This window comes from Oryzihumus sp., from assembly GCF_054325275.1.
The window spans coordinates 1-55,970 of sequence record NZ_JBTCWL010000014.1 but is presented as its reverse complement, the minus strand read 5'-3'; the positions used below and the strand labels follow the sequence as shown (position 1 = coordinate 55,970).

Here is a 55,970-nt window from a genome sequence, read left to right as displayed (position 1 = left end):
CGGCGCTCGCACGTGGTGCTCATGGGCCGGCCGTTCGGCGAGCTCCAGGCCGGGGAGTGGGCCACGGGGCGGAAGGTGTTGGCGCAAAGGGCGTTCGAGGCGTTCGAGGACCTCGCCGGACGCTACGACGTGGTCGTGGCCGAGGGCGCCGGCAGCCCGGCGGAGATCAACCTGCGCGAGGGCGACTACGTCAACATGGGCCTGGCCCGGGCGGTCCACCTGCCGGTCGTGGTGGTGGGCGACATCGACCGCGGCGGGGTGTTCGCCGCGATGTACGGCACCCTCGCGCTGCTCGACGAGGCCGACCAGGCGCACGTGCGCGGTTGGGTGGTCAACAAGTTCCGCGGCGACCTCGGCCTGCTGCAGCCGGGGCTGCGCATGCTGGAAGAGCGCACCGGGCGGCCGGTGCTCGGCGTCCTGCCCTTCCTGTACGACGTGTGGCTGGACTCCGAGGACGCCCTCGCCATCGCGGGATGGTCGGGCGGGGACCGTGGGGCCGGCGGGGCCGGTGGGGACGCCGCCCAGGCGGCGGTGGCGACCCTCTCGGTGGCGGTGGTCCGCTTCCCGCGGGTCTCCAACGCCACCGACGTGGACGCGCTGGCCGCCGAGCCCGGCGTGGACGTGCGCGTCACCGCCGACCCCGACGTCGTCGCGGGCGCGGACCTGGTGGTGCTGCCCGGCACCCGCGCGACGCTGTCGGACCTGGCGTGGCTGCGTGAGCGCGGGCTGGCCGACGCCGTCCTGGCCCGGGCCGCTGCCGGCCGGCCGGTGCTCGGGATCTGCGGTGGCTACCAGATGCTGGCCGAGGTGGTCGACGACTGTGCCGCCGTAGAGTCGCGTTCTGCCACAACGGTTCCCGGACTCGGACTGCTGCCGACACAAGTGACCTTCGCGCCGGAGAAGCTGCTGGGGACCCCGCGGGGTGAGTGGCGCGGGCAGGAGGTCACGGCATACGAGATCCACCACGGGAGCGCCACGTTGCGGCCGGACGCCGCCGGCGTGAGCCCGTTCCTCGACGGGTGGAGCCGGGGCGCGGTGCACGGCACGACGTGGCACGGCGCGTTCGAGGCCGACGGCTTCCGGCGCGCGTTCCTCAGCGAGGTCGCGCAGCAGGCCGGGGTCGCGTGGGTGCCGCAGACCGCCGCGCCCGGGTTCGCCGCGCGGCGGGAGGCCATGCTCGACCGGCTCGCCGACGCGGTCGAGGAGCACCTGGACACCGCGGCGCTCGGCGCGCTGATGGGCCTCGAAGGCTGAGCCCGGGGGCGTAGGTTGCTCAGGCCGACGGCTTGACCGCCAGCACGGGGCACTCGGCCTCGAGCAGGATCTGCTGCGCCGTGCTGCCGGTGATGAGCTTGCCGACGGGGGAGCGGCGGCGCAGGCCGATGACGATCAGGTCGGCGCCGACCTCACGGGCCGCGGCGAGGATCGAGTCGCCCGCGGCGGTGTCCTCGGTGGGCTGGCGCACCTCGTGGGGCACGCCGGAGGCGGCGAGCTGCTTCTCGAGGGCGTCGAGGTCGCGGCCCTCGGCGAAGTTGGGGTCGGCGTAGTCGCCGTGGTGCACGGCGTTGACGACGACGAGGCGGGCGTTGTCGCGCTGCGCCTGAGCGACGGCGGCGTCGACCGCGGCCAGGCCCTCAGGGGTGGGGATGTAGCCGGCGAGAATGATCACGGGACGGGCTCCTTGGTCGGGGTCAGTCGGGCCAGGTGGACAGCCTCACCGTGAATCCTGCCGGATCGGACCACATCTCGACGCGGTCGCACAGCATGCGGGCGAGCCAGAGCCCGCGGCCGGAGGCAGCCAGGCCGTAGGGGTCCTCCGGCAGGTAGCCGGCGAAGTCGTCCGCGAACCCGGAGCCGTGGTCGCTGACCGTGCACGCCAGCCGCTGCGGGGCGGCCCACAGCCGCACCCACACCGGCGGCAGGCCGTGCACCAGGGCGTTGGCGGCCACCTCGCTGAACGCGGCGATGAACTCCTCCGAGGCGTCGGGGTCGGTGCCGACGGAGTGCATCGCCCGACGGAAGTCCTCCCGCAGCTGGGACAGAGCCATCCTGTCGTGAAGCACCGCGCGCATCGACGGGGTCGCCTCGATCTGCTCGTCGGCCGGCGGCATGGCCCGGGCGAACGCCTCAGGGTCCAGATAGTCCGGGTTGGTCTCCCATGTGGCGCCGGAGCGAAGCCGTGGGTGGGTCATCCGCCCGTAGCGGATGGCCTCCGGCGGGAGCCGCCGCGCGTCATACAGGCACAAGGTGGTGAGCGGGAACGCTGCGAGCGCCCGGTTGACGTAGGCCTCGTAGCGCGCCCACTCCTGCCACAGCAGCGGGTTCTGGCCGAAGTCGGTGTCGCTGACCAGCCAGACGCGGCTGACGCCCTCCTCGAGGGCGTCCTCCATCATCCGGCGGTAGCCGTCGAGGGCCATCGTGCTGCGGCGGTACTGCCCGCCGCCGGGAAGCAGCTGCAGGCGGTCGTCGCCCAGAGCGTCGGAGAGCAGGCCGCACTGCTGCTCGTTGCACACGGCGACGGCCGCGCCACCGCTGGTCAGCCCCTCACGCAGGAATGGCGCGGCGGCCGCGAGCAGCTCCTCGTCAGAGGTGTGGATGAGGGCGTTGTGCACCAGCCCCTCGAGGGCCGGTGTCATGGCCGGCCCGTGACCACCGCGACGCCCGGCATCTCGTCGACCCCCATGAGGTGCAGGGTGCGGTCGACGACCGGTTTGGGTGCCACCAGGACCACGCCGCCGCCGCCCCGACGGAAGCGCTCGGTGGAGCGGGCCAGGGCCCGGCAGCCCGCGACGTCGATGAAGTCGAGGGAGCGCACGTCGAGCCAGAGCAGGTCGTCGTCGGGGCCGGCGGCACCGGGCTCGTCGTGCAGCCCGGTCGCCTGCTGCAGCACGGCCTCGAGCACGCGGTCGTTGCTGACGTCGACGCTGCCGACCAGGCACAGGCCACCCTCCGCGGGCGAGCTGCGCAGCTGGGTCTCGCGCAGGCCACCGAGGTGGGACCCGGTGGCGCGGCGCAGCCACCAGCCGGTGGTGCTGCCCTGGTCGTACTGGCACAGCGCGGACACCGGCCGGGTCGCGCAGAGCACGTCCATGGCGTCCTCGTAGTGCTCGTAGTCGTCCTGCGCCACCTTGGAGAGCGCGACGCGGGCCTCGGCGGACAGGCGGACCCGGTGGAACCCCTCGTCGAGGGCCCGGTCCACGAGCGCCGCCTGGCCCTCGCGGGGGTAGAAGTCGCCGACCGGCAGGACGACGAGGCGTCCCTCCTCCACCGCCGCGGAGGTGTCGAGGCCGCGCTCGTGCAGCACCCCGAGCAGGCTGCGGTCGGGGGACTCCTCGGAACGCTCGGCGTAGATGACTCGCTCGTCGGACTCGAGGCCGTGGCGGACCCACTCGGCCACCGCGTCGCCGCGCTCGGCCTCGCTGCGGTGCAGCAGGAGCAGGTGACCGTCCCAGCCGACGGCGGGCGTGCCCTGAGTGGCGGTCGCCATTGCACGAGGGTACGCCTGCCGGGGGAGCCCGGGACAGGGTGCGGATAGGCTCGCGCGACACCTTCGACGGTGCGGCAGGAACTCCGGTGACGGCCACGCGGTATGCCGTGTGGCCCAGTCCGGGGCGGTCCCGCCACTGTGGGCGCGTACGCGCGCGAGCCAGGAACTGCGGCCGTCGACCGCGATTGACCTTTGACCCGAGGCGTGGACACCTCGAGGAAGGCCGGTGCCGTCGTGCGCTCGACAGACCCCACCCAGCAGTCTCGACCTCAGGTGGAGGGTCAGGGTGATCCTCCGGTGGACGGTGCGGGTGGGGGGACCGTCGCCGTGGTCGGGATCGGCGCCGACGGCTGGGCCGGGCTGACCTCGCCAGCGCGGGAGGCGCTGCGGTCGGCCGGGGTGGTGCTCGGCGGTCACCGCCAGCTGGACCTGCTCCCGGCGGAGGTGCCTGCGCGGCGCGTCGCCTGGCCCACGCCCCTGCGTCCGGCGCTGGCCGAGATCGTGGCCGAGCACCGCGCGGCGGGGCTGGTGGTGATCGCCAGCGGCGACCCGATGTGGTTCGGCATCGGGCGGGCGCTCGTCGAGGAGCTCGGGAGCGAGACGGTGCACGTGCTGCCTCATCCGTCCTCGATCTCGTTGGCCTGCGCCCGGCTCGGCTGGCCGGTCGAGGACGCGACCGTGGTGAGCGCGGTCGGCCGCCCGGTGGCGGGCGTGGCCCGTGAGCTGTACGACGGGGTGCGCTTGCTGGTGCTCAGCGCCGACGCCTCGACGCCAGAGGCGGTCGCGGACCTGTTGCGGGACAGGGGGTTTGGTGCGAGCGAGCTCGTCGTGCTCGAGCAGCTGGGCTCGGCCTCCGAGCGCCGGGTCGAGGGTGTCGCCGCCACCTGGGTGGCCGCCGCGGGAGCGGCGCTGAACGTCGTGGCGGTGCGCTGCCGGCGCTCGCCTGAAGGGGCTTCAGGTCCGCGCCTGTCGCTGGTGCCGGGCCTGCCGGACGAAGCGTACGAGCACGACGGTCAGCTCACCAAGCGGGAGGTGCGGGCGGTGACCCTGGCGGCGCTCGCCCCGGCACCGGGGGAGCTGCTCTGGGACGTCGGTGGCGGGTCCGGGAGCATCGCGATCGAGTGGATGCGGTCCCACCGCACCTGCCGTGCCGTGTCGGTGGAGGGCAGGCCCGACCGGGCGGCGCGGATCACCGGCAACGCCGCGCGGTTGGGGGTTCCTGGCTTGCGGGTGGTGACGGGTGTGGCACCCGCGGCCCTGGACGGCCTGCCGGCACCGGACGCGGTGTTCGTCGGCGGCGGCCTCACCACGCCTGGCCTGCTGGAGGCCTGCTGGTCCGCCCTGCGCCCCGGCGGGCGGTTGGTCGCCAACACCGTCACGCTGGAGTCCGAGGCGCTGCTCGCCCGATGGCACGCCACCCACGGCGGGGATCTGACCCGGGTGGGGGTCGCGCACGCGGTGCCGGTCGGCGGGTTCACCGGGTGGCGCGCGGCGATGCCGGTCACCCAGTGGTCCGTGGTGAAGCCGGAGGCCTTCTCGGCGCACGGAGCGCAGGACGCGGCGGAGGTGGCGCGGTGACCGTCCACTTCATCGGAGCCGGCCCCGGCGCAGCCGACCTCATCACGGTGCGCGGGCAGCGGATCGTCGCAGCCTCCCCGGTCTGCCTGTATGCCGGGAGCCTGGTCCCGCCCGAGCTGCTGGCCCAGTGCCCGCCCGGCGCCCGCCTCGTCGACACCTCCGGGCTTGACCTGGACCAGATCACCGCCGAGCTCGTGGCCGCCCACGCCGCGGGGCTGGACGTGGCCCGGCTGCACTCGGGCGACCTGTCGATCTACAGCGCCGTCGCGGAGCAGGTGCGCCGGCTCGACGCGGCAGGCGTGCCGTGGGAGATGGTGCCGGGCGTGCCCGCCTTCGCCGCTGCGGCGGCGGCCCTGGGTCGCGAGCTGACGGTGCCCACGGTCGGGCAGAGCGTGGTCCTGACCCGGCTTGCCCAGCGCGCGACGGCGATGCCGCCGGGGGAGGACCTGGCGACCTTCGGCCGCAGCCGGGCCCTGCTCGTCCTGCACCTGGCGACGCACCTGGTCGACCAGGTGGTGGCGGAGCTGGTGCCGCACTACGGCGCGCAGTGCCCTGCCGCCGTGGTGGCGATGGCCAGCCGGCCGGACGAGGTGGTGCTGCGCGGCACGCTCGCGGACATCGCCGGTCAGGTCCACCAGGCCGGTATCCGGCGCACCGCGGTGATCCTCGTGGGCCAGGTGCTCGGGGCCGAGCAGTTCGACGACAGCTACCTGTACTCACCCGGTCGCGACCGCAGCGGAGACCAGTCGCCCGCCTGCGCCCCGGATCGCGAGGGGGCATGAGCTCCGGCGTTCAGCGTGGTCTGTGCGTTCAGCGTGGTCCCCGCGGGGCGGCGCGGCCGAGGATCGCTCCGGCGCGGTCGATGCAGATCGCGTCCACGGTCACCGACGCGCCGCGCAACACCCCGAGCGCGACGTCGCGTGCCTGCTCCGCGACGAGGTCACCCAGCGGCACCCCTGCCTCGAGGCAGCGCTGGGCCGCCTCCAGCCCGGTGTTCGCCGCTGCCACTGCCGCCACAAGCGGCTCGTCGGCGCCGGCCTCCCGGGCCAGGCCTGCGAGGAAGCCGATGTCGACCTGCGAGCGGCCCGAGTGCAGGTCGAGGTGACCGGCCGCGAGCTTGGACATCTTGGCGAACCCGCCGGCGATGGTCAGCCGGTCAATCGGGTGGCGCCGCAGGTACTTCAGGACCGCGCCGGCGAAGTCGCCCATGTCCAGCAGGGCGTCGTCGGCCAGGGCGTACTCCGCGATCGCGACACGCTCGGAGGTCGAGCCGGTGCACCCCGCGACGTGGGTGTGCCCGATGGCGCGGGCGACGTCGATCCCCCTGCGGATGCTGTCGATCCACGCCGAGCAGGAGTACGGCACCACGATGCCGGTGGTGCCCAGGATGGACAGGCCGCCGACGATGCCGAGGCGAGGGTTCCACGTGCGACGCGCGATCTCCTCGCCGCCATCCACGGACAGCTCGACCACCACGTCACCGCGGTCGCCGTGCCGCTCGGCGATGGTCGTGATGTGGTCACGCATCATCTGGCGCGGCACCGGGTTCACCGCCGGCTCGCCCACGGGGAGCGGCAGGCCGGGGAGGGTCACGGTGCCGACGCCGGGTCCGGCGACGAAGGTGACGCCGGCACCGGGCTCACCGCGCCGCACGGTCGCCCGCACGAGCGCCCCGTGGGTCACGTCCGGGTCGTCCCCGGCGTCCTTGACCACTCCCGCCATCGCCCATCCGTCGCCGGCGTCCTCCACCGCGAGGGCGAACGCCGGCTGCTGGCCCTTGGGCAGGGTGATGGTCACCGGGTCGGGGAACTCGCCGGTGAGCAGTGCGGTGTATGCCGCGGCCGTCGCCGCTGTCGCGCACGCCCCGGTGGTCCAGCCGCTGCGCAGCCCGGTGCGCTCGAGCTGGGCCGGGCGGCCGCCCTGCTGCGGCGTCGGTGTCGTCTGCTCAGCCACGGCGGGTCGGGTTCGTGAGCTGGCGGCAGCGAGTCCTTGTCCTGGGTGGTACGACCGAGGCCAGGGAGCTGGCTCGGCGGCTGGCGACGGAGGGGCAGGTGGAGGTGACGAGCTCGCTGGCGGGTCGGGTGCGCGACCCTGTCCTCCCCGAGGGTGAGGTCCGGGTGGGCGGCTTCGGGGGAGAGGCAGGGCTGGCCCGATGGCTCGTCGAGCGGTCCATCCACCGGGTCATCGACGCCACGCATCCCTTCGCCGCCACGATCACGTCTCACGCCGCCCGGGCTGCGACGCAGGTCCATGTTCCCCTGCTGGTCCTGCGTCGTCCCGCGTGGGTGGCCGGGCCGGGGGACCGGTGGCACGAGGTGGGCTCCCTCCAGCAGGCTGCGCGCATCCTGCCGGGCCTCGGCCGCAGGCCACTGCTGACGACCGGCCGTCAGGGGGTGGACGCCTTCGCAGATCTGGACGAACTGGCGTTCGTCGTGCGCACAGTCGACCCACCGGACGTGCCTCTGCCGCGGCGGCACACGCTGCTGCTCGACCGAGGGCCATACACCCTCGCCGGTGAGCTCGACCTGATGGTGCGCCACGCCATCGACGTCCTCGTCACGAAGAACAGCGGCGGGCACGCGACCGCGGCCAAGCTGGAGGCGGCGCGGCGGCGCGGCATACCGGTGGTGATGGTGAGCCGGCCACCGCTGCCCGGGGGCGTCCCGGTCGTACACGGTGTCGAGGACGCGCTGGCGTGGCTCGGTGACTCTCACCAGTGACGGGCAGGCGGACCGACGCGCGTGTGCGGCGGACGTCCCCTCAGGCGGCGAGGTCGCGGTAGTCCCGAGGCCTGCTGACATGCTCCATCCCGGACGGCGTGGTCCAGGTGCACACCGCGTCGGCTGACATCTGCACCCGCCAGCCCGCCTGGTGCTTGAGTCGGTGGTGGTGTCGGCACAAGGCCATGAGGTTGGCCTCGTCGGTCGGCCCGTCCGGGAACCGGAGCACATGGTCGAGGTCGCAACCGGTCGCGGCCACCGCACACCCGGGGAACCGGCAGGTGCCGTCGCGGGTGCGCACGGCGCGGGCCAGGGCGGCGTTGGGTCGGTAGGTCGTCGGGTCGGACCGGAGCACCTGACCGGTGACTGGGTCCAGCAGGAGCCGGCGCAGCGGGGTGTCGCAGCCGTTGACCAGGCGGCTGACGACGTCCATCGGGAGGATGCCGTGCCGCGGGAGCTCGACACCGACGACGCCGGGCTCGGACGGCACCGGCACGGTGAGCTCCAGCACGGTGGTCACGCTCGCGTTGCCGAGGATGAGGTCGATCATCGCGTCGGCGCGCGCCTGGTCCAGTGTCCGGCGGTGCGGCGTGGCCGCGTCACGCGCCAGGTAGTCGCGGGCCAGCGCGTCGATGGCTGCCCAGGCCTGGGCGCTGACATGGGTGGGCTGGTCGGCGCACCACTGCGTCATCCCGGGCTCGGTGCCCGGCCGCGTGAAGACGAACCGTCCCTCCGGGGCGCGCTCGGCCCGGCGGCGCAGGGCGTCGGGGTCGATGCGGGCGACCGCCCGACGGGCCCGTGCCCGCAGCTTCGTCGAGGTCAACCCGGTCGCGTCCGGCACTTCCCGGCCGAACCGGTCGAGCACTGGCTCGTCGGGCAGCAACGTCTCCTCGAGCACCGCGGCCTGCGCGTCGGACAGGTGCTGGGCCTCGGTGCCGACCAGCCCGGCGCGGTAGGCGTCGAGGCGGCCCTCGCGCATCGCGGCGAGGGTGCGCGGGAGCCGGCCCAGATCCCTGGCCAGAGCGACCCGCAGGTCCGCGGCCCGCCCGGTGAGGCACAGCAGCGGCGCGATCCGGTCGGCCACGAACTCCCACTCGTCGTCCGTCCCACCTGTCGGGACGGTCGTCCCGACAGGTGCGCCGACAGGGATGGCCTCGAGCCACTCCCGCTCACGCGCGGCGATCGCGGCGATGGTCTGCAACGCCAGGGCATCGACCGCGTTCTTGACCCGCTGGGCCGCCAGCACCACGGCCTCGCCGGTCCCGGCGGTCACTGCCGCCAGCTCGTCCGCGCTCAGCGCATCGAGGAGCGCGGCGAGCTCGCCCATGGGCGTCTGCCGCACCTGCTCCACGCTGAGTTCGAACATGTGTCCAAGACTAGAGCGGGGTGCCGACACACCTCGTCGCCCGTCCACAGGCACGCCCCTCACCGGGCACGCCCCTCACGGGGAACCTCCCTCGCCGGGCGCGCTCATGAGCCAGAGCGCCCACGGCGACTGGTCAGCCTGGCTCAGGTCTCCCCGCCGATGTCGACGACGTATGCCTCGTAGACCAGGTCCGCCCCGGCCTGCCGGTGCCGCGCCAGCGAGCGCAGCAGGTCCGCGCACCCCTCACGCAGCGACTCGACGCCGGCCGTGTCCACCACGCCCTCCGCGTCCTGAACCAGCGTCTCGACCACCGGCAGCAGGTGGGTGTGCTCGCGGTTGAGCCGGGCCACCGCTCCCGCGAGGCGCGGTGAGCTGGCGACCACCTGGGCGAACAGCCCGTCGGGCGCCTGCGTCACCTCGACGTGCACCCGCAGGTCCGCGGACAGCTCGACCAGGGCGGCGTGCACCCGCTCGGCCCACGCGGCGACGCGGCCGGGGGCGGGTGCCGTCAGCGCCTGCTCGACCGCGGCGATCGACTCGCCCATCTCCGCGCGCCGGCGGCGCAGGACCTCCAGCTCCGGTGGCAGTGTCCGGGTCGGTGTCGTGGTCTCAGACATCGGTGCCTCCCAGCGGGACGAGGGGCCGAACCCATGGTCCGCCCGCCGGTGGTCGCCGTCCAGACCCGCCGGAGCGTCGCCCAAGCTCCCGTATGCCGTGCCCTCGCCACCCGGCGTCCCCGTCAGACCGCCGGCTCCTCCGGGTAGCGCCGCGGCGTCCACACGACCCGCTGGCCGTCGGCACGGCGCACCGCCTGCGTCTGCGAGGAGCCGACGATGAGCAGGGTGCGCATGTCCACCTCAGACGGCTCGAGGTCGGCCAGGCCCACGACCCGCACCGACTCCTCCGGGCCGCCCACGTCACGCGCCACGACCACCGGCGTGTCCGGTGCGCGGTGTTCCAGCAACAGCTCACGCACTGCGGCGACCTGCCACGTGCGGCTGCGCGAGCCCGGGTTGTAGAGGGCCAGGACGAGGTCGGCCGCCGCAGCCGCCGCCACGCGCCGGCTCACCACCTCGAACGGCTTGAGCCGGTCGGACAGCGAGATCGTCGCGAAGTCGTGCCCCAGGGGAGCGCCGACCCGGGCCGCAGCCGCGTGGGCCGCGGTCACGCCGGGCAGCACCCGGACCGGGACGTCGGCGTAGGTGTCCTCGCAGGCCACCTCCAGCACGGCGCTCGCCATGGCGAACACCCCCGGGTCGCCGGAGGAGACGACGGCCACCCGACGGCCGGACCGGGCCAGGTCGAGGGCGAAGGTGGCCCGCTCGGACTCGACCTTGTTGTCCGAGGCGTGCCGCTGCTGGCCGGGCCGGGAGGGCACGCGGTCGATGTAGGTGCCGTAGCCCACCAGGTCGTCAGCGGCGGCGAGGGCGCCGCGGGCCTCGGGGGTGAGCCAGGTCGGTCCCGCAGGCCCGAGGCCCACGACCACGACCTCACCAGTGCGGCCCTGCGCCGGCGCCGGGTCCTCCGCAACCGCAACGGTTCCCGCGGGCGCGCCTACCTCGCTGGGCACCAGGGCGACGGAGAAGTAGGGCACCGACTCCTCGTCGACGTCGGCCAGCCGGCCGGTGCGCTCCCCGGCCATCGTGGCGCGCTCGACGTACCACGCGTCGTCCAGCCGCCCGGCCCGCTGCAGGGCCCGCCGCACGGCCGGGAAGGTGCGGCCCAGCTTGAGCACGACCGCAGAGTCGGTCGAGGACAGCCGCGCCGCGAGCTCCTCCTCCGGCAGCGTCCCCGGCAGCACCGTGAGCACCTCACGGTCCTCGACCAGGGGCCGGCCCACGCGGCTCGCGGCGGCGTTGACCGAGCTGATCCCCGGGACCACCTCGGTGGGGTAACGGTGCGCCAGGCGCTTGTGCATGTGCTGATAGGAGCCAAACAGGAACGGGTCGCCCTCACACAGCACCGCCACGTCGTGACCGGCGTCGAGGTGGGCCGCCAGCCGCTGCGCCGCCTCCTCGTAGAACTCGTCCAGGACCGCGCGGTAGCCGCCGGGGTGGTCGGGGGTCTCGGTGGTGACCGGGTAGACCAGCGCCTCCTCGACCTGGTCACCGCGCAGGTGGCCGGCGGCGATGCTGCGGGCGATGCTGCGCCCGTGGCGGGCCGAGTGGTAGGCCACGACGTCCGCCGCGCCAATGAGCTCGACTGCCCGCAGGGTCATCAGGTTCGGGTCCCCCGGACCCAGCCCCACGCCATACAGACGCCCGGTTCGCTTGTCCGACAAGCTCATTCGACCTCACTCGCGATCGCGTTGACAGCGGCGGCGACGATGGCGCTGCCGCCTCGGCGTCCCCGGACCACCACGTGCTCCAGGCCGAGGTCGCTGTCGACCAGGGCCTGCTTGGACTCGGCCGCCCCGATGAACCCCACCGGTATGCCGAGCACTGCCGCCGGGCGCCACGGCACGGTGCGCAGGTGGTCCAGCAGGTGGAAGAGGGCGGTGGGGGCGTTGCCGATGGCCACGACCGCGCCGTCGAGGCGCTCGCCCCACAGCTCCACGGCCGCTGCGGTGCGTGTGGTGCCGAGCTGGCGGGCCAGGGCGGGGACGCGCGGGTCGGAGAGCGTGCACACCACGTCGTTGTCGCGGGGGAGCCGGGCGCGGGTGATCCCGCTGGCGACCATCTGGGCGTCACACAGCACCGGCGCGCCGGCCCGGAGCGCGGCGCGGGCCTGCGGGACGGCCCCCGGGGTCGCCACCACGTCACCGGCCAGGTCGACCATGCCGCAGGCGTGGATCATCCGCACGACCACCTGGGCGGTGGCCGGGTCGAACGCCGCGAGGTCGGCCTCGGCGCGGATCGTGGCGAACGACTGCCGGTAGATCTCTGCGCCGTCCTTCTCGTAGTCCATGCGTGTCTCCATCAGGGGGTGCGCCGGGCGGCCGAGACCGCCCCGGCGAGGGCTTGCGTCGAGGCGTCGGCGGCGAGGGTGGTCGTGGTGGGGAGATCGGCGATGTCGTGCCGCTCCAGCGCGTAGTGGCCCCCGGGCTGGGCGACGACCTCCACCCGGGCGCCGGTGGGGTGGCCGCAGCGCCGCTCGCAGCCTGACCAGTGAAGGGGCAGAAGCGTTGTGCCGGAGGCTCTCTGGGCCCCGAACGACGCCACGGCATCGGCATGGACGTCGGCGAGCGACTTGGCGCAGCCCGGCCGTCCCGTGCAGGCCGTGACCCCCGCCCTGGGCGACCGGGCGTTGGTGACGAACCCGGCCGAAGCCAGGGAGGCCAGGCCCGTGGTGCATCCCGCGACCTCGACGCCCGGGATGACGATGCCCCGCCAGGGAGTGAGTCGCAGGTCTCCGACCGCGGTCCGGGCCAGCGCGACGAGAGCCTGCCAGGAGGCGGCTGGTGCACGTCCGAGCGGTGCGGCGACGGACAGCACCGCCGGGCCCTCCGGGGACCGGACCACCCCGAGGGCAGGCCCCTGGCGGCGGCCGGCGGAGGGCCGCAGTCCCGGATCGGACTGCTCGTGGGGGACGGCCCGGTCGTCCAGGAGATGGCGGACAGCGGCCAGCAGGTCCAGCGGGCTGCTGACCAGGTCGCGGACCCGCCAGGAGTCGGCTCCGGCAGCGGCTCGCGCCGCGAGGAAGGACTCGACCGCGCTGGCCGCGCAGCGGGCCGCGTCGCCCGCCGCCACGGTCAGGCCGGTCGGCAGACCGGCCAGCAGCAGCTCGGTGACGCGCTCGGCCCGCGCGACCAACGTCACATCGGCGTCGAGCGCGGCGACGTCGTGACGACCGTCGTCGAACGCGACGAGGAACCGGCCGGAGAGCTCGGCCAAAGCCGTTGTGCCACGCAGGATCTCGTCGTAGTCGCCGACGGCGGGCGTCAGGTCCGACAGGCCGCGTCCGTCCAGGCCGGACAGCGGCGACAGCAGGACGTTGCGGGCGCGGTCGTGGGCCACGGACGGCAGGAGGCCCACGGCATACAGCCGGTCTGCGAGGTCGCCGCCGCAGGACGGCGCCAGCCCTCTGACCTGGAGGTTCCCCCGGGAGGTCACCTCGAGCGAGCCGTCACCGAGCTCCGTTGCCGCACAAACGATCTCATCCATCTGGTCGGCGCTGAGGAGGCCGCCGGGGATCCGGATCCGGGCTACTGACCCGTCGTCGGCATGGTGCAGCCGGACAGCCCCGGGGCACCGGTCTGGGCGACCGCGCGACAGGGTCGGTGGGGTCGCCGGTGGACGGTCCGGGGCGGGCATGGCGGTGGAGCATACCCACGCCGGATGGCCGTTCCGGGCTGTCGTCCGGACCGCTCGTCTGGCTATGCTCCGGGCCAGCGCTCACTTGAGCGCCCTTTCGCCAGAAGACGGCGCAAGGGGAGGAAGCCGGTGTGAATCCGGCGCGGTCCCGCCACTGTGACCACGGCCCAGCCGTGGGAGTCAGGAACTCCCGTCGTCTTCTCTCACCCGGGGCGTGGACACCCCAGGAAGAGGTTCAGCGTGCTGCTGTTGTTGTCGACCTCCGACACCGACCTGATGAGCGCCCGCGTGGCCGACGGCCCCGTCGCCTGGCGCTACGCCAACCCCTCCCGGTTGCTGCCGGAGGACCTGCCCGCCCTACTCGAGGGCACCGACCTCGTCGTCGTGCGCCTCCTCGGTGGCCGCCGCGCCTGGGCCGACGGCCTCGACGCGCTGCTCGCCGGCACCCGTCCGGTCGTGGTCCTGTCCGGGGAGCAGGCGCCGGACGCCGAGCTGATGAGCCTGTCCACGGTCTCCGCCGGGATCGCCGCGCAGGCCCACGCCTACCTCGCCCACGGCGGACCGGCCAACCTCGAGGCACTGGCCCGGTTCCTGTCCGACACCGTGCTGCTGACCGGGCACGGCTTCGAGGCCCCGCTCGTGGCACCGGCCTGGGGTCGCCTGCAGCGGGCGGGGGTCGCCGCCGCAGCGCCGGCCACAGAGCCCCGGCCGACCGTGGCGGTGCTCTACTACCGGGCCCACCACATGAGCGGCAACACCGGCTTCGTCCACGCCCTGTGCGGTGCGGTCGAGGCCGCCGGGGGCCGGCCACTGCCGCTGTGGTGCGCCTCCCTGCGCGACGCCGACCCCGGCCTGCTGGACACCCTCGCCGAGGCCGATGCCGTCGTCACCACGGTGCTTGCTGCGGGTGGCACCCGGCCCGCCGACGCGCAGGCCGGCGGCGACGAGGACGCTTGGGACGCCGGCGCACTGGCCCGCCTGGACGTGCCGTTGCTGCAGGCACTGTGCCTGACCAGCTCCCGCGAGCAGTGGCAGGCCAACGACGAGGGGCTCTCCCCGCTGGACGCCGCCACCCAGGTGGCCGTGCCCGAGTTCGACGGGCGGGTCATCACGGTCCCGTTCTCGTTCAAGGAGATCGACGCCGACGGGCTCCCGGCCTACGTTGCCGACCCCGAGCGCGCCGCCCGCGTGGCCGGCCTCGCCGTTGCCCACGGCCGGCTGCGCCACCTCGACCCGGCGCACCACCGGGTCGCCCTGGTCCTGTCCGCCTACCCCACCAAGCACGCCCGCATCGGCAACGCGGTCGGGCTCGACACCGGCGCCAGCGCGATGGCCCTGCTGAGCCGGCTGCGCGACGCGGGTTGGGACCTCGGCCCGGACGACGGTCCCGGCGCATTGCCCGGGTTGGCCACCGTCGACGGCGACGCCCTCATCCACGCGCTCATCGAGGCCGGGGGCTACGACCCCGACTGGCTGACCGCCGAGCAGCTGGCCGGCAACCCGGTGCGTATCCCGGCCGCCGACTACCGCCGCTGGTACGCCACGCTGCCGGCCGGCCTGCGCGTCCAGGTCGAGGAGCACTGGGGCCCGCCACCGGGCGAGCTGTACGTCGACCGGTCCCGCAACCCCGAAGGCGACCTCGTCCTCGCGGCGCTGCGGGCGGGCAACCTGCTGGTGCTCGTCCAGCCGCCGCGAGGCTTCGGGGAGAACCCCATCGCGATCTACCACGACCCCGACCTGCCGCCCTCGCACCACTACCTCGCGGCCTACCGGTGGATCGCCGCACGCCAGGAGGACGGCGGCTTCGGCGCCGACGCGGTGGTCCACCTCGGCAAGCACGGCAACCTGGAGTGGCTGCCGGGCAAGAACGCCGGCCTGTCCGCCGAGTGCGCCCCGGACGCCGTGCTCGGCAACCTGCCCCTGGTCTACCCCTTCCTGGTCAACGACCCCGGCGAGGGCACCCAGGCCAAGCGCCGCGCCCACGCCGTGCTGGTCGACCACCTCGTCCCGCCGATGACCCGCGCCGAGAGCTACGGCGACATCGCCCGGCTGGAGCAGCTGCTCGACGAGCACGCCAACGTGGCCACCCTCGACCCCGCCAAGCTGCCCGCGGTCCGCAGCCAGATCTGGACCATGCTCCAGGCGGCGAAGATGGACCACGACCTCGGCCTGACCGGCCGGCCCGACGACGAGCGCTTCGACGAGATGGTCATGCAGATCGACGGGTGGCTCTGCGAGGTCAAGGACGCCCAGATCCGGGACGGGCTGCATGTTCTCGGCCAGGCGCCGCAGGACGCGGCTCGCGTCGACCTCGTCCTGGCCATCCTGCGCGCCCGGCAGCTCTGGGGCGGCAGCCATGCCGTCCCAGGACTGCGCGAGGCGCTCGGTCTGGACGAGTCCGCCACCGACCGCGGCGGTGCCGACCGGGCCGAGGCGCTGGCCCGCGAGGTGGTCCTCGCCATGGAGCGCCACGGGTGGGACGCCGACGCGGTCGACGCGGCGCTGGCGCTCGTGCCGCAGGAACGGGTCGAGGCCGTCGGGCAGGTGCTGGACTTCGCCGTGGCCCAGGTGGTCCCGCGGCTGGCCGCGACCACCGACGAGCTCGACGCGGTGGTGCACGCCCTGCGCGGCGGGTTCGTCCCCGCCGGCCCGTCGGGCTCACCGCTGCGCGGCCTGGTCAACGTCCTGCCCACGGGCCGCAACTTCTACTCCGTCGACCCCAAGGCGGTGCCGAGCCGCCTCGCGTGGGAGACCGGCCAGCGCCTGGCCGAGTCGCTGCTGGGCCGCCACCGCGACGACACGGGGGAGTGGCCGACCTCGGTCGGGCTGTCCCTGTGGGGCACCAGCGCCATGCGCACCGCCGGGGACGACATCGCCGAGGCCCTGGCGCTGCTGGGCGTCCGCCCCGTCTGGGACGACGCCTCCCGTCGGGTGACCGGCCTCGAGGTCGTCCCGCTCGAGGAGCTCGGCCGCCCGCGTGTCGACGTCACGCTGCGCATCTCCGGCTTCTTCCGTGATGCCTTCCCGCACGTCGTCGGCCTGCTCGACGACGCCGTGCAGCTCGTCGCCGGCCTGGAGGAGGCCGCCGCGGACAACCGGGTGCGCGCCCACGTCCAGGCCGACCTGGCCGAGCACGGCGACCGGCGTCGGGCCACCACCCGCATCTTCGGCTCCCGCCCCGGCACCTACGGCGCCGGGCTGCGGCAGCTCATCGACAGCAAGGACTGGCGCACCGACGCCGACCTCGCCGAGGTCTACTCCGTCTGGGGCGGCTACGCCTACGGCCGGGGCCTCGACGGCAGGCCGGCGCGCGAGGAGATGGAGACGGCCTACCGCCGGATCGCGGTCGCGGCCAAGAACACCGACACCCGCGAGCACGACATCGCCGACTCCGACGACTACTTCCAGTTCCACGGCGGCATGGTCGCCACGGTGCGGGCGCTCACGGGCGCCGCGCCCGCGGCATACATCGGGGACAGCACCCGGCCCGAGACGGTGCGCACGCGCAGCCTGGCCGAGGAGACCGCGCGGGTCTTCCGGTCCCGCGTGGTGAACCCGCGCTGGATGGAGGCGATGCGCCGCCACGGCTACAAGGGAGCCTTCGAGATGGCCGCCACCGTCGACTACCTGTTCGGCTACGACGCCACCACCGGCGTGGTCCACGACTGGATGTACGACCGGGTCACCCGCGAGTACGTCCTGGACGAGGTCAACCGGAAGTTCCTGGAGGCCGCCAACCCGTGGGCGCTGCACGGCATGGCCGAGCGCCTGCTCGAGTCGGTCTCGCGCGGGCTGTGGGCCGAGCCGGACCCCGAGGTGCTGGCCGCCCTGCGCCAGGCCTACCTCGAGGCCGAGGGCGACCTAGAAGCCGGTCGCTGACCCCGGGCGCTCGCCCGTGACCCGCTGCCGCCACCGGTAGCACCAGACCCGCACCACCACCCCCGACGAAGGGCCACCCGTTGCGTCCCGACGCTCCCGCCTACCCGTTCACCGCCGTCGTCGGCATGGACGACCTGTCCCTCGCGCTCTGCCTGTCGGCGGTCTCACCCGCCATCGGCGGCGTCCTCGTCCGCGGCGAGAAGGGCACCGCCAAGTCGACGATGGTCCGCGCCCTGGCCGCCGTGCTGCCTCCGGTCGAGGTCGTGCAGTCGTGCCGGTTCTCCTGTGCCCCAACGGTTCCGGACGCCTCGTGCCCGGACGGTCCACACTTCAACGCCCCGGTCGAGACGCGCCCGGTCCGGCTGGTCGAGCTGCCCGTCGGCGCGAGCGAGGACCGGGTCGTCGGCTCCCTGCACCTCGACCGGCTGCTGTCGGCAGGGGAGACCGCGTACGAGCCGGGACTGCTCGCCCAGGCCCACCGCGGCATCCTCTACGTCGACGAGGTCAACCTGCTGCCCGACCACCTCGTCGACACGCTGCTGGACTCTGCCGCGATGGGTCGCGCCCGGGTGGAGCGCGAGGGGGTCTCGGTCACGCACGGCGCCCGGTTCGTCCTCGTCGGCACCATGAACCCCGAGGAGGGCGAGCTGCGGCCGCAGCTGCTCGACCGGTTCGGCCTGGCCATCGAGGTCGCCGCGAGCCGCGAGGCGGCCGTGCGGGTCGAGGTGGTCCGCCGGCACCTGGCCTTCGAGCGGGACCCCGACGCGTTCGCCGCCCTGCACGCCCAGGACGAGCTGGCCCTGTCGCTGCGGATCGCCGGAGCCCAGGAACGGGTCGCCGGGGTCGCCCTGCCCGACGCGGCGGTCGAGACCATCGCGCGCATCTGTGCGGCCTACGACGTCGACGGCATGCGCGGTGACCTGGTCACCGCGCGCACCGCCATTGCCCACGCCGCCTGGTGCGGCCGGGACGAGGTGACCGACGAGGACGTGCGCGTCGCGGCCCGCCTGGCCCTGCCGCACCGGCGACGCCACAACCCCTTCGACGACACCGACGGCGCGGCCGAGGACCTGGAGCAGGTGCTCGCCGAGCAGACCCCCGAGACGCGGCAGGACGACCCCGACCCCGACGGCCCGGACGGTGACGGCCCCGATGACGGTGGACCCGAGGGTGACGGTCCTCACGACGACGGCCCTGACGACGGCGCCCCCGACGGCGGCGGTGGTCCCGGTGGCGGCCTGCCGCAGCTGCCCTCCGGCGGCGGAAACGACGCAGCCACCGGCGAAGCCGACGCCCCCGGGACGCCGGCGGACCAGGCCGGCCGGCCGTATGCCGCGCGCCTGCTCACGCACCAGCGGCCGGGTCCGGGGGTGGCCGGCAGGCGCTCCCGCGCCACGACCACGCGCGGCCGGCACCTGCGCGGCGTCCCGCTGGGCGACCCGCGCGGCCAGGGGCTGTCGGTGACCTCCACCGTGCACGCCGCGGCCCGCCGCACCCGAGGTGCCGCGACGCCCTTGCGGCTGGTGCGCGCCGACCTGCGGCGCAGCCAGCGCGAGGGCCGTGAGGGCAACCTCGTGGTCTTTGCCGTCGACACCTCCGGGTCGATGGGCGCGGCCGCCCGGGTCCAGGAGGTGCGTACCGCGGTGGTGTCGCTGCTGCTGGACGCCTACCAGCGTCGCGACCGCGTCGCGGTGGTCACCTTCGCCGATGACCGGGCCAGACTGGTGCTGCCGCCCACGTCGAGCGTGGAGCTGGCTCAGCGCCGGCTCGCCGAGGTCCCTACCGGTGGGCGCACCCCGCTGGCCGAGGGGCTGGCCGAGGTGGCCGGGCTCGTGCGCCGGCAGCGGGCCCGTGACCCGCAGCGACGTCCGCTGCTCGTGCTGCTCACCGACGGCCGCGCCACCCACGGCGAGCAGCCGCTCCAGCGTGCCTCCGCTGCGGCGGCCCACTGCGCGGCCGAGGGCATCTCCTCGGTCGTCGTCGACTGCGAGAAGCGGTCCGTGGTGCGCCTCGGCCTTGCCCGCGAGCTGGCCGTCACCTTGCGCGCCGAGTACCTCGACCTCGGCGACGTCGCCGCCGATGCCCTCTCGGGTGTGGTGCGCCGCAGCGTCGCCCCTGCGACAGGAGCAGCCTGATGCCCCAGGGACAGCCGGCCCGCGTGCCGGAGGACGGCCTGACCACCCGCCAGCGCCGCAACCGGCCGCTGACGATCGTGCACACCGGCGCGATGAAGGGGAAGTCCACCGCCGCGTTCGGGCTCGCCCTGCGCGGCTGGAACCAGGGCTGGGACATCGGGGTGTTCCAGTTCGTGAAGTCGGCCAAGTGGAAGGTCGGGGAGGAGAGCGCCTTCCGTGCCCTCGGCGACCTGCACGAGAGGACCGGCGTCGGTGGGCCGGTGCAGTGGCACAAGATGGGCGAGGGCTGGAGCTGGTCGCGCAAGGCCGGCACCGAGGAGGACCACGCGGCCGCCGCGCTGGAGGGCTGGCGCGAGATCCAGCGACGCCTGGATGCGGGCACCCACGACCTCTACGTCCTGGACGAGTTCACCTACCCCCTGAAGTGGGGCTGGGTGGACGTCGCCGACGTCGTCGCCACCCTCAGCGCACGGCCCGGGCACCAGCACGTCGTCATCACCGGCCGGGACGCGCCGGCCGAGCTGGTGGCCGCCGCGGACCTGGTCACCGAGATGACCAAGGTCAAGCACCCGATGGACGCCGGCCAGAAGGGCCAGCGGGGGATCGAGTGGTGAGCGCCCGGGCGACGCGCCTGCCGCGGCTCGTCGTCGCGGCGCCGGCGTCCGGCCACGGCAAGACCATGGTCGCGACCGGCCTCATGGCCGCCCTGCGGGCCGCCGGTCACGAGGTGTCCCCGCACAAGGTCGGCCCCGACTTCATCGACCCCGGCTACCACGAGCTGGCCGCCGGGCGCCCGGGCCGCAACCTCGACCCGCACCTGCAGGGGGAGGACCTCATCGTGCCGCTCCTGCTGCATGGGGCGAGCCGCCCCCGCCCGGCCGACGTCGCGGTGGTCGAGGGCGTCATGGGCCTGTTCGACGGGGCCACCGGCACCGGCGGGTTCAGCTCGACCGCGCACGTCGCCCGGCTGGTCCAGGCACCGGTCCTGCTGGTGGTCGACTGCCGCGCGGCCGGGCGCAGCCTGGGCGCTGTCGTCCACGGCTTCTCCCGCTTCGAGGACGACGTGCGCGTCGCCGGAGTGGTGCTCAACAACGTCGCGTCGGCGCGGCACGCGGCCGAGGCCCGCGACGGCATCGCCGCCACCGGGGTCCCGGTGCTCGGGGCCCTCCCTCGCCTCCCCGACCTCCTGGTGCCCAGCCGTCACCTCGGCCTGGTCCCGGCGGCGGAGCGCTCGCCGCAGGCCACCGCGGCGGTGGCGGCCCTGTCCGACCTGGTCCGCGAGCACGTCGACCTCGACGCGGTGCTCCGGCTCGCCCGGCAGGCACCGGACCTGGTCGCCGCGCCCTGGGACCCCGCCCGCGCGGTCGGCGCCCCAGTGGTCCCCTCCTCCCGGCCGCCACGGGTCGCCGTGGCAGGCGGGCGCGCCTTCACCTTCGGGTATGCCGAGACCGCCGAGCTGCTCGCGGCCGCCGGTGCCGAGGTGGTCGGCTTCGACCCCTTGCGCGACGAGCACCTGCCCGAGGACGTCTCCGCCCTCGTCATCGGGGGCGGGTTCCCCGAGGTGCACGCCGCCGACCTCTCGCTCAACGCCTCGCTGCGACAGGCGATCTCGGACTTCGCCGCCCGTGGCGGGGCGATCGCCGCTGAGTGCGCGGGCCTGCTCTACCTCACCGAGGAGCTCGACGGGGCGCGGATGTGCGGCGTCCTGCCGCTGCGGGCACGCATGGACTCCCGCCTGACCCTGGGCTACCGCAGTGCGGTCGCCCTCACCGGCAGCGTCCTGGCCGCGGAGGGGGAGCGGGTGACGGGCCACGAGTTCCACCGGACCGCGGTCGCCCCCACAGCGGCAACCGCCCCCGCCCCCGCCTGGGGCTGGCGCGGCACGACCGGTGCCCTCGTGCGGGAGGGGGCGGTGCGTGGTCGCGTGCACGCGTCATACCTGCACACGCACTGGGCCGGGCACCCGCAGATGGCGACCCGTCTCATCGCCGCGGCGACCGAGGTGGCCCGGTGAGGGTCGTGCTGGGCGTCGGCGGCCGTCCGGACGCAGCGGCGGGGGAGCTGCTCACCCTGGCCGCGGCGGCGCTCGCCGAGCACGGGCTCGACCCCACCGCCGTGCGACTGGTGGCCACCCTCGACCGGCGCGCCGGGGCCGCCGGGGTCCAGGCCCTCGCCGCTGCCAGCGGCACGAAGGTGCAGGCAGTCCCCGTGGAAACCCTTGCGGCACAGGCCTGCCCGACACCGAGCCAGCGGGTGCTCGCCGCGGTCGGCAGCCCGTCCGTCGCCGAGGCGGCGGTCCTGGCCTGCGGCGGCGGGCTCCTCGGCCCGCGCCACGCCTCTCGCGCCTGGACGGTCGCCGTCGGCGCGCTTCCCGCCGCCGGCCTTACGGGCGCCGTCGACCCCACCGTTGCCACCCCCGTCCAGGAGGACCGATGAGCACCGTGACCGACACCCCGCTGGCCGCCGGCCGATGGACGAGGGAGGAGCGCTGGCGCCTGTCCGGCATCCTCGGCACCATCGTCGCCCTCCACGTGGGCGGGATCGCGCTCTACCTGCTGCACCGTGGCCACACCGCCGCAGCCGGAGGGCTCGCCGGGTCCGGGGCGCTGGCCTACGTGCTCGGCATGCGTCACGCCTTCGACGCCGACCACATCGCGGCGATCGACGACACGACCCGGGTGATGCTGCTGCGGGGCCGGCGCCCGGTCGGGGTCGGCTTCTTCTTCGCGATGGGGCACTCGACCGTGGTCGTGGTCCTCGCCCTGCTGGTCGCCGCCGCGGCCGGGTCGGTCTCCACCTCCGACGTGGACGCGGTCCGCTCGGTGGGAGGCACCGTCGCCACCGTCGTGGCCATGGCGTTCCTGCTGGTCGTGGCCTCCCTCAACGCCCGGGTCCTGCGCAACCTCGTCGGCCTGTGGCGCCGGCTGCGCGGCGGCGCCGACACCGCCGCGGAGGTGGAGGAGGCGCTGCTCTCGCGCGGCTTCGTCACGCGAGTCCTCGGGCGACGTGGCCGGGGGATGGTCCAGCACTCGTGGCACATGTACCCGGTGGGACTGCTCATGGGCCTGGGGCTGGAGACCGCCAGCGAGGTCACCCTGCTGGCCCTGTCCGCCTCGACCGCGGCCGGCGGCGGCGCCTCGGTCCTCGGGGTGCTCAGCCTGCCCCTGCTCTTCGCCGCGGGCATGTCGACGTTCGACACCGCCGACTCCCTGGTGATGACCCGGCTGTACTCCTGGAGCTACCGCAACCCGGTCCGCACCCTTTTCTTCAACATCGCCACGACCGCGGTGACCGTGGCGGTCGCCGCGTTCATCGCACTGGTCTACCTCGCCGACGCGCTAGTGCAGTACACCGGGCAGCGGTGGCTGGGGCCGCTCGCCGCGGTCAGCGACGACTTCGAGCTCATGGGCTACGTCATCGCGGGGATCTTCGCCACCACCTGGCTCGGTGCGCTGGCCGTCTGGCGGCTGCGCGGCGGTGACGATGCCTGAGGTCGACCTGCTCCACCACGGAGACCGGGAGGTCGGCGACGGCCTCGTCGACCTGGCCGTCAACGTGCAGGCGCCGCAACCCCCGCCATGGCTCCTCGACGTCCTCACCGGAGCGCTGGCACATGCCGGCGCCTACCCCGACCAGGCAGCGGCGGTGGCCGCCGTGGCGCGGGCCTATCGCTGCGACCCGGCATCGGTCCTCCTGACCAACGGCGCGGCCGAGGCGTTCACCCTCCTGGCGCGCCTGCCCTGGCGACGACCGCTCATGGTGCACCCGCAGTTCACCGAGCCGGAGGCAGCGTTGCGCGCGGCCGGCCACTCAGTGCAGCGGCTGGTCCTGAGCCGCGACAACGGCTTCCGCCTCGACCCGGACGCGGTCGACCCCGCCGCCGACCTCGTCGTCGTGGGCAACCCCACCAACCCGACCTCGCGGCTCCACCCGGCTGAGTCGGTCGCGGCACTACTGCGGCCGGGACGCCTCGTGGTCGTCGACGAGGCGTTCATGGACGTCACCGACCAGCGCCAGTCCCTGGCGGGTCTCGCGCCCACCACCGCGGGCCTGCTCGTCGTCCGCAGCCTCACCAAGACCTTCGGCCTCGCCGGGGTGCGCGCCGGCCACCTGCTCGCGGCGCCCGCGCTGGTGGCCGACCTCGCGGCACACCAGCCGCACTGGTCGGTCAACGCCCTCGCCCTGGCCGCCACCGTGGCGTGCGTGGGTCCGCAGGGGGAGGCGCACCGCTGTGCGGTCGCCGACCACTTGCCGCGCCGGCTGTCCTACCTCACCCGGACGCTTCAGGCTGCGGGGCTCGACGTCGTCGCCGAGCCCGTCGGCCCGTTCGTGCTCGCGAGCCATGACCGGGCGGACGTCCTGCGCGAACGCCTGCGCCACCACGGTTTCGCGCTGCGTCGGGGTGACACCTTCCCCGGCCTCGGGCCGCAGTGGCTGCGCGTCGCCGCCCGGGACGAGGCCACCACCGACGCCCTCTCCAACGCCCTCACGACCGCACTGCAGGAGCTGCCATGACCGACCACGCCTTCCCCGACGACGCGCGGGCGGCCGTCCACGACGTCATCGCCCGGCGCCGCGACGTGCGCCGCGGGTTCACCCTCGACCCCGTCGGCGACGACGTCCTCACCCGGGTGCTCGCGGCGGCCCACCAGGCGCCCAGCGTCGGGCTCAGCCAGCCCTGGGACTTCCTGCTCCTCACCGACGTCGAGCAGCGCGCACGCATCCAGTCCCTGGCCGCGTGCCAGCGGGACGCGTTCGCCGCGTCGCTGCCGGCCGGGCGCACTCGCCTGTTCGACGGGATCAAGGTCGAGGCGATCCTGCAGACCCCGCTCAACATCGTCGTCACCTGCGACCCGACCCGCGGCGGCCCCTACACCCTCGGCCGCCACGCCGACCCGCGCATGGCGCCGTTCTCCGCCGCGCTGGCGGTGCAGAACCTCTGGCTGGCGGCGCGGGCCGAGGGCCTGGGCGTGGGCTGGGTCAGCTTCTTCGACCCGGGGGAGCTGGCCCGCGAGCTGGGCCTGCCCGGGCACCTGCAGGTCGTGGCCTACCTGTGCGTCGGGCACGTCGAGCAGTTCCCGCCCGCGCCGGAGCTGGTGCTCTCGGGGTGGGCACGTCGGCGGCCGCTGACGTGGGCGGTCCATCATGGGGCCTGGGGCGACCGTCGCCTGCCCGGAGGAGAAGCTGTGAGCCTGCTGACCGAGACCGTTGCCGCCATCGCCCCCGCGGACGCCGCCGCCATGCACGCCGCCGAGGAGCGACAGGGCCAGCTGACCAAGCCGCGCGGCTCACTCGGCGTGCTCGAGGAGCTCGGCACGCGCCTGGCCGGGATGTATGCCGTGTGCCCGCCCCCGCTGCCCGAGCCGGTCGCCATCGCGGTGTTCGCCGGCGACCACGGCGTCCACGCGCAGGGCGTCTCGCCGTGGCCGCAGGAGGTGACCACCCAGATGGTGGGCAACTTCCTCGCCGGCGGCGCGGTCATCAACGCCCTCGGCCGCCAGGTCGGCGCCGAGGTCACCGTTGTCGACGTCGGCGTGGCCGGTGACGTCCCGGACGCGCCGGGACTCCTGGCCCGCAAGGTCGCCCGCGGCACCGCCGACATGACCCAGGGGCCGGCGATGACGCCGGAGCAGGTCGAGGCAGCCCTGGAGGTCGGCATCGACACGGCACGCGACCTCGTGGCCCAGGGCAACCGGCTCCTGGTCACCGGCGACATGGGCATCGCCAACACCACCGCCTCGGCGGCCCTGATCAGTGCCTTCACCGGCCTGGACGTCGAGCAGGTCACCGGCCGCGGCACCGGCATCGACGACGCCATGCTCGCGCACAAGGTCGGCGTCATCCGTCGGGCCCTGGAGGTCAACGCCGTCGACGCCGCCGACCCGGTGGCCGCGCTCGCCGCCGTTGGCGGGCTCGAGCACGCCGCCGTGGCCGGGTTCCTCCTCGGCGCCGCGGCCCTGCGCACGCCCGTGGTGCTCGACGGGGTGATCGCCTGCTCCGCCGCCCTCGTCGCGCGCGCGATCGCCTCCGACGCGGCGGACTACTGGGTCGCCGGCCACCGCTCGGTTGAGCCCGGCGCCAGCGCAGCGCTGGACCACCTGCGGCTCACCCCGCTGGTCGACCTCGACCTGCGCCTCGGCGAGGGCAGCGGTGCCGCCCTGTCCGTGCCGCTGGTGCAGTCCGCCGCCCGCGTGCTGCGAGAGGTGGCGACCTTCGACTCCGCCGGCGTGACGGACAAGGCCTGAACATGGCCGAGCACGCCGAGACCCTTCTGCCCCTGGGGCTGCGGCTGCGCGACCGCCGCGTCGTCGTGGTCGGCGGCGGCCGGGTGGCGCTGCGGCGGGTCGGGGCCCTGCTCCAGGCCCGGGCCGCGGTCACCGTGGTCTCGCCCGAGGTGGTCGCCGCCCTGGAGGACCTCGCCCTGCGCGGGCAGGTCGAGTGGCACCCGCGTTTCTACGCCGACGGCGACCTCGAGGGCGCCTGGCTGGCGATGGCCTGCACCGCCGACCCCGAGGTCAACGCCGCGGTGCTGCGCGAGGCCGAGGCCCGGCGCATCTTCTGCCTGCGCGTCGACGACGCCCGCGACGCCTCGGCGTGGATGCCGGCGACCGGGCGCAGCGGCCCGGCCACGGTCAGCGTGCACGGCGACCGCAACCCGCGCCGGGCCGCCGCCCTGCGCGACGCCGCCGTGGCCGCCGTGGAGGCGGCCCTGCGCGACGACCCCGGCGCCCCGGCACGCACGCCCTTGCGGGACGACACCCCCGGGCGGGTCATCCTCGTCGGCGGCGGCCCGGGTGACCCGGAGCTGTTGACTCTCAAGGGGTTCCAGGCCCTGGCCACCGCCGACGTGGTGGTCGTCGACCGGCTTGCCCCGCTGGCCGTGCTGGACGGCCTGCGCGAGGGCGTCGAGGTCGTCGACGTCTCCAAGATCCCCCGTGGGCGGAACACCTCGCAGGAGGAGATCAACGCCGTGCTGGTCGACCGCGCCCGCCGGGGCCTGACCGTCGTGCGGCTCAAGGGAGGTGACTCCTTCGTCTTCGGCCGGGGCATGGAGGAGGTCCTGGCCTGCGCCGAGGCGGGGGTGGCCACGGAGGTGGTCCCCGGGGTGACCTCCGCGATCGCGGCGCCCGAGCTGGCCGGCATACCGGTCACGCACCGTGGCCTGTCGCAGGGCTTCACGGTGATCTCCGGGCACGCCGCGCCCGGAGACGCGCGCAGCACCGTCGACTGGGACGCCCTGGCCCGTGGGGGCACCACGCTGGTCGTGCTGATGGGCGTGGAGACCCTGCCGGCCATCGCCGCGGCCCTCGTCGCCGCGGGCCGGGACGCCGACACCCCGCTGGCCTGCGTCATGGACGGCGGGCTGCCGACCCAGGCGGTGCTGCCCAGCACCCTGGGTGCCGTCGCCAAGGGCGGCCCGCCGGACGGCCTGCGCCCGCCGGCCGTCACGGTGATCGGCCCGGTGGCGGGGTTCGCCGCTGGCTAAGGTGAGGTCATGAGCGCTCAGTGGACGTGGACCTACCTCGACGCCGACGGCAAGCCGATGAGCGGGGGTGCGCTCGTGACCTCGGGCTTCCCCTCCCAGAGCGAGGCCGAGAGCTGGCTGGGGGAGGAGTGGCGTGACCTCGCCGACGCCGGCGTGGACTCGGTGACCCTGCACCACGAGGACGCCGTCGTCTACGGCCCCATGAGCCTGCGCCCCGCGCAGTGAGGACCGACCCGCTCCCCGGCACCACCTCCCTGGCCACCGGCGCGCCCGAGCTCGCCCGCAGGCTGGAGCGGATGGTCCGGCAGGCCCAGCGCGACTGGCGCTCGCCGGCCGTCAGCGCCGGCATCGTGCGCGGCGGCAGCCTCGTCTGGTCCACGCACGTGGGGTCCGCGCGCCTGGACCCGGCGTGCGCGGCCACCGACGACACGCAGTACATGATCGGCTCGATCACCAAGACCTTCACCGCGGTCCTGGTCATGGCGCTGCGCGACGAGGGCCGGCTGCGGCTGGACGACCCGCTGTCCAGGTGGTTGCCGGACACCCGCCACGGTGAGGTGACGCTGCGGCAGATGCTGGCCCACTCCTCGGGCCTGCAGCGTGAGCCGGTCGGGCGCATCTGGGAGACCCTGGACGCCCCCGACGAGCGCCGGTTGCACGCCGAGCTCGAGCAGGCCGAGCGGGTGCTCCCTCCGCACTTCGTCTTCCACTACTCCAACCTGGCCTACGCCCTGCTCGGGCAGGTCGTCGAGCGGGTCGAGGGCGCGCCGTGGGAGGACGTGGTGCGTCGCCGCATCCTCGGCCCGCTGGAGATGCGGCACACCGGGCTGACCCCGCGCGAGGACCGCGCGCTCGGCTACCAGGTGCACCCGTTCTCCGGGCTGGCCACGCAGGAGCCGCGCTTCGACCTGCGCGCCACCGCCGCCCTGGGCGGCCTGTGGAGCACGGTCGCCGACCTGGGCCGGTATGCCGCGTTCGTCGCCGACCCGGTGGAGGAGGTGCTCTCCGCCGACACGGTCGAGGAGATGTGCCGCCCGCTGGTCATCACCGACCCCGACGGCTGGACCGGCGGCTACGGCCTGGGCTTCGGTATGGGCCGGCTGGGGGAGCGGGTGCTCGTCGGCCACGGCGGCGCGATGCCCGGCTACCTGACCGGCCTGAGGGTCCGCCGCGCCGACGGCGTGGGCGCGGTGGTGTTCGCCAACACCACCGCCGGTGCCGACTCGCTGGTCCTGGCCGGCCGGCTGGTGGCGGAGGTGCTCGACGCCGAGCCCACGCCCGCTCAGCCGTGGGTGCCCTCGACGCCGCGGCCCGACCTGGAGGAGATCCTGGGCAGCTGGTGGTCCGAGGGCGAGGAGCTGGTCTTCGAGGTCCGCGGCGAGGACCTGTGGTGCCGGGTGCCGGGGGCGCCGGCGACGACGAACGAGACCCGGTTCGCGGCCGATGGGGCCGACCGGTTCAGGGCGGTGCAGGGGCGCGAGCGTGGCGAGCTGCTCGAGGTGGCTCGCGACGAGGAAGGAAAGGTGAGTCGCATGTACTTCGCCACCTACGCCGTGACGCGGGAGCCCCGCGCGTTCGCCGACCTGGTGACGCCGTGATCGCCCGCGACCGGCTGCACGAGCTGATGGCCCGCGAGGTTGCGGACTTCGCGGCCCGCAACCCGTTGTCGGAGAAGGCGTTCGGTGCCGCCGAGCACCTGTTCGGCCGGGTGCCGATGACGTGGATGAACAAGCGGGCCGGGGCGTTCCCGCTCTACCTGGACTCCGCCCGCGGCGCCCGGGTCACCGACATCGACGGCCACACCTACCGCGACTTCGCCCTCGGCGACACCGCCGCGATGGCCGGGCACTCGCCGCGGGCCACCGTCGAGGCGGTGCAGCGCCGGTTCGCCGAGCTCGGCGGGGCCACGGCGATGCTGCCGACCGAGGACGCCGAGTGGGTCGGCGCCGAGCTGACCCGCCGCTTCGGGGTGTCGCGCTGGAGCTTCTCGCTGACCGCGACCGACGCCAACCGCTGGGCCATCCGGATCGTGCGGGCGGTCACCGGCCGGCCGAAGATCCTGGTCAACAGCTACTGCTACCACGGCAGCGTCGACGAGTCGCTGATCGTCACCACCCCCGACGGGGAAGGCGCCGCCCGCGAGGGCAACGTCGGGGCCCCTTGCGACGTGACGCTGACCAGCCGGGTAGCCGAGTTCAACGACCTCGAGGGCCTGGAGCGCCAGCTCGCCCACGGCGACGTGGCCGCGGTGCTCATGGAGCCGGCGCTGACCAACATCGGCATCGTCCTGCCGGAGCCGCGCTACCTCGAGGGCGTGCGCGAGCTGACCCGGCGCTACGGCACCCTGCTCATCAACGACGAGACCCACACCTTCTCGGTCGGCCCCGGCGGCGCCACCAGGGCCTGGGGCCTGGACCCCGACCTGCTCGTCATCGGGAAGGCCATCGGCGGCGGCATCCCGGCCGGCGCCTACGCCATGTCCGCCGAGCTGGCCGACCGCACCCTGCGCCGCGACGACCTCGACCTGGTCGACATGGGCGGCGTCGGCGGCACCATGGCCGGCAACGCCCTTTCGGTGGCCGCGATGCGCGCCACGCTGGAGTCGGTGCTCACCGACGAGGCGTTCACCCACATGATCGACCTGGCCACGACCTACACCGCGGGTGTCCGCGCCACGATCGAGCGGCACGACCTGCCGTGGTCGGTCACCCAGCTCGGCGCCCGCTCGGAATACCGCTTCAGCGCCACCCCGCCGCACAACGGCACCGAGTCGCACGAGGTCCACGACGAGGAGCTCGACGACTACCTGCACCTGTTCCTCGCCAACCGGGGCATCCTGCTCACGCCGTTCCACAACATGGCGCTGATGTGCCCCGACACCACCAGCGACGACGTCCAGGCGCACCTCGACGTCTTCGGCGAGGCGGTCGCCACGCTCGCCGGCTGACCGGTCACCGGCACGACGAAGGGGCGGGGACCGTCGCGGTCCCCGCCCCTCATGCACGTCAGCCGGCGTCAGCTCACTGCGGCTTCTCGCCGCGCGCGACCTGCGGGCGCGGCAGCCGCGAGCGGCGCATCTGGAAGGCACGCATCACGGCATACATCGTCGACCCGGCGGGCACGCTGCCCTCGCCGAACTTCGCGATGATCCGCTTGCGGGTGCGCCGCCACATCAGCGCCGCGTCGACGAGGGCCACCACGATGAGGCCGTAGACGAGGACGAAGACCATCAGCAGCGCCCAGCTCTGATGCACGAACGACAGCGCCAGCACGAGCACCATCACCGGCAGCATGAACTCCCCGACGTTCCACCGGGCGTCGACGCTGTCGCGGATGAACCGTTTGACCGGGCCCTTGTCGCGGGCCGGCAGGTGCGCCTCGTCGCCGGTCATCATCGCGGCGCGCTGGCGGGCGCGGGCCTCGCGGGCCTTCAGGCGGGCGTCGTTGGCCGCGGCCTTGCGGTCGGTCGGCACGAGCGGCTTCTTGCGCGCCGCCTCCTGGTCCCGGCGCCTGGGCGTGGGCCGGTTCTTGGCGCCCGGGCGCTCGGCGACGGTGGTCTCGGTGGCGGCCGGCTCGGCGGCCTTCTTTCGTCCAAACACGACGCACACTGTATGTCGAGTGGGCCGGTTCGCTGGTATCGCCACCGGGGCCTGGTGGCCGGGTCGGTACGCTCGCGTGCGTGACCGACGACGCCGTGACCCCTGACCGCATCGACGCCCTCCGGACCCGCATCGCCGAGCTCATGCCCGGCCTGCGCCAGGACCTGGAGGCGCTGACCCGCATCCCGAGTGTGTCCCTGGACGCGTTCGACCAGTCCCACGTGGAGGCCAGCGCCGAGGCCGTGGCCGCGCTGCTGCGGGCCGAGGGCCTGGCCGTGGAGATCGTCCGCGAGGGCGGCCGGCCGGCGGTCATCGGCCACGTCGACGGGCCCGAGGGTGCGCCGACGGTGATGCTCTACGCCCACCACGACGTCCAGCCGCCCGGCAAGGACGAGGACTGGGACAGCGCCCCGTTCGAGCCGACCGAGCGCGAGGGCCGGGTCTACGCCCGCGGCATCGCCGACGACAAGGCCGGCGTCATGGCCCACATCGCCGCGCTGCGCGCCCACCACGGCACGCTTCCGGTCGGCGTCACCGTCTTCGTCGAGGGCGAGGAGGAGATCGGCTCCGACTCTCTGCCGACCATCCTGGAGCGCCACGGCGAGAAGCTCCGCGCCGACGCGATCGTGCTGGCCGACTCCATGAACTGGGGCATCGGCGAGCCGGCGCTGACCACCACCCTGCGCGGCATGATCCGCGTCGTGGTGACCGTGCGCACCCTCGACCACGGGGTGCACTCGGGCATGTTCGGCGGCGCGGTGCCGGACGCGATCATGGCCCTGGCCCGCCTGCTCTCCACGCTGCACGACGACGAGGGCAACGTGGCGGTGAAGGGCCTGAAGTCCGGTGAGGCCGCCGACCTCGAGTTCACCGAGGAGCAGCTGCGCACGGACTCCGGCCTGCTCGACGGGGTGCACACCATCGGCTCCGGCTCGTTGCTGTCGCGGATGTGGACCAAGCCCTCGATCACGACGATCGGCATCGACGCCCCCACCGTGTCCCAGGCCAGCAACACCCTCGTGCCGCAGGCCTCGGCCAAGATCTCGGTGCGGATCGCCCCCGACGAGGACCCGGCCGCGGCCTACCGCCTCGTGACCGACCACCTCAAGGCCCACGCCCCCTGGAACGCCCAGGTCGACGTGCACCTCGACGAGTCCGGCGCGGGCTTCGCCGCCGACGCCCAGGGCCCGGTCTACGACCAGGCGCGGGCCGCGTTCACCGACGCCTGGGGCACCCCGCCGGTCGATATCGGCGTGGGCGGCTCGATCCCGTTCGTCGCGGCGTTCGCCGAGAAGTTCCCCGAGGCCGGCATCCTCATCACCGGCGTGGAGGACCCCGACACCCGCGCGCACGGTGCCAACGAGAGCCTGCACCTCGGTGAGTTCGAGCGCGTCTGTGTTGCCGAGGCCGTCCTGTTCGAGCGGCTCGGCACGCTGAAGAAGGGCTGAGGCCCCCCGCCACTCGGGTATGCCGCCCGCTCACCCGAGCGGGCGGCATACCTGTGTCAGGCCGTCGCGCCCCGGTGGGCGGCGAGGGCCGCGGCCAGCGTGCGGTCGATGTCGGCCTCGGTGGTCATCCAGTTCGAGACCGAGAAGCGCATCGCCGGGCGGCCGTCCCAGACCGTCCCCGAGACCCACGCCTCCCCGCTGTCGCGGATACCCTGCATGACCGCGGCCGTGTGCTCGTCGGAGTCACCGAAGCGCACCAGCACCTGGTTGAGCACCACCTCGTTGAGCACCTCCACGCCGGGCTCGTCCCGCAGGGCGTCGGCGAACCGCCGGGCCAGGTCGCACGAGCGCTCGACCATCGCCGCGACGCCCTCGCGGCCGAGCTCGCGGACCGCGGCCCAGACGGCGAAACCCCTTGCCCGCCGGGAGGACTCGGGCACGAACCGGAACGGGTCGCGCGACTCACCGACCTGCACGTAGGCCGCCTGCCACGTCATCGCCGCCATGTGCGCCTCGGGGTCGCGGGTGAAGACGAGGGCCGAGTCGTAGGGCACGTTGAGCCACTTGTGGCAGTCGGTGGCCAGGGAGTCGGCGAGCTCGACCCCGGCGGTCAGGTGCCGCAGCCGCGGGCTGGCCGCCGCCCACAGGCCGAACGCCCCGTCGACGTGCAGCCAGGCGCCCCGCTCGCGGCAGACCTCGGCGATCTCGGCGACCGGGTCGAACGCCCCCGTGTCGACGTTGCCGGCCTGTGCGCAGACGATCGCCGGGCCCTCGGAGCGGGCCAGCACCTCCCGCAGCGATGCCGGCACCATCCGGCCCTGCCCGTCGGCCTCGGCGCGGTCCGGGGTGCCACCGAAGCCGAGAAAGCGCAACGCCTGCGGGATGGTCGAGTGCGACTGCGCCCCGGCCACGACGTGGACCCGCGGAGCCCCCTGCAGGCCGTCCCGCTCCACGTCCCAACCGGCCCGGGCCAGGACCGCGTGGCGCCCGGCGGCCAGCCCGGTGAAGTTCGCCATCTGGGCGCCGGTGGTGAAGCCGAACGACGCGTCCGGGGCGACCCCGAGCAGCTCGCGCGCCCACGCGCCGGCGACGTCCTCGGCGGCCGCGGCAGCGGGCGACATGACCTCCAGCCCGGCCACCTGGTCCCAGGCGACGGCCAGCTGGTCGGCCGCGACGGTGGAGGGCAGGCCGCCGCCGATGACGTAGCCGAAGTAGCGCGGCCCGGGGCTGGCGACCAGCCCCGGCTCGGCCGCGGCCACGAGCGCCTCGACCACCGTTGCGGGGTCCTCGCCCTGCTCGGGCAGCGGCCCGGCGAACCCGGCGGCCGCGTCGACCCCCGGCCCCGGGTGCACCCGTCGCTCGCGGAGCCCGTCGAGCCAGGCCAGGGCGTGCCGCTGGGCGACCTCGAGCGCCGCGGCGTGGGGGGACGGCTGGTGCAGGTCCATCCCGCGAGGCTACGACCGCCGCGGCGGCCTCGCCTCCGCCATCCGGCTCACCCGGGACCGGTATGCCGGGTCGCCGCTGGCCGTTGTATGCCGGGAGGCGGGCACCCGGCATACGTCCGGTTGCGGTGGTGCGGGCCCGGCTGCGCTCCTAGCGTGGCCGACGGAGGTGGGGCCATGACGCAGGTGAGCATCCCGACGCCGGAGGGCGCGCTGCCCGCCTGGCTGGCCACCCCGTCAGGGCCCGGGCCGTGGCCAGGCGTGGTCGTGGTCAGCGACGCCATGGGCATGACCCCGGACCTGCGGCGCCAGGCCGACTGGCTGGCGGGGGAGGGGTTCCTCGCCGTCGCGCCGGACCTGTTCCACTGGGGGAGCCGGGCGCGGTGCCTGCGCTCGGTCATCCGGGAGACGCTCGAGCGCCAGGGCCGGACGTTCCGCGACCTCGACGCAGCGCGGCACTGGCTGCTCGGCCGCGACGGCTGCACCGGCCGGGTTGGGGTCGTCGGCTTCTGCATGGGCGGCGGGTTCGCGCTGATGCTGGCCCTCGGCGACGACTACGACGTGGCGGGGGTGAGCTACGGGACGGTCGGGCGGCGCTACCAGACCCGTGAGGCGCTGGCGGGGGCGTGCCCGGTGGTCGGCAGCTACGGCAGCCGCGACGCGATCACCCGGCGGTCGGCGGGGCGGCTGGAGTACCACCTCGGCGCGCTGGACATCGACCACGACATCCGCGTCTACCCCGGGGTGGGGCACGGGTTCATGAACGACCACAGCGACACCGGCAGGACGGCCACCGTCCTGGCGAAGGTGAGCGGCACGGCATACGACGAGGAGGCGACGCAGGACGCGCGGCGACGGATCGCGGCGTTCCTCCACCGCCACCTCGACGCCGCTGCGGACACGGCCTGACCCGCGAAACCCCCTGTCGACGGGGCGGATTCGCGGGCCGGCGTGTGTCCGGTCAGTCCCTGCTGGTCTCGCCGGGCAGCGCGAGCATCTGGTCCAGCGCCACCCGCGCCCAGTGCGCCACGTCGGGGTCGACCTCGATCCGGTTGACCGTGCGGCCGGCCACGAGGGACTCCAGCGCCCAGACCAGGTGGGGCAGGTCGATGCGGTTCATCGTCGAGCAGTAGCAGACGTTCTTCTCCAGGAAGGCGATCTCCTGGTCGGGGAACTGCGTGGCCAGGCGCCGCACCAGGTTGAGCTCGGTGCCGACCACCCACTTCGTGCCCGCCGGGGCGGCCGCGATGGTCTTGATGATCTTCTCGGTCGACCCGACCTCGTCGGCGGCCTCGACGACCTCGTAGCGGCACTCGGGGTGGACGATCACCTTGACGTCGGGGATGGTCGCCCGGGCCTCGTGGACGGCCTCGAGGCTGAACCGGCCGTGCACCGAGCAGTGCCCGCGCCACAGGATCATCCGGGCCGCCTGCAGCTCCTCGCGGGTCAGGCCGCCGTTCGGCTTGTGGGGGTCGAAGACGACGCAGTCCTCGAGCGAGAGGCCCAGCTCGCGCACGGCGGTGTTGCGGCCGAGGTGCTGGTCGGGCAGGAACAGCACCTTGCCGGTGCCCTCGAGGCCGCCGCGCTGGCCGAACGCCCATGCCAGAGCGGTCTTGGCGTTGCTGGAGGTGCAGACCGTGCCGCCGTGACGGCCCGTGAACGCCTTGATCGCGGCGCTGGAGTTCATGTACGTCACCGGGATGACGTCGTCGGCCACGCCGGCGTCGACCAGGTCGTCCCACGCGTCCTCGACCTGGCTGATCGCGGCCATGTCGGCCATCGAGCACCCTGCGGCGAGGTCGGGCAGGATCACCTGCTGCTCGTCGCTGGTGAGGATGTCGGCCGACTCGGCCATGAAGTGCACGCCGCAGAAGACGATGTGCTGCGCGTCGGGCCGGGCGGCGGCGTCCTTGGCCAGCTTGAACGAGTCACCGGTCACGTCGGCGAACTCGATGACCTCGTCGCGCTGGTAGTGGTGGCCCAGGACGAACACGGAGTCGCCCAGCGCCGCCTTGGCCGCGCGCGCCCGCTCGACGAGGCCCGGGTCGGAGGGCGCCGGCAGCTCGCCGGGGCACTCCACCCCTCGCTCGGTGGCCAGCTCACGGCCGTGGCCGAGGACCATCAAGGGCAGGGACGCGTGGCGCGGGAGGTCTGTGGTGGTGCTCACCTGCTGATCGTTTCACACGTTCACAACGCCACCGTCCAGGACCACCGGTATGCCGTGTGGCCGCCGCGTGCCGTCGGCCAGCCGCGGATGGAGGGCCTGACAGGACCGTGCCGCAATACGGTCCTGTCGGCCCGTGTCCGAACTGGCTCAGCTGACGGTGAAGACCACCGCTTTGGACTGGTTCGCGGCGTACCGCGCATCGCCGGAGTACTTCGCGACGACCGAGTGCGTGCCCGGCGCCATCTTCACCCCCAGGTGCACCACCATGACGCCCTTCGCGGACGGCGCCAGCGTCCCGCAGGCGAGTGCCGTGGTGGAGGTGCCGTCGTAGAAGCACACCGACCCGGTCGGCCTGATGGTGCTCGTGGGCCGCGGCTTGACCTTCGAGGAGAAGGCGACCGGCGAGGTCGAGACCGCAGGGGTGGGTCGCTGGACGAGGGTGACTCGGGTGGTGGCGGTGCCGGCGGCGCCTGCCACGGGGGCGAGCGTGAGGACCGAGGCCGCGGTGGTGAGGCCGACGATGGTGAGACGGGCGATGGTGCGCATGGCCACTCCTGTGGTGGTGCTCCGCGGCCTCTGGTGACGTTGTCCAGCCTGCGTGTCCGGGCGGCCTTGCACGTCGTCCCGCCAGGGGACCCGGGCTGCGGCGAGGAGGGGACGCCGGCCACCGGGCAAAGCGCGCAGGCGGCTGCTCCCGGTGGGGGAGGAGGGGCTCGCCAGGTGGTGACCGCGACACGCCGTCGGGGGTTGCGCGGGTGCATCCACGGGATCGAGGATCGGCGCCGCTACCGTCGTGCACTGACCGGTCACGGGGGCGAACGGTCACCCGCAGGACCCCCGCCGACTCAAGGAGCCGACCATGACGCACACCGACCTCGCCGGCGCCACGACCGACGTCCACCGCGACAGCCTGGCCCGGCACGTGGCCGCCCTGCTGTCCTCCGGCGTGGTCACGCTGGCCGAGCTGAACGACCTGTCCGAGGCCGAGATCCGCGTCCTGATGGGCGACACCGCCAGCATCTGAGCCCGGTCGCGGGCCGACCGTGGCCCGCGGCGGTTAGGGTCCGGCCATGCGCTTCTCGATCTGGCCCTCGGTCGGCCAGCCCTGGCAAGAGGTCGTCGACACGGTCCGGCACGCCGAGGCCACCGGCTGGGACCGGGCCTATCTGGCCGACCACTTCATGGCCAACAGCGCGGACCGCGCCGAGGCGGCCGCCCCGCTGCTCGAGGCCACCGCCGCGCTGAGTGCCCTCGCGGCGCTCACCGAGCGGATCGTGCTGGCACCCCTGGTGCTGGGCATGACCTACCGGCACCCGGCTGTGGTCGCCAACTGGGCGGCCACGGTCGACCACGTCAGCAACGGGCGCCTGGTCCTGGGCCTCGGCGCCGGCTGGCAGGTCAACGAGCACGAGCAGTACGGCATCGAGCTGCCCCCGCCCGGCCCGCTGGTCAGCCGGTTCCACGAGGGGCTGCGCGTCATCGAGGGCCTGCTGACCCGGGAGAGCACCACGGTCCTGGGTGACTACTACCGGGTCACGGACGCGCTGTGCGAGCCCAAGCCGGTCCAGTCGCGGGTGCCGCTGCTCGTCGGCTGCACCGGTGAGCGGATGCTGGGCATCATCGCCCGGCACGCCGACGAGTGGAACATGTGGGGCCTGCCCGACCGGGTGGCCGAGCGCAGCGCCGTCCTCGACCGCCAGTGCGAGAAGGCCGACCGCGACCCAGCCACGGTGCAGCGCTCGTGCCAGGCGGTGTGGTTCGTCGGCGACGACGGCGACACGGCGCGGGCCGAGGCGGTGGCCTCACCGGCCCGGGCGGCGATCGGGGGAACGCCCGAGGACCTCGTCGAGATGGTCGAGGCCTGGCAGGCGGTCGGCGTCGACGAGATCATCGTCCCCGACTTCACGCTCGGCACCGGAGCGCGCAAGCGTGAGCTGATGGACGCGATCATCGAGGTGACCGCGGCGACCACCCGCGGCTGAGCCGGGCTAGTCGCGCGCGCCGGCCGGACGCATCCCGGCCAGGCCGAGGGCGGCCACGGTGGCGGCCTGGGCCAGGGCGCGGTCGGCCACGCCCTGCAGGTCGGCCAGCAGGGCCCGCCGGCGCTCGGTGCCGTGCGTGTCGACGGCGTGCCCGACGTGGCTCAGGCCGACGTCGGTGATCGTGCCGACCTGCGCGGCCATCGTCATCACCCGGATGCATCGCGGCGACAGCCCGTCCGGCAGCCCCCAACCGCGGCCGCCGAGCCGCTCGTCGGCGGTGGCGCGCAGGTCGCTGCCGGACCATGGCCGGGCGTCGAGGCCGTCGAGCGCCTCGGTCAGCTCGGCCAGCTCCGAACGCAGCTCCCGTTCCACCTCGCCCAGCGACAGCGCCTCCAGCGCGTGCACCGGCACCGGGTCGGTGTCGTATGCCGTCCACGTCACCCGGGTGCCCTGGTCCACCTCCGGGCCGTAGACCTCGACCCGGGGCACCAGTGCACCGCCCATGCCCGGCACGTAGACACACTCCCCGGCAGCGGTCGCCGCGGCGGCGAACTCGGCGGAACCACGCGGCATACCGCGCAGGTCACCGGGGCGGGGCAGTGCGACGAGCACGACACGCTCGCCCAGGTCGCGCCACAGGCCGAGCCGCGCGAGTGGGTCACCGTCGACGTGGTCGACGTCGGGCAGGGCGCGGGAGAGGACGTCCTCGAGCCGGGACCGGTCGGCGAACGACGCGGTGGCCCACAGCGCGAGGCGGACCGATGCGGGGAGCACGGACATCCCGCCATCGTAGGTGTCGGACGCGACCGGTCCCCGGGGGTTGGCTAGGGTCACCGCCATGAGTGATGTCCTCGAGCTCGCCGGCGTCAGTGTGGTCCGCGGGGGGAACACCCTGCTGGACGACGTCACGTGGGAGGTCGAGGAGGGTCAGCGCTGGGTCGTCCTCGGCCCCAACGGCGCCGGCAAGACCACCCTGCTCCAGCTCGCCGCCGGGCGCAGCCCCCCGACCCAGGGCGTGGCCGGGGTGCTCGGTGAGGTCCTCGGCGCCGTGGACGTGTTCGAGCTGCGCCCGCGGATCGGCCTGGCCAGCGCCGCGATCGCCGAGCGCATCCCCGCCGACGAGCGGGTGGCCGACGTCGTCGTCACCGCCTCCTACGGCATCGTCGGGCGCTGGCGCGAGCGCTACGACGAACTCGACCACGGGCGTGCCGCCGAGCTGCTGAAGGCCCTCGGCGCTGGGCACCTGGCCGACCGGCAGTTCGGCACCCTCAGCGAAGGTGAGCGCAAGCGCGTCCAGATCGCCCGTGCGCTCATGACCGACCCCGAGCTGATGCTGCTCGACGAGCCCGCCGCCGGCCTCGACCTCGCCGGCCGGGAGGACCTCGTCGCTCGCCTCGGCGAGCTCGCCGCCGACGTCGACGCCCCGGCTCTCGTGCTGGTCACCCACCACGTCGAGGAGATCCCGCCGTCGTTCACCGACGTGCTGCTCGTCCGCGACGGCAGGGTCGTGGCGCAGGGGCCGATCGAGATCACGCTGACCCAGGACAACCTGTCCGAGACGTTCGGCCTGCCGCTGGTGGTGGACCGGCACGGCGACCGCTGGTCCGCGCGCGCCCGCTGAGCCGGCCCACCTGCGTCAGCTCGTGACCGTTGTCGTGACCGGGCAGGTCCTGGCGGGGCTCGTTGCCGGTGCCCGTCGCAGGCCGAGGCCCAGGGCGACCAGCCCCAGCACCGCGACCAACACGCCGTAGGCCATGGCGGTCGGCAGCAGGCCTACCTGCCGGGCCGCGACACCGGCGAGCAGGGTCGGCACGCCGAACGCGAGGTAGTTGACCGTGTAGGCCGCCGCGAACAGCTCGGCGCGCTCATGCGGCTCGGGCAGTGCCGCGACCGAGCGGAACGCCCCGAAGAACGCCGTGCCGAAGCCGACGCCGGCCACGACGGTGGCGGCGAAGAAGCCGGCCACCGACCGCACGTCGAGGGCGACGAGGGTGGCCAGGACGCCGGCGGCCAGCGTCGCCGCGCCGAAGGCCATGGTGGGCCGCGGCGCGCGGTCGCCGACGAGCAGCACGGCGATGCTGCCGGCGCCGGTCAGCGCCGCGACCACCAGCCCGCCCGCGAGGTGCCCCTGCACGTGCAGCTGGGTGGCCACCAGGGAGGGGCCGAGGGAGAGGTAGAGGCCCCCGATCGCCCACGTCGCGACCAGCGCCGGCACCGCGGTGGCGAAGGCACGGCGGGCCCGAGGGGGCACGGATGCGCTGGGGCGCAACGACTTCAGGGCTCCCGAGCGCGGTGTCACGGTCTCCGGGACCGCGGCGACCAGTGTCGCCAGCACCACGAGCGCCGCGGTCAGCGCGACGAAGACCACCGTGGTCGGTGCGGGCAGGTGGTCGAGCACCAGGCCCGCGCCCAGCGCCCCCGCCGCAAGCCCGGCGGTCGGCCCCACGCTGTTGACCACGACACCCGCGCGCGGCCGACGCAACGGCTGCAGGTCGACGAGCGCGGCACTGACCACCCCCATCGCCGCCCCCGTGGCCAGGCCCTGCACCGCGCGGGCCAGCAGCAGGCCGCCGACCCCGTCGGCTCCGAGGAAGAGCAGCATCGCGACGGCGTCCAGCGCCAGTGCGGCGGCCAGCACCGGGCGACGCCCGACGTGGTCGGACAGTCCGCCCACGGTCAGCAGGGAAGCCAGCAGTGCCAACGGGTATGCCGCGAAGACGGCGGTCAGCGCGGCGGAGCCGAAGTGCCACTGGGCCTGGTAGACGACGAACAGTGGCGAGGGTGCGCCGGCGGCGAGCATGAGCACCACGAGGGCGAGGGAGACGACCGCGAACGCGGGGGTGCGACCCAGGCGCGGCAGGGTGCGGTGGAGGGACATCGACGCTCCTGAGAACAGTTCCATGATGATCGAACAGTTCAGACAGTAGGCGCCATTCCCGGATTGTTCAACTATCATCGAACCATGACGACGACCGTGCAGCGGCCCGAGCACCCCGAGGTCGGGGACATCGAGCTCACCGAGGTGCTCTTCGCCCTGAGCGACCCCTCGCGGCTGGCCATCGTCCAGCAGTTGGCGAGGGGGTCCGCGGGGGAGCTGCTGACCTGCCAGTCAGTCGGGGGAGACCTGGCCAAGTCGACCCGCTCACACCACCTCAAGACCCTGCGCGAGGCCGGTGTCATCCGCAGTACCCCGCAGGGTCGTGAACGTCTGATCAGCCTGCGTCGTGAGGATCTCGACGCCCGTTTCCCCGGCCTGCTCGACGCGGTCCTGACCGACGGGCACTCCTGAGGCGACGGCACCGCCGAATTCGCACGGCAGCCGGGAACCGGCGCCGATAGGTTGGCGTCGCAGTGCTGTGCTGGTGCACGGAAGGAGGCAGGGGATCCATGTCGTGGTTCGCTGATCACGGGTGGTTGGCCTGGGTCGGTCTGGCCCTCGCGCTGGGGGCCATCGAGGCCGCCAGCGTCGACTTCGTGTTCCTCATGCTCGGTGGCGGTGCGCTGGCCGGGGCCCTGGCCTCGGCCCTGGGCGCGCCCGTGGCGCTGCAGGTGCTCGTCGCGGTCGCCGTCGCCGGGCTGCTGCTGTTCGGGGTGCGGCCGCTGGTCCGCCGCCACTTCATGGTGCCCGAAGGGCACGGGGGGATCGGGCTCCCGGCCCAGATCGGCCGGGCCGCGCTCGTCATCCAGACCGTCACGTCGCTCGACGGTCGTATCAAGCTGGGCGGTGAGACCTGGACGGCCCGCACCGCACCGGGCACCGCCGACTGCCTGCCCGGGCAAGAGGTCCGGGTGGTTTCCATCGAGGGGGCCACCGCGATCGTCACTGGCGTCGCGTCTGGTCGGAATTCGGAGTAGTCACTGTGAGCGGAGTCAGCGCCGGCCTCATCGTGCTGTTGCTGCTGGTCATTTTCGCGGTCGTCGTCATCGTTCGGACCATCCGCATCGTGCCGCAGCAGACGTCCCAGATCGTCGAGCGGCTCGGCCGCTACTCGCGCACCCTCGACGGGGGCATCCACTTCCTGGTGCCGTTCGTCGACAAGGTGCGCGCCAACATCGACCTGCGCGAGCAGGTGGTCTCCTTCCCGCCGCAGCCGGTGATCACCTCGGACAACCTCGTCGTCAACATCGACACGGTCATCTACTACGCAGTCAACGACGCCAAGGCGGCCGTCTACGAGATCGCCAACTTCATCCAGGGCATCGAGCAGCTCACGGTCACCACGCTGCGCAACGTCATCGGCTCGCTCGACCTCGAGCAGACGCTGACCAGCCGCGACCAGATCAACGCCCAGCTGCGCGGCGTCCTCGACGAGGCCACGGGCAAGTGGGGCATCCGGGTCAGCCGCGTCGAGCTCAAGGCCATCGACCCGCCGCACTCGGTGCAGGACTCGATGGAGAAGCAGATGCGCGCCGAGCGTGACCGCCGTGCCGCCATCCTCACCGCCGAGGGCGTCACGCAGTCCGCCATCCTCGCCGCCGAGGGTGAGAAGCAGAGCCAGATCCTGCGCGCCGAGGGTTCGGCCCAGGCCCGGATCCTCGAGGCCCAGGGCCAGGCCCGCGCGATCCAGCAGGTCTTCGACGCGATCCACCGCGGCAAGCCCACCCAGCGGCTGCTGGCCTACCAGTACCTCCAGGTGCTGCCCCAGATCGCCCGCGGCGACGCCAACAAGATGTGGATCGTCCCCAGCGAGCTCACCGACGCCCTCAAGGGCATCGGCAACGCCCTCGGTGGCACCGATCAGGGCCCGACCGGCCGGGACGAGGACGAATGGGTCGACTCCGGGGAGCGCGTGCCGACCGCGTTCGAGGAGACCGCCCTGGAGGACCCGGCCCGGGCCCTGGCGGAGGCCCGGGGCGAGGCCGCGCGATCCAGCGCCGAGGCCGAGGGGCACCGCAAGGGCGTGACCGGTGGGACGCACGGCTTCCCCGCGGACCCGCCCGGTATGCCGTCCGCCGCGGTCCCGTCGCCGGCTCCCGAGGCGCCGGTGGCGCCGGAGCCCCCGGCCGTGCCGCAGCCCCCGGTGGCACCCGAGCCGCCGGCCTCGCCGACCGACCAGCCCGGCGGGGAGCCGCGCCCGTAGCGGCCGGAGCCGCCGCGCCGGCGGCCCTGCACGAGGCACCCGGTCACCCGTCGCTAGGGTGACCGGGTGTCCGTGTTCGAGGTGGTCGCCATCCTGCTCGCCGGCCTCGCCGCGGGCACGATCAACACGATCGTGGGCTCGGGCACGCTGATCACCTTTCCCACGCTCCTGTTCTTCGGCTACGCGCCGGTGGTCGCCAACATCTCCAACACCGTCGGCCTGGTGGCCGGAGGACTCACCGGCATCCACGGCTACCGCGCCGAGCTCGACGGTCAGGGCCATGCCCTGCGTCGGCTGGCGCCCGCGTCGCTGCTCGGCGCCGTCACCGGTGCGGTGCTGCTGCTGGTCCTGCCACCGCAGGCGTTCGCGGCCATCGTCCCGGTCCTCATCGCGCTGGCCCTCGTGCTGGTGCTCGCGGGCCCGTGGCTGCAGAAGAAGGCGGCGGCCCGGCATACCGACACCGGGCGTCGCGGCGGCGGCGCCACGGCGCTGCTGCTCGGCGGAGTGTTCCTCGCCGGCATCTACGGCGGCTACTTCGGCGCGGCGCAGGGCGTGCTGCTCGTGGGGATCATGAGCGTCCTCATGACCGAGTCGCTGCAGCGGATCAACGGGTTCAAGAACGTGCTCGGCACGATCGTCAACGCCGTCGCGGCGATCACCTTCATCCTCGTCGCCCGCGACGACGTCGACTGGGCGGTCGCGGGCCTGATCGCGCTCGGGTCGCTGGGCGGTGGCTGGGTGGGCGCCCACGTCGGGCGGCGGCTCTCGCCCCGCGTGCTGCGCGGGGTCATCGTCGTCATCGGCGTCGTGGCCATCGCGCGGATGGTGTTCTTCAGCTGACGTAGCCTTGCGCCCGTGGTGACGCGGATCGAGGACCCGAAGGACGACCGGCTGCAGGACTACTTCGGGCTCACCGACGTCGCGCTGCGCCGGCGCACCGAGCCCGAGCGGGGGCTCTACATCGCCGAGAGCGAGAAGGTCATCCGCCGGGCCCTGGCTGCCGGGCACCGGCCCCGCTCCTACCTCATGGCCGAGCGCTGGCTGACCGACCTGGCCGACCTGGTCGAGCAGGCCGGGCGCGAGGGCGTTCCGGTCTACGTCGGCGAGCACGACGTCATCGAGGCGATGACCGGCTTCCACCTCCACCGGGGGGCGCTGGCCTCGATGCAGCGGCCCGAGCAGGTGCCGCCGGAGGAGGTGCTGCGGGGCGCCACCCGGGTCGCGGTGCTCGAGGACATCGTCGACCACACCAACGTCGGTGCCGCGTTCCGCAGTGCGGCGGCGCTGGGCGTGGACGCGGTGCTGGTCACGCCCCGGTGCGCCGACCCGCTCTACCGGCGCAGCGTGCGCGTGTCGATGGGCACGGTGTTCCAGGTGCCGTGGACCCGCATCGACCCGTGGCCGGCAGGGGTGGAGGTCTTGCGGGACAACGGGTTCAGCGTTGCGGCGTTCGCGCTGAGCGAGGACGCGGTCAGCCTCGACGACCTGGCCGCCGACCCGCCGGAGCGCCTGGCGCTCGTACTCGGCACCGAGGGCGACGGGATCTCGCGCCGGGTGCTCGAGGCGGCGGACGTGGTCGTCAAGATCCCGATGGCCGGGGGAGTGGACTCCCTCAACGTGGCCGCGGCCAGCGCCGTCGCCTTCTGGGCGCTGCGCCCCACCACGGGCTGACCGGACCGGCCTGACCCCGACACACGCCGAGGTCGACGAACCCCGCACCATCTGTGAGCGGTGCTGTGCGCCTGCTAGCGCGGGCAGGCGACACGGTGGTGGTCATCGAGCGAGCCCCTCCACGATCTCGACACCGGGCAGCTCGGCCATCAGCGGGCCGGGCACCCTCAGCTTGGCGGCGCGCACCCCGGCGCCGATCACGACGTGCTCGCGCCCGAGCACGCGGGCGTCAACGTACACCGGCCACGCGGCCGGCAGCCCGACCGGCGTGATGGCGCCGTACTCCATGCCGGTGCGCTCGACGGCGTCCTCCATGGCCAGGAAGCTGGCCTTGCGGACGTCGAGCAGCCCCCGCACCGTGGTGTTGACGTCGGCGCGGGTGGTGGCGAGGACGACGCAGGCGGCCACCCGTTCCTCCCCGGCCCGCCGCCCACCCACCACCACGCAGTTGGCGCAGTCCTCCAGCGCCATGCCGGTGGCCTCGACCAGGGCGGCCGTGTCGGACACGGCCGGGTCGATGGACAGCACCTCGACCCGGTCGCCATGGGCCCAGCCGCGGAGGGTCTCCGCGACCGGGCCGGCGAGCAGGTCGAGGTGCGACAGGGCCGGCAGGTAGGGCAGGCCCGGCGGGGTCACCAGCGGTAGGTGCCGGTCAGGACGCCGCGGGCGAGGGTGTGCCCGCCCATGGTGAACGCGGCCACCGCCGGGGTGGCCGAGGCGTCCAGGCCCAGGTCGTCGGTGTCCAGGGCGTGCACGGCGAACAGGTAGCGGTGGTTGCGGTCGCCCTGGGGCGGCGCCGCACCGTCATACGCCTTGTTGCCGTAGTCGTTGCGCACGTGGAAGGCGCCGTCGGGCAGGGAACCGTCGCCCTCGGCGCCGGCGCCCGGGTCCAGCGCGGTGACCGAGGCGGGGATGCCCAGGACGATCCAGTGCCAGAAGCCGGACGGGGTCGGCGCGTCGGGGTCGAAGCAGGTGACGGCGAAGCCCTTCGTGCCCTCGGGGGCGTCGGACCAGCTCAGCTGCGGCGAGGTGTTGCTGCCGGTGAGGCCCCAGTCGTTGAACACCTGGGCGTCCGGCAGGGGGTTGCCGTCGATGAAGTCGGCGCTGCTGACGGCCATCGCGGGCACCTGGGGCAGCAGCGAGTACGGGTCGGGGGCGACGGGACGGTCAAGGTTCATGCTTCGGACCCTAACCGCCCGCGCCGCCCCCGGCACGTGTGAGGAGGTGGTGCGTCAGTGGCCGCTCTCGCGGTGGACCCAGCCGGCCAGGCCGGCGAGGACCGCGGCGAACGCCAGTGTCACGACGGCGAGGCCGCCGAAGTACGCAGTGTCGCTGGCACCCGAGGTGGCCTGCACCACCTGGGCGGTGATGGCCTGGCCGGCCGCCGGGGCGAGGAACCACAGGGCCATCGTCTGGCTGCGGAACGCCTTCGGCGCCAGCAGCGTGGTCGCAGCCAGGCCGACCGGCGACAGGCACAGCTCGCCGATGGTCTGCACGACGTAGACGACGATCAGCCAGAACGGCGAAGCCTTGCCGTCGGCGGTCAGGAACGAAGCCAGCGCCATGATGGCGAAGGACGCTCCGGCGAAGGCCAGGCCGATGGCGAACTTCCCGCCGAGGTGCGGGGACCGCTCACCACGGCGCAGCCACAGGGCTGCGAACACCGGGGTCAGCAGGATGATCGCGAACGGGTTGACCGACTGGAAGAACTCCGGGGAGATGTGCGCCCCGAAGACCTGCAGCTCGGTGCGGTCGGCCGCGAACGTGGTCAGCGTGGTGCTGGCCTGCTCGAAGAGCATGAAGAACAGCATCGCGGCGACGAACAGCGGGATGTAGGCGAGCAGCCGCCGCTTCTCGTGCGACTCCACCTTGGGGCTGCGGTACATCACCACGAAGAACACGACCGGCGCGACCAGGGCGACGTAGGAGATGGCGTCGACCATGGTCTCCAGGCCGAAGCTGCCGTCGTTGACGACGGTCGCGACGACCATGGCCGCGGCGACACCGGCCAGCACGTAGGCGGCGAGGCGGGCCAGGCTGCCCCGCTCGTCCTCGCGGACCGGGTTGGGCGCGTGGAGGCCGACGTCGCCCAGGGCCCGGCGGCCCCAGACCCAGGCGACCAGGGCCAGGCCCATGCCGACGGCGGCGGCGGCGAAACCGGCGTGGAAGCCCCAGTGGGCGCGCAGCCAGCCCACCACCCACGGGCTCACGAGGGCACCGATGTTGATGCCCATGTAGAAGATCGAGAACGCCGAGGTGCGGCGCGAGTCGTCCTCGCTGTAGAGCCCGCCGACCATGGTCGAGACGTTGGGCTTGAAGATGCCCGAGCCCAGGGCGACGAGCACGATACCCAGGTAGGACAGGGCCGGCGTCGGCACGGACAGGCTCAGGTGGCCGCTGATGATGACCAGTGCACCGATGAGGGTGGTCTTGCGGGCGCCGAGCACGCGGTCGGCGAGCCAGCCCCCGACGACGGAGAGCAGGTAGACCGAGGCTCCGTAGACGGAGACGACGGCCTCACCGAGGCTGGCGTCGAGGCCGAGGCCGCCTTCCTTGAGCTTGGCGGTCAGGTACAGCAGCAGGATGGCCCGCATGCCGTAGTAGCTGAACCGCTCCCACAGCTCGGTGCTGAACAGGGTGGCCAGGCCTTGGGGGTGGCCGAAGAAGGTGCGGCCCTCTGCGCGGGTCTCTGCAGGGGGGTTGGTCGTGGCAGTCACGGGCGAAGACGGTAACAACGACGCTGCTGGCAGCCCTAATTCACAAGCGCACGAACGAGCCGCTGCAGCTCCTGGGCCGGGTCCTTCGTGAGCCCTCCGTGCACCGGTCCGGGCTGGATCACCGTGCTGCGCGGAGCACTGAGCCACCCGAAGCGCTGCCCCGGCTTGTCGAGTGTGGGAAGACCCACACCGGGCTCGCCCCGGCAGACCCGGCAGATGGCGGCCAGGGACGCGTCGACGGCGTCGAGCTCGAGGTCGGGGAAGGCGGCGCGCAGCCGCTCCCGGTCCAGGTCGAAGGCGCCTTCGAGGAAGTCCGCCGCCTGGCTGTAGAGCACCACGCCGACGTTGAGGAACTCCTCGCGGTCCACCCGCGGCACGCAGCGCAGGGTGACGTACTGGTAGCCGACCATCCCCGCGGTCATCGGGCACCCCCGGGCAGCCAGGCGGCCGGGTTGGCCACGCGGGCCAGCAGGTTCTCCCGGTATGCCGCGCGGACGGCTCCCGGGTCCACCAGCCCCGGGGCGGGCTCGAGCCAGGGGTCGGGGACCTGGGCCAGGACCTCCTTCAGCAGCGCCTCGTCGACCCGGGGCGCCAGCTCGGCGTGGGCGGCGCTGACGTCGCCGGCGACGTCGAGCAGGACGTGCTTGCTCGCGTCGAAGCCTTGTGCTGCAAAGCGATTGGGGTTGGATCCCTTGCCCGGCCAGGAGTGGTGGAAGTACAGCGCCGCGCCGTGGTCGATGCACCACGCCTGGTGGTGCCAGACGAGCAGGTTGGGGTTGCTCCAGGTGCGGTCGACGTTGGCGGTGAAGGCGTCCAGCCACACGATCCGGGCCGCCTCCTCCGGCGGGGGCGGCTGGGAGCCGTCGTAGCCGAAGGAGCCGGGCAGGAAGTCGACGCCGAGGTTGAGCCCGATGCTCGCGGTGAGCAGGTCCTGGACCTCCTCGTCCGCCTCGTACTTGGCGATCTGCGCGTCGAGCTCGACCGCCTTCATCTCGGGCACGCGCAGGCCCAGGCGCCGGGCGAGCTCGCCCACGACCACCTCGGCGACGAGCACCTTCAGGCCCTGTCCCGCGCCTCGGAACTTCAGGACCCAGGTGCCGCAGTCGTCACCCTCGACGAGGCCGGGGAGTGACCCGCCCTCGCGCAGCGGGGTGACGTAGCGCGTCGCGGTGATGTGTTCGAGCACGCCCGAAGCCTAGGCGTTCGGGCGCCTCAGGCGTCGGCGACCGTGACCAGCTCGGCCTCGTCCTCGCTGTGGCTGGCCGGGGCGCCGTGCCCGGGCTCGGCGTCGACGTGGGCCAGCAGGCGCCGTCCCGAGGCGAGCAGGATCACGCCGAGGGTCACTGCGACGGCGCCGACCCAGAACGGCACGTGCACGCCGTAGGACTCGCCGAGCTTGCCGGCCAGCCACGGGGCGATGGCACCGCCGGCGAAGCGCACGAAGCTGTAGGCGGCCGAGGCCACGCCGCGCTCGACCGGGGCGGCCTTCATGACCGTCTCGGTGATGAGCGTGTTGTTGACGCCGAGAAACGCCCCGGCGACGACGACGCAGGTCGCCAGGACCGCCTTGTCGCCGGTCCACACCGCCATGACGACCAGCGTCGCCGCGAAGCCGGTGAGGGCGCCGAGGACGGACGGGATCGTGCCGAAGCGCCGCTGCAGCCGCGGGGCGACGACCACGGAGGTGAAGGCCAGCAGCAGCCCCCAGCCGAAGAAGATCAGGCCGACCTGGTGCGGGCCCATGTCCAGCGGGAACGGGGTGAACGCCAGCAGGGTGAAGAAGCCGAAGTTGTAGAGCAGTGAGGTCAGGGCCACCACGAGCAGGCCCTGGTGCCGCAACGCCTTGAACGGCTCGGTGATCGAGGTGGCCCGCTCGGCCCGTGGGGTGGCCGGGAGGACGAACGCGGTGGCGACGAAGGCGACCGCCATCAGCGCCGAGACGCCGAAGAACGGCCCGCGCCAGGAGATGCCGCCGAGCACCCCGCCGAGCAGCGGGCCGGCGGCGATGCCCAGGCCGAGCGCGGCCTCGTAGAGGATGATCGCCTGCCCGACCGAGCCGCGGGCGGCCTTGACGATGGTGGCCAGCGCGGTGGCGATGAACAGGGCGTTGCCCAGGCCCCAGACGGCGCGGAAGGCCACGATGCCGCCGACGCTGTCCTGCGTCCCGGCCAGCCCCGCGCCGACGATGATGATGAGCAGGCCGATGAGCAACGTGCGCTTGGCGCCGATCCGGCTGGAGACGAAGCCCGTGATGAGCATCGCGACACCCATGACGACCATGTAGCTGGTGAACAGCAGCGAGACCTGGGACGGCGAGGCGCCGAGCTGGTCACCGATGGACTTCAGGATCGGGTCGACCAGGCCGATGCCCATGAAGGCGATGACACACGCGAAGGCCACGGCCCACACAGGTTTGGGTTGACGCCACACGTCACTGTCCTTTCGTTGCGGGAGAGGGGTCCTCGGCGGCCACGGCGATGGCGAGCAGCTCGCGCAGCACCTCCACGGCGTCCTCGAGCCGCGCGCGGTCGGCCTCGCCGAGCTGCTCGACCACCGGCGCCACCACGGCGCCGCGGGCCCGGCGCACCGACGCGAGCGTCTCGGCGCCCAGGGGGGACAGGGCGATCAGGGAGGCGCGGGCGTCGGCGGGGTCGGCGGAGCGCTGCACCCAGCCGCGCTCCTCGAGCCGGCCCACCTGGGCCGACATCGTCGGCTGGCTGGTGTGGTCGGCCAGGGCGAGGTCGCCGATGCGGGACGGCCCGAGCTCGTCGAGCTGGGCGAGCAGGCGGGCCTGTGCCGGCGGCACGTCGAAGACGGCCTGGCGGCTGGCCCAGCGGTTGAGGCGCGCGACGACACCGAGCAGCTCGTCGCCGAGGGAGGGGGAGGTCACGCGGAGATAATACATAGGTAACCTATGCAACGGCTCGTGAGGGTGGTCCGGTGTGGTGAGGTGTCACCCATGACCGGTATGCCGTGTGGTGGCCCCCGATGCTGCTGAACCTGCGCCTGGCGGTGCCGCCGGGCCTGACCACGCAGGTCCGCGACCTGCTCGAGTCCGACGAGCGGGTCACCAACCTCGTCGTGCTGCCGGGAGCGGCGGTCGAGCCCGCGGGCGACGCGGTGCTGGCCGACGTGCCCCGCGAGGCCGCCGGTGAGCTGCTCGGCCGGCTCGACGCCATGGGCCTGGGCCGCCAGGGCGCGATGAGCGTCTCGGAGGTGACCGCCTCGCCCTACCGCCGGGCCCGCGAGGCCGAGGCCGCCGCGCCCGGCAGCCCCGACGACGGGGTCGTCTGGCGGATGGTCGAGGAGCGGGCCTGGTCCGACAGCCGCGGCTCGGTGTCCTTCTACGCCTTCCTCACCCTGGCCACCGCGCTGGCGGCGATCGCCGTCATCACCGACTCCTCGATCCTCGTCGTCGGGGCCATGGTCGTGGGACCGGAGTTCGGCCCGGTCGCGGCCATCGCCACCGGCATCGTCCTGCGCCAGTGGGGGCTGGTCCCGCGCTCGCTGTCCCTGCTCGCGCGCTCGTTCTGCTTCGCCGTCCTCGTCGTCGCGGCCCTGGCCCTCGTGGCCCGCGGCCTGGGCTGGATCGACCCGTCCACGGTGACCCGGCCGCGGCCGCTGACCGGCTTCATCTGGCACCCGGACCACTGGTCGTTCGTCGTCGCCCTGCTCGCGGGGTTCGCCGGTGTGCTGTCCCTGACCTCGGGCAAGTCCTCGGCCCTGGTCGGGGTCTTCATCTCGGTGACCACGGTCCCGGCCGCGGGCAACCTCGCCCTCGCCCTCGCGCTGTGGCAGGTGGAGGAGATGCGCGGTTCGGCGCTGCAGCTGGCCGTCAACCTCACCGGCATGGTCATCGCCGGGGTCATCACCCTGGTCGCGCTGCGGGTCGGCTGGCGGGTCGTGCAACGCCGGACCGGCGGCGAGGTGGTGCGCGCCCGCTGAGGGCGCGCGCGGACCCCGGCGACCCGGCATACCGGACCGCGGACAGGGCTGGAGAGGTGGCCACCCTCCCGGCACCGGGGTGGAACCTCTACCGTTGCGCCATGGAGCCCGTCTACACGCCTGTCATCGGGTTCGCCCGCGCCCTGTTCGCGTTCCAGGGGCTCCGGTTCCGGATCACGGGGCAGGAGAACGTCCCCCGCACCGGTGGTGCGGTCATGATGATCAACCACCTGTCCTTCTTCGACTTCGCGTATGTCGGGCTGGCCGCAATCCCGTCCGGGCGCAAGGTGCGGTTCATGGCCAAGGAGTCGGTGTTCCGGCACCCGGTCGGGGGGCCGCTGATGCGGGGGATGGGGCACATCCCCGTCGACCGCGACGCCGGTGCCGCCTCCTTCCGGACCGCGGTGCAGGAGCTCAAGGCCGGAGAGGTGGTGGGCGTCTTCCCCGAGGCGACCATCTCGCGCTCGTTCGAGCTCAAGGAGTTCAAGAGCGGGGCCGTGCGGATGGCCAAGGCGGCCGGGGTGCCGATCCTGCCGACCGTGCTGTGGGGCTCCCAGCGGGTCTGGACCAAGGGGGAGAAGCCGCGCTTCGGGCGCAGCAACATCCCGATCTCGATCGCTGTGGGTGAGCCGGTGGAGGTCCCCCGCGGGGTGGACCCCGAAGAGGTCAACCGCGAGGTGCGCGAGCGGATGACCGCGCTCCTGCACGCGGCCCAGGAGAGCTACCCCGCGCTGACGGGGGCCGACCTGAAGTTCCTGCCCGCCCGTCTCGGCGGCACCGCGCCGACGCCGGAGGAGGCCGCAGCGCGCGACGAGGCCGATGCCCGTGGGCGGGGAAAAGCCCGCCCCTGACCCCGACCCGGAGTGCAATCCTGACGTTTGTCACCTGAGGTGGTGGCCTCGCCGGGTTAGCGTCGTGCCGGTCGCGCGCGCCGCCAGGGGAGCCGCCGGCCGACGACATCCGGAGGTCTTGTGCTTCTCCCGCTGCTGCGCACCTACCTGCGGCCCTACCGGGGTGCCATCACGCTGGTGGTGCTGTTCCAGCTGGTCCAGACGGTCGCCACGTTGTACCTGCCCGGCCTCAACGCCGACATCATCGACCAGGGCGTGGTCGTCGGCGACACCGGCAAGATCCTGTCCATCGGCGCGATCATGCTGGCGGTCACGGTGGGCCAGGTCATCGCCTCGGCGTTCGCGGTCTACTTCGGCGCCCGCACCGCGATGGCGCTGGGCCGCGACCTGCGCGAGGCGGTGTTTGTCTCGGTGGAGCGCTTCGCGGCCCAGGAGGTCGGCCGGTTCGGCGCCCCCTCGCTGATCACCCGGTCCACCAACGACGTGCAGCAGGTGCAGATGGTCGTGCTGCTCTCCTTCACGATCATGGTCGCCGCGCCGATCATGTGCGTCGGCGGCGTGATCCTGGCCCTGCGCCAGGACGTGCACCTGTCGGCGCTGCTGCTGGTCTCGGTGCCGGCCCTGGTCGTGGCCGTGGTGCTCATCATCCGGCGGATGCGCCCGCTGTTCCGCTCCATGCAGGTGCGCATCGACGTGATCAACCGCGTGCTGCGCGAGCAGATCGCCGGGGTGCGGGTCATCCGGGCGTTCGTGCGTGACACCCACGAGCGGGAGCGCTTCGGCGTGGCCAACGACTCCCTCATGGACGTCTCGGTCCAGGTCGGCCGGCTCATGGCGTTGATGTTCCCCACCGTGCTGCTGGTCATGAACGTCTCCAGCGTCGCCGTCATCTGGTTCGGCGGGCACCGCATCGCCGACGGGCAGATGCAGATCGGCACGATGACCGCGTTCCTCAGCTACCTCATGCAGATCCTCATGGCAGTGATGATGGCGACGTTCATGTTCGTCATGGTCCCGCGTGCCGAGGTCTGCGCCGACCGGATCACCGAGGTCCTCGACACCGAGCCGAGCGTGCGGGCGCCGGAGCGTCCGGTCGTCCGCCCGGAGGTAACCGGGGCAGTCGAGCTGCGCGCGGCGACCTTCGCCTACCCCGGCGCCCAGGAGCCGGTGCTGCGCGGCGCCGACCTGGTGGCCCGGCCGGGGGAGACCACCGCCATCGTCGGCTCCACCGGCAGCGGCAAGACCACCCTGCTCAACCTCATCCCGCGGCTGGTCGACGTCACCAGCGGGCAGGTGCTCGTCGGCGGGGTCGACGTGCGCGAGCTCGAGCCGGAGCAGCTGTGGGCCGGGATCGGCCTGGTGCCCCAGCGCGCCTACCTGTTCGCCGGGACGGTCGCCTCCAACCTGCGCTACGGCAAGCCGGACGCCACCGACGAACAGCTGTGGGAGGCGCTGGAGATCGCCCAGGCCCGCGACTTCGTCGAGCGGCTCGGCGGGCTCGAGGCGCCCATCGCCCAGGGCGGCGGCAACGTCTCCGGCGGTCAGCGCCAGCGCCTGGCGATCGCCCGCGCCGTGGTGAGGCGGCCGGCGCTGTACCTCTTCGACGACTGCTTCTCGGCGCTCGACTACGCCACCGACGCCGCCCTGCGCGCGGCGCTGCGCCCGGTCACCCGCGACTCCGCCGTGATCACCGTGGCCCAGCGGGTCAGCACCATCCGCGACGCCGACCGGATCGTGGTCCTCGACGAGGGCAAGGTCGTCGGCACCGGCACGCACCGCGAGCTGATGGCGAGCTGCCCGACATACCGCGAGATCGTCCTGTCCCAGCTGACCGAGGAGGAGGCCGCGTGAGCGGGCCGACGACCACCACCGCGTCGCGCCCGTCGCCCCCGCCGATGCGCGGCCCGATGGCCGCCATGATGGGTGGCCCGCCGGCCAAGGCGATGGACTTCCGCGGGTCGGCGCTGCGGCTGGTGCGCTCGATGCGGGCCCACCGCGCGCTGGTGCTCACCGCGGTGAGCCTCGGGGTGGTCAGCGTGGCCCTGTCGGTCACCGGGCCCCGGGTGCTCGGCATGGCGACCGACCTGATCTTCGCCGGGTTCGTGGGCGAGAAGCTGCCGGCGGGCATCACCAAGGCCCAGGCCATCGCCCGGCTGCGGGCCACCGGTCAGGGACGCATGGCCGACGTGCTCCAGGGCGTCGACGTGGTGCCCGGCCAGGGCGTGGACTTCACCGCCCTGGCGCACGTCCTGATGATCGTGCTGGTCATCTACGTCCTGGCCTCGGTGCTGGCCTGGCTGCAGGGCCGGGTCACCACGCTGGTCGTGCAGCGCACCGTCTACGCCATGCGCCGGGAGGTCGAGGAGAAGTTCGCCCGGCTGCCGCTGGCGTGGTTCGACGGGCGCTCCCGCGGCGAGGTGCTCTCGCGGGTCACCAACGACATCGACAACATCGCGCAGTCGCTGCAGCAGACGATGAGCCAGCTGCTCACCTCGCTGCTGACCGTGATCGGCGTGCTCACCATGATGTTCGTCGTCTCCCCGCTGCTGGCCGTCGTCGCCCTCGTGACCGTGCCGTTGTCGGCGCTGGTGACCGTGCGAATCGGCAAGAAGGCCCAGCCTCGGTTCGTCGAGCAGTGGGCCTCCACCGGCCGGCTCAACGGCCACGTCGAGGAGATGTACACCGGCCACGCCATCGTCAAGGTCTTCGGCCGGACGCAGGAGGCGCGCGAGACGTTCGTGGCCGAGAACGCCAAGCTGTATGAGGCGAGCTTCCGGGCGCAGTTCATCTCCGGGCTGATCCAGCCGGCGATGTTCTTCATCGGCAACCTCAACTACGTCTTCGTCGCGGTGATCGGCGGGCTGCGGGTGGCCTCCGGCGCGATCAGCCTCGGCGACGTGCAGGCGTTCATCCAGTACTCCCGGCAGTTCAGCCAGCCGCTGACCCAGGTCGCCTCGATGGCCAACCTGCTGCAGTCCGGGGTCGCCTCGGCCGAGCGGGTGTTCGAGCTGCTCGACGCGCCGGAGCAGAGCCCCGACCCCTCACCGGCTGTCGTCCCCTCACGGGTGAGCGGGCGGGTGGCCTTCGAGGACGTGTCCTTCCGCTACGTGCCGGACACCCCGCTGATCGAGCACCTCGACCTGGTCGCCGAGCCCGGCCACACGGTCGCCATCGTCGGGCCGACCGGCGCCGGCAAGACCACGCTGGCCAACCTGCTGCTGCGCTTCTACGACGTCCACGCCGGGCGCATCACCCTCGACGGCGTGGACATCCGCGACATGCGCCGGGAGGACCTGCGCGACCTGTTCGGCATGGTGCTGCAGGACACGTGGCTGTTCAATGGCACGATCCGCGACAACATCGCCTACGGCGCGCAGGACCCGACGCCGGAGCAGGTGCTGGAGGCGGCCACGGCGGCCTACGTCGACCACTTCGTGCGCACCCTGCCCGACGGCTACGACACCGTCATCGACGAGGAGGGTGCCGGCGTCAGCGCCGGACAGCGGCAGCTCCTCACCATCGCCCGCGCGTTTCTCGCCGACCCGGCCATCCTCATCCTCGACGAGGCGACCAGCTCGGTCGACACCCGCACCGAGGCGCTGGTCCAGCGCGCGATGGCCGACCTGCGCCGCGGCCGGACCAGCTTCGTCGTGGCCCACCGCCTGTCCACCATCCGCGACGCCGACCACATCGTCGTCATGGAGGAGGGGGACATCGTCGAGCAGGGCACGCACCAGGAGCTGCTCGCCGCCGGGGGTGCCTACCACCGGCTGTATGCCGCGCAGTTCAGTGGCGCCGTGGTCCAGGACGAGGAGCTGGCGGCAACGCCGACCCGCGTCGGTCCCTGAGCGCGGCGCGGTCGCTGAGGGCACGGTCAGACCGGGACCGTAGTGTCGTCGCCATGACACCCGTGCTGACCGACCACCACGACCGCGTCGCTGCCGGCGTCATCACCGCGCTGGCCGGGACCGGTGCCCGGCTGCGCGAGGACCAGGCCACCGCCGTCGCCGAGCTGTCCCGGCCGGCGTCGCGGGTGCTGGTCGTGCAGGCGACCGGCTGGGGCAAGTCGGCCGTCTACTGGGCGGCCACCGCGATCCGGCGCCACGACGACGCCGGGCCCACGCTGGTCGTCTCGCCCCTGCTGTCCCTCATGCGCGACCAGG

The 55,970-nt window shown here is 73.8% G+C and carries 53 protein-coding genes and 1 riboswitch (1 of these 54 running past the window's edge); of the genes, 31 read left to right on the top strand and 22 right to left on the bottom strand.

The window, feature by feature from the left end; all coding sequences use genetic code 11:
- A protein-coding gene (locus ACXVGS_RS05570) for a cobyric acid synthase (RefSeq protein ID WP_458531751.1) crosses the window boundary here: on the top strand, window positions 1–1,254 show its 3' portion. Its footprint begins 252 nt before the window's first position; the window shows 1,254 of its 1,506 coding nt (coding positions 253–1,506); the start codon falls outside the window, past its left edge; it ends in the stop codon at window positions 1,252–1,254.
- A 19-nt stretch (window positions 1,255–1,273) separates the two neighbouring features.
- Here ACXVGS_RS05570 and ACXVGS_RS05565 read toward each other — a convergent pair whose 3' ends face one another.
- Genes ACXVGS_RS05565 through ACXVGS_RS05555 form a run of 3 tightly spaced genes read right to left on the bottom strand, consistent with a single transcriptional unit; the run spans window position 1,274 to window position 3,487 of the window.
- The gene (locus tag ACXVGS_RS05565) at window positions 1,274–1,669 is read right to left on the bottom strand and encodes a universal stress protein (protein WP_458528319.1); all 396 of its coding nucleotides are present in this window, start codon (window positions 1,667–1,669) and stop codon (window positions 1,274–1,276) included.
- Between the two features lie 22 nt (window positions 1,670–1,691).
- On the bottom strand, window positions 1,692–2,636 hold the full coding sequence (locus tag ACXVGS_RS05560) for an anti-sigma factor RsbA family regulatory protein (RefSeq protein ID WP_458528318.1): 945 nt from the start codon (window positions 2,634–2,636) through the stop codon (window positions 1,692–1,694).
- Window positions 2,633–3,487: an MEDS domain-containing protein gene (locus tag ACXVGS_RS05555; protein ID WP_458528317.1), complete on the bottom strand. Its 855-nt coding sequence runs from the start codon at window positions 3,485–3,487 to the stop codon at window positions 2,633–2,635. Before ACXVGS_RS05555 ends, ACXVGS_RS05560 begins: the two co-directional genes overlap by 4 nt.
- Window positions 3,488–3,784: 297 nt before the next feature.
- On the opposite strand from ACXVGS_RS05555, the gene cbiE reads away from it, so the two are divergent.
- The gene (gene cbiE / locus ACXVGS_RS05550) at window positions 3,785–5,065 is read left to right on the top strand and encodes a precorrin-6y C5,15-methyltransferase (decarboxylating) subunit CbiE (RefSeq protein ID WP_458531750.1); all 1,281 of its coding nucleotides are present in this window, start codon (window positions 3,785–3,787) and stop codon (window positions 5,063–5,065) included.
- On the top strand, window positions 5,062–5,847 hold the full coding sequence (gene cobM / locus ACXVGS_RS05545) for a precorrin-4 C(11)-methyltransferase (RefSeq protein WP_458528315.1): 786 nt from the start codon (window positions 5,062–5,064) through the stop codon (window positions 5,845–5,847). The genes cbiE and cobM overlap by 4 nt, the downstream gene beginning before the upstream one ends.
- Window positions 5,848–5,875: 28 nt before the next feature.
- On the opposite strand, the gene ACXVGS_RS05540 is transcribed toward cobM, so the two are convergent.
- Window positions 5,876–7,018, bottom strand: a complete 1,143-nt coding sequence (locus ACXVGS_RS05540; protein WP_458528314.1) for a cobalt-precorrin-5B (C(1))-methyltransferase — start codon at window positions 7,016–7,018, stop codon at window positions 5,876–5,878.
- Between ACXVGS_RS05540 and ACXVGS_RS05535 the strand changes: the two genes are divergently transcribed.
- Window positions 7,000–7,785, top strand: a complete 786-nt coding sequence (locus ACXVGS_RS05535; RefSeq protein ID WP_458528313.1) for a cobalt-precorrin-6A reductase — start codon at window positions 7,000–7,002, stop codon at window positions 7,783–7,785. The two genes, ACXVGS_RS05540 and ACXVGS_RS05535, sit on opposite strands and share 19 nt — an antisense overlap.
- A gap of 40 nt (window positions 7,786–7,825) precedes the next feature.
- Here ACXVGS_RS05535 and ACXVGS_RS05530 read toward each other — a convergent pair whose 3' ends face one another.
- The 5 genes from ACXVGS_RS05530 to cobG all read right to left on the bottom strand — a co-directional run bounded on the left by ACXVGS_RS05530 (window position 7,826) and on the right by cobG (window position 13,404).
- Window positions 7,826–9,151: a DUF222 domain-containing protein gene (locus ACXVGS_RS05530; protein WP_458531749.1), complete on the bottom strand. Its 1,326-nt coding sequence runs from the start codon at window positions 9,149–9,151 to the stop codon at window positions 7,826–7,828.
- Between the two features lie 143 nt (window positions 9,152–9,294).
- Window positions 9,295–9,768 carry a hypothetical protein gene (locus ACXVGS_RS05525; protein WP_458536718.1) on the bottom strand — a complete coding sequence of 158 codons (474 nt, stop codon included), beginning with the start codon at window positions 9,766–9,768 and terminating at the stop codon, window positions 9,295–9,297.
- Between the two features lie 122 nt (window positions 9,769–9,890).
- The gene (locus ACXVGS_RS05520; RefSeq protein ID WP_458528310.1) at window positions 9,891–11,438 is read right to left on the bottom strand and encodes a precorrin-2 C(20)-methyltransferase; all 1,548 of its coding nucleotides are present in this window, start codon (window positions 11,436–11,438) and stop codon (window positions 9,891–9,893) included.
- The gene (locus tag ACXVGS_RS05515; protein WP_458531748.1) at window positions 11,435–12,058 is read right to left on the bottom strand and encodes a precorrin-8X methylmutase; all 624 of its coding nucleotides are present in this window, start codon (window positions 12,056–12,058) and stop codon (window positions 11,435–11,437) included. Before ACXVGS_RS05515 ends, ACXVGS_RS05520 begins: the two co-directional genes overlap by 4 nt.
- Window positions 12,059–12,069: 11 nt before the next feature.
- A complete protein-coding gene (gene cobG, locus ACXVGS_RS05510) occupies window positions 12,070–13,404 on the bottom strand; it encodes a precorrin-3B synthase (RefSeq protein ID WP_458528308.1) in 1,335 nt (444 codons plus the stop codon).
- 95 nt (window positions 13,405–13,499) lie between these two features.
- Window positions 13,500–13,640, top strand: a riboswitch (adenosylcobalamin (AdoCbl) riboswitch).
- Between the two features lie 40 nt (window positions 13,641–13,680).
- Between cobG and cobN the strand changes: the two genes are divergently transcribed.
- From cobN to ACXVGS_RS05450, 12 genes are all read left to right on the top strand, one after another.
- A complete protein-coding gene (gene cobN / locus ACXVGS_RS05505; RefSeq protein ID WP_458536722.1) occupies window positions 13,681–17,283 on the top strand; it encodes a cobaltochelatase subunit CobN in 3,603 nt (1,200 codons plus the stop codon).
- A gap of 80 nt (window positions 17,284–17,363) precedes the next feature.
- Window positions 17,364–19,418, top strand: a complete 2,055-nt coding sequence (locus ACXVGS_RS05500) for a magnesium chelatase subunit D family protein (RefSeq protein ID WP_458536717.1) — start codon at window positions 17,364–17,366, stop codon at window positions 19,416–19,418.
- Window positions 19,418–20,032: a cob(I)yrinic acid a,c-diamide adenosyltransferase gene (gene cobO, locus ACXVGS_RS05495; protein WP_458528306.1), complete on the top strand. Its 615-nt coding sequence runs from the start codon at window positions 19,418–19,420 to the stop codon at window positions 20,030–20,032. Before ACXVGS_RS05500 ends, cobO begins: the two co-directional genes overlap by 1 nt.
- Window positions 20,029–21,432 carry a cobyrinate a,c-diamide synthase gene (locus ACXVGS_RS05490; RefSeq protein ID WP_458533294.1) on the top strand — a complete coding sequence of 468 codons (1,404 nt, stop codon included), beginning with the start codon at window positions 20,029–20,031 and terminating at the stop codon, window positions 21,430–21,432. Before cobO ends, ACXVGS_RS05490 begins: the two co-directional genes overlap by 4 nt.
- A complete protein-coding gene (locus ACXVGS_RS05485) occupies window positions 21,429–21,854 on the top strand; it encodes a cobalamin biosynthesis protein (protein ID WP_458531744.1) in 426 nt (141 codons plus the stop codon). Before ACXVGS_RS05490 ends, ACXVGS_RS05485 begins: the two co-directional genes overlap by 4 nt.
- Window positions 21,851–22,909, top strand: a complete 1,059-nt coding sequence (locus ACXVGS_RS05480) for a HoxN/HupN/NixA family nickel/cobalt transporter (protein ID WP_458528303.1) — start codon at window positions 21,851–21,853, stop codon at window positions 22,907–22,909. Before ACXVGS_RS05485 ends, ACXVGS_RS05480 begins: the two co-directional genes overlap by 4 nt.
- The gene (gene cobC / locus ACXVGS_RS05475) at window positions 22,902–23,933 is read left to right on the top strand and encodes an Rv2231c family pyridoxal phosphate-dependent protein CobC (RefSeq protein WP_458528302.1); all 1,032 of its coding nucleotides are present in this window, start codon (window positions 22,902–22,904) and stop codon (window positions 23,931–23,933) included. The genes ACXVGS_RS05480 and cobC overlap by 8 nt, the downstream gene beginning before the upstream one ends.
- On the top strand, window positions 23,930–25,663 hold the full coding sequence (gene cobT, locus ACXVGS_RS05470; protein WP_458533295.1) for a nicotinate-nucleotide--dimethylbenzimidazole phosphoribosyltransferase: 1,734 nt from the start codon (window positions 23,930–23,932) through the stop codon (window positions 25,661–25,663). The genes cobC and cobT overlap by 4 nt, the downstream gene beginning before the upstream one ends.
- 2 nt (window positions 25,664–25,665) lie before the next feature.
- A complete protein-coding gene (cobA, locus tag ACXVGS_RS05465; RefSeq protein WP_458528300.1) occupies window positions 25,666–26,904 on the top strand; it encodes a uroporphyrinogen-III C-methyltransferase in 1,239 nt (412 codons plus the stop codon).
- Window positions 26,905–26,913: 9 nt separating this feature from the next.
- The gene (locus ACXVGS_RS05460; protein WP_141788119.1) at window positions 26,914–27,129 is read left to right on the top strand and encodes a hypothetical protein; all 216 of its coding nucleotides are present in this window, start codon (window positions 26,914–26,916) and stop codon (window positions 27,127–27,129) included.
- Window positions 27,126–28,502 carry a serine hydrolase domain-containing protein gene (locus ACXVGS_RS05455; RefSeq protein ID WP_458533296.1) on the top strand — a complete coding sequence of 459 codons (1,377 nt, stop codon included), beginning with the start codon at window positions 27,126–27,128 and terminating at the stop codon, window positions 28,500–28,502. Before ACXVGS_RS05460 ends, ACXVGS_RS05455 begins: the two co-directional genes overlap by 4 nt.
- Entirely contained in the window at window positions 28,499–29,851 is a 1,353-nt protein-coding gene (locus ACXVGS_RS05450) for a transaminase (RefSeq protein WP_458528298.1), read from the top strand. The genes ACXVGS_RS05455 and ACXVGS_RS05450 overlap by 4 nt, the downstream gene beginning before the upstream one ends.
- Window positions 29,852–29,924: 73 nt before the next feature.
- On the opposite strand, the gene ACXVGS_RS05445 is transcribed toward ACXVGS_RS05450, so the two are convergent.
- Window positions 29,925–30,503, bottom strand: coding sequence for a DUF3043 domain-containing protein (locus ACXVGS_RS05445; protein WP_458533297.1), 579 nt, complete (start codon window positions 30,501–30,503; stop codon window positions 29,925–29,927).
- Between the two features lie 80 nt (window positions 30,504–30,583).
- On the opposite strand from ACXVGS_RS05445, the gene ACXVGS_RS05440 reads away from it, so the two are divergent.
- Window positions 30,584–31,951: a M20/M25/M40 family metallo-hydrolase gene (locus tag ACXVGS_RS05440; RefSeq protein ID WP_458532176.1), complete on the top strand. Its 1,368-nt coding sequence runs from the start codon at window positions 30,584–30,586 to the stop codon at window positions 31,949–31,951.
- A gap of 56 nt (window positions 31,952–32,007) precedes the next feature.
- Here ACXVGS_RS05440 and ACXVGS_RS05435 read toward each other — a convergent pair whose 3' ends face one another.
- Window positions 32,008–33,396, bottom strand: a complete 1,389-nt coding sequence (locus tag ACXVGS_RS05435; protein WP_458528295.1) for a pyridoxal phosphate-dependent decarboxylase family protein — start codon at window positions 33,394–33,396, stop codon at window positions 32,008–32,010.
- A gap of 174 nt (window positions 33,397–33,570) precedes the next feature.
- On the opposite strand from ACXVGS_RS05435, the gene ACXVGS_RS05430 reads away from it, so the two are divergent.
- Complete coding sequence (locus tag ACXVGS_RS05430) at window positions 33,571–34,302, top strand: dienelactone hydrolase family protein (RefSeq protein WP_458528294.1); 732 nt, start codon at window positions 33,571–33,573, stop codon at window positions 34,300–34,302.
- A 52-nt stretch (window positions 34,303–34,354) separates the two neighbouring features.
- Here the strand turns inward: ACXVGS_RS05430 and nadA are convergent, their stop codons facing one another.
- Both nadA and ACXVGS_RS05420 read right to left on the bottom strand, forming a co-directional pair.
- Window positions 34,355–35,560, bottom strand: a complete 1,206-nt coding sequence (nadA, locus tag ACXVGS_RS05425) for a quinolinate synthase NadA (protein ID WP_458532177.1) — start codon at window positions 35,558–35,560, stop codon at window positions 34,355–34,357.
- 147 nt (window positions 35,561–35,707) lie between these two features.
- Window positions 35,708–36,106: an Ig-like domain-containing protein gene (locus ACXVGS_RS05420; protein ID WP_458528292.1), complete on the bottom strand. Its 399-nt coding sequence runs from the start codon at window positions 36,104–36,106 to the stop codon at window positions 35,708–35,710.
- Between the two features lie 313 nt (window positions 36,107–36,419).
- On the opposite strand from ACXVGS_RS05420, the gene ACXVGS_RS05415 reads away from it, so the two are divergent.
- A complete protein-coding gene (locus tag ACXVGS_RS05415) occupies window positions 36,420–36,584 on the top strand; it encodes a hypothetical protein (RefSeq protein WP_458528291.1) in 165 nt (54 codons plus the stop codon).
- A 46-nt stretch (window positions 36,585–36,630) separates the two neighbouring features.
- On the top strand, window positions 36,631–37,542 hold the full coding sequence (locus ACXVGS_RS05410) for an LLM class flavin-dependent oxidoreductase (RefSeq protein WP_458536716.1): 912 nt from the start codon (window positions 36,631–36,633) through the stop codon (window positions 37,540–37,542).
- Window positions 37,543–37,548: 6 nt separating this feature from the next.
- Here the strand turns inward: ACXVGS_RS05410 and ACXVGS_RS05405 are convergent, their stop codons facing one another.
- Window positions 37,549–38,322 carry a hypothetical protein gene (locus tag ACXVGS_RS05405; protein WP_458532180.1) on the bottom strand — a complete coding sequence of 258 codons (774 nt, stop codon included), beginning with the start codon at window positions 38,320–38,322 and terminating at the stop codon, window positions 37,549–37,551.
- Between the two features lie 58 nt (window positions 38,323–38,380).
- Here ACXVGS_RS05405 and ACXVGS_RS05400 point away from each other — a divergent pair, with 58 nt between their 5' ends.
- Window positions 38,381–39,163, top strand: a complete 783-nt coding sequence (locus ACXVGS_RS05400) for an ABC transporter ATP-binding protein (protein ID WP_458536715.1) — start codon at window positions 38,381–38,383, stop codon at window positions 39,161–39,163.
- 15 nt (window positions 39,164–39,178) lie between these two features.
- Here the strand turns inward: ACXVGS_RS05400 and ACXVGS_RS05395 are convergent, their stop codons facing one another.
- Window positions 39,179–40,420: an MFS transporter gene (locus tag ACXVGS_RS05395; protein WP_458536714.1), complete on the bottom strand. Its 1,242-nt coding sequence runs from the start codon at window positions 40,418–40,420 to the stop codon at window positions 39,179–39,181.
- Window positions 40,421–40,504: 84 nt separating this feature from the next.
- Between ACXVGS_RS05395 and ACXVGS_RS05390 the strand changes: the two genes are divergently transcribed.
- The 5 genes from ACXVGS_RS05390 to ACXVGS_RS05370 all read left to right on the top strand — a co-directional run bounded on the left by ACXVGS_RS05390 (window position 40,505) and on the right by ACXVGS_RS05370 (window position 44,294).
- Window positions 40,505–40,831, top strand: coding sequence for an ArsR/SmtB family transcription factor (locus tag ACXVGS_RS05390; RefSeq protein WP_458528286.1), 327 nt, complete (start codon window positions 40,505–40,507; stop codon window positions 40,829–40,831).
- 98 nt (window positions 40,832–40,929) lie between these two features.
- Window positions 40,930–41,397: an NfeD family protein gene (locus tag ACXVGS_RS05385; protein ID WP_458528285.1), complete on the top strand. Its 468-nt coding sequence runs from the start codon at window positions 40,930–40,932 to the stop codon at window positions 41,395–41,397.
- Window positions 41,398–41,402: 5 nt separating this feature from the next.
- Window positions 41,403–42,623 carry an SPFH domain-containing protein gene (locus tag ACXVGS_RS05380; protein ID WP_458536713.1) on the top strand — a complete coding sequence of 407 codons (1,221 nt, stop codon included), beginning with the start codon at window positions 41,403–41,405 and terminating at the stop codon, window positions 42,621–42,623.
- A 66-nt stretch (window positions 42,624–42,689) separates the two neighbouring features.
- Complete coding sequence (locus ACXVGS_RS05375; protein WP_458528283.1) at window positions 42,690–43,463, top strand: sulfite exporter TauE/SafE family protein; 774 nt, start codon at window positions 42,690–42,692, stop codon at window positions 43,461–43,463.
- A gap of 15 nt (window positions 43,464–43,478) precedes the next feature.
- Window positions 43,479–44,294, top strand: a complete 816-nt coding sequence (locus tag ACXVGS_RS05370) for a TrmH family RNA methyltransferase (RefSeq protein WP_458528282.1) — start codon at window positions 43,479–43,481, stop codon at window positions 44,292–44,294.
- Window positions 44,295–44,396: 102 nt separating this feature from the next.
- On the opposite strand, the gene ACXVGS_RS05365 is transcribed toward ACXVGS_RS05370, so the two are convergent.
- From ACXVGS_RS05365 to ACXVGS_RS05335, 7 genes are read right to left on the bottom strand one after another with little or no spacing between them, the layout of a single operon-like run.
- Window positions 44,397–44,930: a YbaK/EbsC family protein gene (locus ACXVGS_RS05365; RefSeq protein WP_458528281.1), complete on the bottom strand. Its 534-nt coding sequence runs from the start codon at window positions 44,928–44,930 to the stop codon at window positions 44,397–44,399.
- Window positions 44,927–45,472, bottom strand: coding sequence for a YbhB/YbcL family Raf kinase inhibitor-like protein (locus tag ACXVGS_RS05360; protein WP_458528280.1), 546 nt, complete (start codon window positions 45,470–45,472; stop codon window positions 44,927–44,929). The genes ACXVGS_RS05365 and ACXVGS_RS05360 overlap by 4 nt, the downstream gene beginning before the upstream one ends.
- A 54-nt stretch (window positions 45,473–45,526) precedes the next feature.
- Entirely contained in the window at window positions 45,527–47,011 is a 1,485-nt protein-coding gene (locus ACXVGS_RS05355) for a peptide MFS transporter (protein ID WP_458532182.1), read from the bottom strand.
- 35 nt (window positions 47,012–47,046) lie between these two features.
- A complete protein-coding gene (locus ACXVGS_RS05350; protein ID WP_458528279.1) occupies window positions 47,047–47,433 on the bottom strand; it encodes a DUF3037 domain-containing protein in 387 nt (128 codons plus the stop codon).
- Window positions 47,430–48,197, bottom strand: coding sequence for a HipA family kinase (locus ACXVGS_RS05345; protein ID WP_458528278.1), 768 nt, complete (start codon window positions 48,195–48,197; stop codon window positions 47,430–47,432). The genes ACXVGS_RS05350 and ACXVGS_RS05345 overlap by 4 nt, the downstream gene beginning before the upstream one ends.
- A 26-nt stretch (window positions 48,198–48,223) precedes the next feature.
- Window positions 48,224–49,420 (bottom strand): MFS transporter, encoded by a 1,197-nt coding sequence (locus tag ACXVGS_RS05340; protein WP_458532185.1) that lies wholly within the window; start codon window positions 49,418–49,420, stop codon window positions 48,224–48,226.
- 22 nt (window positions 49,421–49,442) lie between these two features.
- On the bottom strand, window positions 49,443–49,901 hold the full coding sequence (locus tag ACXVGS_RS05335) for a MarR family winged helix-turn-helix transcriptional regulator (RefSeq protein ID WP_458528277.1): 459 nt from the start codon (window positions 49,899–49,901) through the stop codon (window positions 49,443–49,445).
- 98 nt (window positions 49,902–49,999) lie between these two features.
- Here ACXVGS_RS05335 and ACXVGS_RS05330 point away from each other — a divergent pair, with 98 nt between their 5' ends.
- From ACXVGS_RS05330 to ACXVGS_RS05310, 5 genes are all read left to right on the top strand, one after another.
- Window positions 50,000–50,956 (top strand): DUF389 domain-containing protein, encoded by a 957-nt coding sequence (locus ACXVGS_RS05330; RefSeq protein ID WP_458528276.1) that lies wholly within the window; start codon window positions 50,000–50,002, stop codon window positions 50,954–50,956.
- A 101-nt stretch (window positions 50,957–51,057) separates the two neighbouring features.
- The gene (locus tag ACXVGS_RS05325; protein WP_458528275.1) at window positions 51,058–51,807 is read left to right on the top strand and encodes a lysophospholipid acyltransferase family protein; all 750 of its coding nucleotides are present in this window, start codon (window positions 51,058–51,060) and stop codon (window positions 51,805–51,807) included.
- A gap of 120 nt (window positions 51,808–51,927) precedes the next feature.
- Window positions 51,928–53,658: an ABC transporter ATP-binding protein gene (locus ACXVGS_RS05320; RefSeq protein WP_458536712.1), complete on the top strand. Its 1,731-nt coding sequence runs from the start codon at window positions 51,928–51,930 to the stop codon at window positions 53,656–53,658.
- A 44-nt stretch (window positions 53,659–53,702) separates the two neighbouring features.
- Entirely contained in the window at window positions 53,703–55,655 is a 1,953-nt protein-coding gene (locus tag ACXVGS_RS05315; protein ID WP_458536721.1) for an ABC transporter ATP-binding protein, read from the top strand.
- 53 nt (window positions 55,656–55,708) lie between these two features.
- Window positions 55,709–55,970: DEAD/DEAH box helicase (locus ACXVGS_RS05310; protein WP_458536711.1), on the top strand; the 262-nt coding region annotated here is incomplete at its 3' end.

What these genes read in the sequence shown, in the direction of transcription:
- ACXVGS_RS05560 (WP_458528318.1), bottom strand. Translation starts at nt 2,636, where the DNA reads ATGACACCGGCCCTCGAGGGGCTGGTGCACAACGCCCTCATCCACACC.
- ACXVGS_RS05555 (WP_458528317.1), bottom strand. Translation starts at nt 3,487, where the DNA reads ATGGCGACCGCCACTCAGGGCACGCCCGCCGTCGGCTGGGACGGTCAC.
- ACXVGS_RS05530 (WP_458531749.1), bottom strand. Translation starts at nt 9,151, where the DNA reads ATGTTCGAACTCAGCGTGGAGCAGGTGCGGCAGACGCCCATGGGCGAG.
- ACXVGS_RS05525 (WP_458536718.1), bottom strand. Translation starts at nt 9,768, where the DNA reads ATGTCTGAGACCACGACACCGACCCGGACACTGCCACCGGAGCTGGAG.
- ACXVGS_RS05520 (WP_458528310.1), bottom strand. Translation starts at nt 11,438, where the DNA reads ATGAGCTTGTCGGACAAGCGAACCGGGCGTCTGTATGGCGTGGGGCTG.
- ACXVGS_RS05515 (WP_458531748.1), bottom strand. Translation starts at nt 12,058, where the DNA reads ATGGACTACGAGAAGGACGGCGCAGAGATCTACCGGCAGTCGTTCGCC.
- cobG (WP_458528308.1), bottom strand. Translation starts at nt 13,404, where the DNA reads ATGCCCGCCCCGGACCGTCCACCGGCGACCCCACCGACCCTGTCGCGC.
- cobN (WP_458536722.1), top strand. Translation starts at nt 13,681, where the DNA reads ATGAGCGCCCGCGTGGCCGACGGCCCCGTCGCCTGGCGCTACGCCAAC.
- cobO (WP_458528306.1), top strand. Translation starts at nt 19,418, where the DNA reads ATGCCCCAGGGACAGCCGGCCCGCGTGCCGGAGGACGGCCTGACCACC.
- ACXVGS_RS05480 (WP_458528303.1), top strand. Translation starts at nt 21,851, where the DNA reads ATGAGCACCGTGACCGACACCCCGCTGGCCGCCGGCCGATGGACGAGG.
- cobC (WP_458528302.1), top strand. Translation starts at nt 22,902, where the DNA reads ATGCCTGAGGTCGACCTGCTCCACCACGGAGACCGGGAGGTCGGCGAC.
- cobT (WP_458533295.1), top strand. Translation starts at nt 23,930, where the DNA reads ATGACCGACCACGCCTTCCCCGACGACGCGCGGGCGGCCGTCCACGAC.
- cobA (WP_458528300.1), top strand. Translation starts at nt 25,666, where the DNA reads ATGGCCGAGCACGCCGAGACCCTTCTGCCCCTGGGGCTGCGGCTGCGC.
- ACXVGS_RS05460 (WP_141788119.1), top strand. Translation starts at nt 26,914, where the DNA reads ATGAGCGCTCAGTGGACGTGGACCTACCTCGACGCCGACGGCAAGCCG.
- ACXVGS_RS05435 (WP_458528295.1), bottom strand. Translation starts at nt 33,396, where the DNA reads ATGGACCTGCACCAGCCGTCCCCCCACGCCGCGGCGCTCGAGGTCGCC.
- ACXVGS_RS05430 (WP_458528294.1), top strand. Translation starts at nt 33,571, where the DNA reads ATGACGCAGGTGAGCATCCCGACGCCGGAGGGCGCGCTGCCCGCCTGG.
- ACXVGS_RS05420 (WP_458528292.1), bottom strand. Translation starts at nt 36,106, where the DNA reads ATGCGCACCATCGCCCGTCTCACCATCGTCGGCCTCACCACCGCGGCC.
- ACXVGS_RS05415 (WP_458528291.1), top strand. Translation starts at nt 36,420, where the DNA reads ATGACGCACACCGACCTCGCCGGCGCCACGACCGACGTCCACCGCGAC.
- ACXVGS_RS05410 (WP_458536716.1), top strand. Translation starts at nt 36,631, where the DNA reads ATGCGCTTCTCGATCTGGCCCTCGGTCGGCCAGCCCTGGCAAGAGGTC.
- ACXVGS_RS05405 (WP_458532180.1), bottom strand. Translation starts at nt 38,322, where the DNA reads ATGTCCGTGCTCCCCGCATCGGTCCGCCTCGCGCTGTGGGCCACCGCG.
- ACXVGS_RS05400 (WP_458536715.1), top strand. Translation starts at nt 38,381, where the DNA reads ATGAGTGATGTCCTCGAGCTCGCCGGCGTCAGTGTGGTCCGCGGGGGG.
- ACXVGS_RS05395 (WP_458536714.1), bottom strand. Translation starts at nt 40,420, where the DNA reads ATGTCCCTCCACCGCACCCTGCCGCGCCTGGGTCGCACCCCCGCGTTC.
- ACXVGS_RS05390 (WP_458528286.1), top strand. Translation starts at nt 40,505, where the DNA reads ATGACGACGACCGTGCAGCGGCCCGAGCACCCCGAGGTCGGGGACATC.
- ACXVGS_RS05385 (WP_458528285.1), top strand. Translation starts at nt 40,930, where the DNA reads ATGTCGTGGTTCGCTGATCACGGGTGGTTGGCCTGGGTCGGTCTGGCC.
- ACXVGS_RS05360 (WP_458528280.1), bottom strand. Translation starts at nt 45,472, where the DNA reads ATGAACCTTGACCGTCCCGTCGCCCCCGACCCGTACTCGCTGCTGCCC.
- ACXVGS_RS05350 (WP_458528279.1), bottom strand. Translation starts at nt 47,433, where the DNA reads ATGACCGCGGGGATGGTCGGCTACCAGTACGTCACCCTGCGCTGCGTG.
- ACXVGS_RS05330 (WP_458528276.1), top strand. Translation starts at nt 50,000, where the DNA reads ATGCTGCTGAACCTGCGCCTGGCGGTGCCGCCGGGCCTGACCACGCAG.
- ACXVGS_RS05325 (WP_458528275.1), top strand. Translation starts at nt 51,058, where the DNA reads ATGGAGCCCGTCTACACGCCTGTCATCGGGTTCGCCCGCGCCCTGTTC.
- ACXVGS_RS05315 (WP_458536721.1), top strand. Translation starts at nt 53,703, where the DNA reads ATGCGCGGCCCGATGGCCGCCATGATGGGTGGCCCGCCGGCCAAGGCG.